A 53659-nucleotide genomic window follows, 5' to 3' on the forward strand; every position below is an offset into this window, starting at 1 on the left:
TCGTCCAGCGCGGGATCAATGACGATCAGGTGCTGCCGCTGGTGGAGCATTTCCGCGGCAGCGGGCACGTACTGCGGTTCATCGAATACATGGACGTTGGTACTTGCAATGGCTGGGACCGGACGCGGGTAGTACCTTCCGCCGAGTTGCACGGGCTGATCCATGCGCGCTGGCCGCTGCGGTCGCTGGATCCGCAGCACCGCGGGGAGGTGGCCGAACGCCATGCTTTCGAAGACGGCGCCGGCGAAGTCGGCTTTGTCAGCTCGGTGACCGCGCCGTTCTGCGCCGACTGCAACCGCGCGCGGGTTTCGGCCGATGGCCATCTGTACACCTGCCTGTTCGCGGCCGGTGGGGTGGACCTGAAGCCTGCCCTGGACGGCGGCGAACTGGCCATGGCCGAGCACGTGGCCGGCCTGTGGTCGCGCCGCGCCGACCGTTACAGTGAACAACGCGGCACCGCCAGCGGCTCCGGTCGCCGGGTGGAAATGTTCCTCATCGGCGGCTGATCCGGCGCAGGCGTTTGCCGGGGGCCGGTATCATCAGGGGCCGCATTGTTTCCGGATGGCCATGTCCAGTTCTTCCCCCCAGGGCAAACTCACCCATCTCGACGCTTCCGGCCGCCCGGCCATGGTGGATGTGTCGGGCAAGGCGGTGACCGCGCGCGAAGCGGTTGCCGAGTGTCTGGTGCAATTTCCCGATGCTGTCGCCGCCCAGCTGCGCGAAAGCGGGCTGCGCAGCGCCAAGGGCGGCATCGTCGATACCGCCATCGTCGCCGGCACCATGGCGGTCAAGCGCACCCACGAACTGATCCCGTTCTGCCATCCGCTGCCGATCGATGGAGTGAAACTGTCCATCGACTGGCATGGCCAGAGCGAGCTGCTGGTGGTGTGTTCGGTCAAGACGGTGCACCGCACCGGGGTGGAGATGGAGGCGCTGACCGGAGCCACCATCGCCGCCCTGACCATCTACGACATGTGCAAGGCGCTTTCGCACGACATCGTGCTGGGCCCGGCCAGCCTGGCCGGCAAGCGCGGCGGCAAACGTGATTTCGGCCGCTCCGGCGGGGATTCGGGAGCAGGCGCATGACCCGCGTGACCGTGCTGTATTTCGCCAGCCTGCGCGACGCCGCCGGCTGCGAGCGCGAAACCTTGCCGACCGCAGCAGCGGACCTGCGCGCCCTGTACCTGGAGCTGCAGCAGAAGCACGGCTTTGCGTTACCCGCCGATCGGCTGCGGGTCGCAGTGGACGGCGCCTTTGCGCGCTGGGAGGACGCACCCGCCGAAGGTGCGGAGATCGCATTCATTCCGCCGGTCAGCGGCGGCTGAGCAGACCGATATGAAACGCTTCCGTATTTCCGACACGCCTTTCGACGCATCCGCTTTGCACGCGCGGCTGCAGCACGACGCCGCCGGCGCCTGCAGCATCTTCGAAGGCTGGGTGCGCAATTACAACGAAGGCCGGCCGGTGCGCGGGCTGCGCTACGAGTCCTACCGCGAGCTGGCCGAGTCCGAGGGCGAAAAGATCCTGGAAGAAGCCTGCGAGCGCTTTTCACTGGCCCAGGCGGTCTGCGTGCACCGGGTGGGCGAGCTGGCCATCGGCGAGCTGGCCGTATGGGTGGGCGTGTCCGCCGGGCACCGCGACATGAGCTTCGAGGCCTGCCGCTGGGTCATCGACGAGGTCAAACACCGCGTGCCGATCTGGAAGCACGAGCATTACGTGGATGGCGATGCCGGCTGGCTGCATCCAGATGAGGGTGCGCCTGCCTGAAAAGGCGATGACCCCGCCAGTTGACCTCGGCACCCGCGTCGAACGATACCGTTGCTGCCTTCCGGCCCTGGCGGAGTTTTCGATCTAGCGTTGCGAGGGACCGACGGGGTCACCATAGATTGGCGGAGAGAGGGGGATTCGAACCCCCGAAGCGCGGTTTAGACGCTTACACACTTTCCAGGCGTGCTCCTTCAACCGCTCGGACACCTCTCCGCACTGGGTCCCGGCGCCGATGAACAGGTGCCGGGCCGGCAATTCTACGCTCCGGCACGATGCGGAACAAGGAACATGATGAACCGGCTGGAAGGGGCGGCCGGCATGGCAGAATGGGCGCATGTCCTATCTCGTCCTCGCCCGCAAGTGGCGCCCCCGCCGTTTCGATGAACTGGTTGGCCAGGAGCACGTGGTCCGGGCCCTCAGCAACGCGCTTGATACCGGCCGCGTGCACCACGCGTTCCTGTTTACCGGCACCCGGGGCGTGGGCAAGACCACCATCGCCCGCATCTTCGCCAAGAGCCTGAACTGCGAACAGGGCACCTCGGCCGAGCCCTGCGGCCAGTGCAATTCCTGCCGCGATATCGATGCCGGCCGCTTCATCGACCTGCTTGAAATCGACGCCGCCAGCAACACCGGCGTCGACGATGTGCGCGAGCTGATCGACAACGCCCAGTACATGCCGTCCCGCGGGCGGGTGAAGGTGTACCTCATCGACGAAGTGCACATGCTCTCCAAGTCCGCCTTCAACGCGCTGTTGAAGACGCTGGAAGAGCCGCCAGGACACGTGAAGTTCCTGCTGGCCACCACCGATCCGCAGCGCCTGCCGGTGACCGTGCTGTCGCGCTGCCTGCAGTTCAACCTGAAGCGGCTGGACCTGGACCAGATCGAAGGCCAGGTCGCGAAGATCCTGCAGGCCGAGGAGATTGAATCCGAGCCAGCGGCCATCCGCGAGCTGGCCAAGGCCGCCGATGGCAGCCTGCGCGACGCGCTGTCGCTGCTGGACCAGGCCATTGCCTACACCGGCGGCAAGCTGGACGATGCCGGCGTGGCCGCGATGCTCGGCACCGTGGACCGCACCCGGGTGGCAGCGCTGCTGGACGCGCTGTCGGCCGGTGACGGCCAGGCCCTGCTGGCCGAGGTGGAGACCCTGGCCGGGTTCTCGCCGGACTGGGGCAGCGTGCTCGACGCCATGGCCGAAGCGCTGCACCGGATCCAGGTGCGTCAGCTGGTGCCGGGCAGCGTGGTGGAGGCCGACGGCGTGGACCTGGACGCGCTGGCGTCCAGCCTCAGGCCCGAGGTGGTGCAGCTGTGGTACCAGATGGCCCTGACCGGGCGCCGCGACCTGCCGCTGGCGCCCAGCCCGCGCTCGGGTTTCGAGATGAACGTGCTGCGGATGCTGGCATTCCGCCCGCAGCAGGGCGAGAGCCCAGGATCCGCCGCGCAGCCATCCACCGCGTCGAGCGGTCGGGGCGCTGTCAGCGGGCATGCCGCTGCGGCGATGGCCCGGGCGGCGTTGGATGCTGCCCCCGCGGCGCAGGCCGCACGCGCCCCGGAGCGTCCCGCGCGGCCGTCGGCCAGCCAAGCTCCGCCGCCCGTTTCTCCGCCGCAGCCCCCGCCGCAGCCCACGCCGGAAGAGCAGCCGGCCAGTCGGCAGCAGGCGCCGCCGCCGGTCCGCCAGCCCGCGCCGGACGCAGCTCCGATCCGCGCCAGCATGGATCGTCCCCGTATGGATCATCCGTCGGCACCGCCGCACTCCGACCCCCCCCGCTCCGAGCCGCCCCGTTCCGAGGCGCCAGCCCGGGCGGCCACGCCGCCGGCCGCTCCTGCTCCTGTTAATGCTCCCGTTGCTGCCGCCGTTGATGCAGCCACGTGGCCAGACCTGATCACCCGCCTTGGGCTGCGTGGACCGGTTCGCGAGCTGGGTGCGCATACCGCGTTCGTGGGCTATGACAGCGGCGTGCTGCAGCTGTCGTTGCCGCCCTCGGACGACCATCTGAAAGCGCCCTTCCTGGTTGACCAGCTGGCCGCCGCGCTCGGCCCCCATTTCGGCGCCGCGCCGCAGATCCGTTTCTCCGCCGAGGCGCCGGCCCAGGGTGAAACCCTGCATGAGCGCCGCGTGCGCGAGCAGGATGCCCGTCAGCGTGAGGCCGAAGGCGCATTCATGGCCGACCCCGACGTGCAGCGCCTGATGGCCCAGCCGGGAGCCAAGCTCGTGCCGGATTCCATACGCCCCTTCGACGATAATTGACCGTCGCAACCCAGACCCTACGACCCGAGGTGAACCCGATGCGTGGAAACATCGCCCAGTTGATGCAGCAGGCGCAGAAGATGCAGGAAAACATGCAGCGCGCCCAGGAAGAGCTGGCCAATCTAGAAGTCACCGGCAGCGCCGGCGGCGGGATGGTGGAAGTGACCCTGACCGGCCGCATGGAATGCCGCAAGGTGAGGATTGATCCCGCCGCGCTGTCGGACCCGGAAATGGCCGAAGACCTGGTGGCCGCCGCGTTCAACGACGCTGTCAACAAGGTCAACGCCCAGTCCCAGGAGCGGATGGGTGCGGCTACCGCCGGCATGAACCTGCCGCCCGGCATGAAGATGCCGTTCTGACCACCTGCCTGCCCGGGAGAGGGTGATTGTCAGTCCTGCTTGAACAGCTGATCGACGCGCTGCGGGTGCTGCCCGGCGTCGGTCAGAAGAGCGCCCAGCGCATGGCCTATCACCTGCTCGAACGCGAGCGTGAGGGAGGCAGGCGGCTGTCTTCTGCGTTGGCCGAGGCGGTCGAACGCGTCGGCCATTGCGAGCGCTGCCGGGACTTCAGCGAGACAGCCGAGTGTGCTGTCTGTGCCAGTCCTTCGCGCGATGGGCACCAGCTGTGCGTGGTGGAAACCCCCGCGGACCGGCTGGCGATCGAACAGGCCACCGACTATCGCGGGCTGTATTTCGTGCTGCAGGGCCGGCTGAGTCCGCTCGACGGCATTGGCCCGCGTGAGCTCGGGCTGGACCGGCTGGCCGAACGCCTGGCCGGTGGTGAGGTGCAGGAACTGATCATTGCCACCAACCCTACGGTCGAGGGCGAAGCCACAGCCCACTACCTGGCACAGCTGGGCCGTCAGCACGGCGTGCGTCCCAGCCGTCCGGCGCACGGATTGCCGCTGGGCGGCGAGCTCGAGTACATCGACCGGGGCACGCTCTCGCACGCCTTCGGCAGTCGCAGCGAAGTCCCGTAGCCGCGCGGCGCGCGATCCTGCGGCCTCCTACAATGGAGGCCCCTTCCAGGAGCCGCACGATGAGCGAGGACACGATTTTCCACAAGATCATGCGGGGCGAGATCCCGGCCGATATCGTCCATGAGGACGAACACATGATCGCCTTCCACGATATCGCCCCGCAGGCGCCGGTGCATATCCTGTTCGTGCCGAAGAGGACCATCCGTTCCCTGGATGAAGCGGGCCCGGCGGATGCGGAGCTCGTGGGCCGGCTGGCGACTGCCGCGGCCGACTATGCGCGGCGGGAAGGTCTGGCCGAGCGCGGCTATCGGATCGTCATGAACTGCAACGATGAAGGCGGCCAGACCGTGTATCAGATGCACCTGCACCTGCTGGCAGGTGCGCCGCTGGGGCGCTTCGGCACCGCCGCGTAAACCGGCTCAGGTCGGGCGGCTCACCACCACCATCCGTACGGATGCCAGAAGTACGGGTGGGGGTGCGGGTGGTGGATGATGGTGCGAGTGTCGCTGCGTTCGGGCCACAGATAGACCACGTCGGCATCCATGCGCGGCAGGCGGTAGTCGTATTCGCCAATGCGGGTGTCCTCATAGCCGGCAATGCGCCCGGTAAAAGTCACCTCACGATCAGCGTTGAACACCGCCGGGTCGTAGAAACCACTGCGGCAGGCCATGAAACGCCCGTCGCCTCCATCCGGGTTCTGCGAGGGGCGGCCGTATGAGTCCAGTTGCGCCGACAGCATGGTGAAACAGGTGCGGTCCGCCTGCGGCTCCACCTCGATCACCCGCCCGCCCCAGCGCACAGGAGCGCCGGTGTGGTTACCGGCACTGGCTTGTTGCGGGGTCACCGGCAGGTACTCGCCTTGCAGCGGGACCGGCTGGGTCACGCAGCCGCTGAGCAGCACGCCGGCCAGGGCCAAGCCGGCAATCAGGGCACCCAGTTTGTTGCGGGGCCGCTTGGTAAGGGGTGTCATGTCGGATCCTCCAGTCTGGCGTTGCGCCGCGGCCGGTGCGCGAGCAGGTCGCGGACCAGGGCGCGGGCAGACGCCGGGTCAGCCTTGCGGTCAGCGTAGCGCCATTGGATGAAACGCGCGCTGAGCGGCTCCAGTGTGGTGGCGGCATCGGGCAGGGCAGCGGACACCCGACGGGTCCACGCAGCGGCGGGCTCGTGCGGATCAGGCGCCATCCCCAGCCGGGCGTAGCGCTCACCCATGCGGCGCCAGGCACGCAGCACCGGATCCCGCTCGCGCTCACCGCGCGCCACCAGCCACAGCATCCACGCCAGGGCCAAGCCCGCCAGTGCCGAAAACAGGATCACCAGCTGCGATACGCCAAGGTCCTGGATGCCGACGGGCGCCAGCAGGCGCCGCTGCCGGGAGGCGTCGAAGCCAAGGAAGGCGTTGTTCCAGCCGCGCCGCATCCAGTCGCCCAGTTCCGATGCCACGGCAATGTTGCCGAAGATGTCCAGCCCGACCTGCGGGCGGTCTTCCAGGGTGTCGAAGATACGCTCCGGCGCCACCGCGGCAGTCGGGTCCACCCGCACCCAGCCGCGTCCATCCAGCCACACCTCGGCCCAGGCGTGTGCGTCCATGCGCCGCACCACCCAGTAATCGCCGAAACGGTTGCGGTAACCGCCCGCGTAGCCGGTCACCACCCGCGCCGGGATGCCGGCCGCGCGCATCAGCACCACGAACGCCGAACTGAAGTGCTCGCAGAAGCCGGCCTGCTCATCGAACAGGAATTCATCCACAGAATGGCGGCCGGGCAGAGGCGTGGCCAGGGTGTAGGAAAACTCGTTGGTGACCCACTGCAGGGCGCGCTTGACGATCTGCAGGTCGTCCGTGGGTCCGGCCTCGGCGCGCCACTGCCGGGCAAGCGTGAGGGTGCGCGGGTTGAAGCCTTCGGGCAGGCGCAGTGCGGCCTGGCGCAGCATCGGGCGCAGTTCCGCTTCGAAATCCTCCGCCGGAGCGGAACGCATGCGCCAGCGTTGCACCTGCCCCAGCGGCCGGGGCGACACCATGCTGTAGTCGTGGGCCAGGTGCAGTCCATCCGGCGCGGACAGCGGCAGCTCCAGCGCCACCACGTGGCGACGGTCGGTCGGCTCGGCCTCGATGTCGTATTCCCAGACGGGTTCGCCGCGGACCACCCCGGCAGGCGGCAATCCGCGTGACCAGGCGGAACGCTCCCAGGTGCGGCCATCGAAGTCGATCAAAACCGGCCCGCGCCAGTACATCTGGTAGGCCTCCGGCACCGGACCGTGGAACTTTACCCGCAGCGCGGGCGAATCATCGCCCATGAAGTCGATCCATTCGCCGGGTGACATGGTGTCCGACAGGCCGGGCCGCGCGACTGCCCGGTCCGGCACACCCCACATCGGTGAGGCGATGCGGGGAAACAGCCAGAACGCCGCCAGGGCCAGCGGCAGGCCCACGACAACCAGGCGGCCGGTGGTGCGCAGCCTCCACCAGGCCCGGCGGGACCCTTGCGCCGCCCGCGGGCCATTGGCTGCCGGCCCGGCATCCCCCGACTCCAGCTCCGACAGGCGCAGCAGCGCCATCAAGGCCAGCACTGCGCCCATCAGGCCCAGCAGCAGGGACAAGGGGCCCTGATCAAGCAGGAAGGTGGCGAACGGGGCGAACAGGGCGAAGCCAAGCAGGCTGCGGGCATCGCGCAGGCTGCGCAGTTCCATCGGCTTGATCGCCAGCATGGCCGCCAGAAGGGCGCAGCCGGTATCGCGGCCCAGGTGGAAGTTGAAATTGACCAGCACCAGGCCGAACAGGGCCAGCGCCAGCAGCGGTCGCGGCCAGGCCGGGAGGTGTCTGCGCCAGGACAACAGCAGCGCCAGCAGGCCGAGCCCGGTGATGCCGCTGGCCACGTTGCCCGGCAGCTGCAGCAGCAGCGGCAGCAAGCAGGCGCCTGCGGCGGCCAATGACCAGCGCCGGCTGGACAGATCCAGGGGTGGGGAAGGGCGGCGACGGCGGGCCATCAGGCGGCCTCCTCGCCGGGCAGCAGTGCCAGCGCACGCAGACAGGCGTGGCGATGAGCAGGGCCGCTGGCCGGACCCATTGGCGGGTGTCCGGGCAGCAGCAGCCGGTAGCGACGCTGATCGCGTTCGGCCTCGTCGATCCAGCGTGCCAGCCGCCGGATCCGTGCTTCTGCCGCCAGCGCGTCGAGCGCACTCCAGTCCAGGACGATATCGGCGCCCTGGGGTTCCTCGTACTCGCGCACCAGCAGCACATCGCGCCGAGCAGAAGGCTTCCAGGCAATGGCCCGGCGGCTGTCACCGCTGCGCCAGGTGCGCAGGTGGTGCAGGTCGTCGCCGGCCGGGTGCATGCGTGCCTGGGCGTTGTCGCCGGCGCCCAGGGGAAGAGGCGGACCATCGGCCTCGGGTGAGGGATAGACCAGCAGCGGCTCCTGCGGCCAGACCCAGCTCCAGGCCCGTGCCAGCCCCAGCGGGCGGGTGGTGGAAATCCGCAGGCGGTCCAGGGGCAGCCATCCGCGGCGGACAGTGGGGATCTCCAACGCCGCTTCCCCACCGCCCCGGTCGAGCGATAGGCGCGTAGTGGCGGTTTCCGCTTGCACCAGCAGCCCGCGCCGTGGCCTGCGTGGATCGGCGCGCAAGTGCACGCGCAGCAGCAGGGGTTTGCCGGCTGCAACCGGCTCGGCACCCACCGCATGCACCACCAGGCCGCTCAGCTGCAGGTGAGCTGCGATCAGGCTGGCCAGGGCGGTGCCGGCCAGCATCAGGGCCAGCAGCAGGGCAGGGTTATTGTTGTAGTTGAGCGCGCCCACGCCCATGGTCACCAGCAGGATCAGGAAAAAAAGCCCGAACGCCGTAGGCAGCACATAGGTGCGACGGCGGTCGAACCGGACCGGCAGCGGTTCCGGGTGGCGTGGGCGGGCGAGCAGCTGCAGCCGGCGGACCGGTCCGCGCGCGCCCGGGTCAGTCCACCGGGACCGCATGCAGGATCGCCCGGGACAGGGCCACGCCGTCGGAGGCGTCGGTTTCGGGCACCAACCGGTGACCTGCCACCGCGGCAAACAGCGCCTGGACGTTATCGGGCAGCACATGGTGCTGACCGCGCATCAGCGCATGCGCCCGCGCCGCGCGCAACAGGGCGATCCCCGCCCGCGGCGACAGGCCCACGCGGACGCCGTCATGGTGGCGGCTGCGGTTGACCAGCGCCTGCACGTAGTCGACCAGGGCCTCGCTGGCATGCACTGCTGCGGCTGCTGCGCGCAGGCGGGTCAGGTCCTGCAGGTCGAGCACCGCAGTGGTGCTGGCGATCAGGTCGCGGCGATCGCGACCGGCCAGCAGCTCGCGCTCGGCAGCCTGGTCGGGATAGCCCAGGCTGATCCGCAGCAGGAACCGGTCGAGCTGCGAGTCGGGCAGCGGGTACGTGCCGGCCAGGTCCAGCGGATTCTGGGTGGCGATGACAAAGAAGGGGTCCGGCAACCGATGGGTGCGACCGTCCATGCTGACCTGGCGCTCGGCCATGGCTTCCAGCAGGGCGCTCTGGGTGCGGGGCGGCGCGCGGTTGATCTCATCGGCCAGCAGTACGTGGGTGAACACCGGGCCCTGGTGGAACTCGAACTTGCGCGTGCCGGTGTCATAGATCGACACGCCCACGATATCCGAGGGCAGCAGGTCGGAAGTGAACTGGGCCCGCTGGAAGCCGAGCCCCAGGGTGGCCGCCAGCGCATGGGCCAGGGTGGTCTTGCCCAGGCCGGGCAGGTCCTCGATCAGCACGTGGCCGTCTGAAAGCAGGGCGGTGAAGGCCAGCCCCACCGCTTCGTGTTTGCCCAGTACCAGGCTGTTGACCTGTCCCTGTGCCGCGTCGAGCGCGCTTAACAATCCGTCGGTTAGCATGTCCGCCGGCGCTGGGGATACTGACATCTGCCTCTCCGGTTCTCGGGGCGCAATTTCGCGCTGGCGCCAATCCAGTGTAACGGGTGGAATACGGATGCCGAACGCCAACGACATGCGTGATGATGGACTGCAGATCGCCGGGGCGAAACGCGCCTTCGTTGCGCTGTGGCTGGTCGTCCTGCTGCTCAAGCTTGGGGTTGCCACCCAGCTTCCGCTGTTCGTGGACGAGGCATTCTACTGGCAGGAAGGGCAGCATCCCGGCTGGGCCTATTCCGACCTGCCGGGACTGACCGCGTGGCTGATCAGGCTCGGGGTTGAAGTAGCGGGCAACAACCATTTCGGCGTGCGCCTGCCCTTCCTGCTGATGGGCGCGGCGCTGCCGTGGATGATGGTCGGGATGGTGCGCCGCGAGCTGGGCGAGGGCAGCGCGCCCTGGCTGGCCGGCAGTGCGACGGTGCTGCTGCCACTGGCCGGCACGCTGGGCATCATGGCGCTTCCCGATGTGCCCATGGCGCTGGCCACCATGCTGTGTCTTGACGCGGGCGCGCGCCTGCTGCGTCGCGTGGATAACGGCGCGGTGCTGCTGTTGGCGCTGGGGCTGGCGATCGGTGCGCTCAGCCACTATCGCTTCATTGCGGTGATCGGCGTGGGTGTGATCGCGCTGGCGCTGCTGCCGGGCGGACGGCGGGCATTGCGTGATCCGCGGGTGTGGATCGCGGTCGCATTCGGCGCAGCCGCCTGGGTGCCGCTGCTGGCCTGGAATATCGAGAACGCCGAGGCCGGGCTGCGTTTCCAGCTGGTCGAGCGTCATCCCTGGGCGCTGCATGCCAGCGGCTTCAGTTTCATTCCGCTGCAGGCCGCCTTCGTGACTCCGCTGCTGCTGGCCGGACTGCTGCTGGCGGGCTGGCGCGGCGCGTGGCGCGGCGAGCGCGAGGTGGTGCGGCTGTTCGGCCTGCTTGGCGGACTGGTGGTCCTGGGCTTTTTCGCCCTGGGCTTTTTTGCCGATACGGAGCGGGTCAGCTTTCACTGGCCGCTGCCGGGTTACCTGGCGTTGATCCCGCTGCTGCCGGCGCTGTTGGCAAGCTGGCCGCACTGGCTGCGGCGCGCCACCTGGGCGCTGGCCGCTGCCGGGCTGGTGGCGGTGTTCGCCTACTACGCGGCCGTGTCGATCCCCTCCGTGCGCGCCCAAAGTGCCGCCTGGAAGTGGTATCCCTCCAACTTCGCCGGCTGGAACGTGCTGGCTGACGCGGTGGAGGAAGAGCTGGCGCAGATGCCGGAGGGCACGCGACTGGTGGCCGACAACTTCAAGATCGGGGCCGAACTGGGCTTCCGCCTGGACAACCCCCGGATCAAGGTCCTGGATCATCCGCTCAACCGGTTCCATGGCCGCGCGCCGCAGCTGCAGCTGTGGGGGCTGGAGACAGCGGGCCGGTCGCAGTGGGGCGATGACCCGGTGCTGCTGGTGGTGGGCGCCAGCGATGTGCCCTACCGCAACCTCCTGCGCCGCTACCACGCGCTGTGCGAGCGCGTCGGGCCACTGCCCGCGCCGCGGCGGGTGCTCAACGTGGACCATGGCAGCCAGCGCTTCCTCCTCTTCGCTCTTGACCCTGATGCAGGAGACAGTGCCGGCTGCACCGCGCCGGCGATGGCCTGGATTGATACGCCTGTGAGCGGTGGCCGGACCGGCTGGCCAATGGAGGTCACCGGCTGGGCGTTCAAGGATGGCGTTGGTATTTCGCGGGTGGAGGTGCTGCTGGACGGGGCGACGGTAGCCGACGCCGAATACGGGCTGGATTCCCCGGGGGTGGCGAACTACTGGCAGATCTCCACCGATCCCCTGCATCCGCGCGTCGGATTCCAGGCGACGGTCGAGGGTCAGCCGCTGACGCGGTCCGGACGCTACTGGCTGGGTCTGCGCCTGCATGGGCGCGATGGCAGCGTTGAAGAGTGGAGCGAGCAGCCGGTCATCATCGAATGACCCGCCCTAGGGCAATGCAAACCCCGCAGCGCGCAGCAGGCGGCTGGTGGCAATCAGGGGAAGGCCAACCAGGGCCGTGGGGTCCGTGCTGCGGATTGATTCAAACAGGGTGATGCCCAAGGCTTCGGCCTTGAAGCTGCCCGCACAGTCGAACGGCTGCTCGGTATCCACGTAGCGTTCAATCTCCCCGGCGGACAGCGGCCGGAAGCTGACCGTCGTGGTGTCCAGCGCAGCGTGGACCGGCTCGCCATGCTGGGCCAGGGCCACCGCAGTGTGGAAGCGCACCTCACGCCCGGACATTGCGCCCAGCTGCGCAATGGCGGCCTGGCGATGGCCCGGCTTGCCAAGCGGGATGCCGTCCAGTTCCGCCACCTGGTCGGAACCGATCACCCAGGCCGTGGGTTCATCCGCGGCGACCACCTCCGCCTTCAGTTGCGCCAGTCGTCCCGCCAGCGCAGCAGGCGGCTCGGCGGGCAGCGGGGTTTCATCGGCCTGTGGCCGGATCGTGTCGAACGTCAGGCAAAGCCGCTGCAGCAGTTCGCGTCGATACGGTGAGGTTGAAGCCAGGATCAGTCGCATGGGCAATTCCCGGTGTCAGTGCTGGGGCGCCCGCGCGCGCTCGATCTGCAGCAGCTGCCCTTCGATGCGTTGGCGGGCGTGATCGATCGATTGGCGGACCGCGTCAAGCTGCTGCAGCGAGGCGCTGGCTCCGTGTTCCTGCAGCCACAGGCGCTGGCGCAGCATTTCCTGCAAGGCCTCCTGCACCGGGTTCTGGTGGTCACCGGCAACCGCCTGGATCTCGGCCCGGGCGGCGCGCAGTCGCGTTTCCAACGCATCGGCCGCATCAAGCACGCCGGACATGGCGCGGTTGCGACGCCCGACCGCGCGGCGCCTTGAAAAGGCCCAGGCACAGGCGAGAATGAGCGCTGCAGCGAGAAGTGCGGAGAGGAGTGGGGTCACGGCATGGGAGGCGGTGGGTCAGCGGCCAGTCTGCAGGCCACCGGCGGGACGGGCAAATTTCCCCGCCGCGCCCGGGCAATCGGAGCAGGGGTGGTTTGACACCGCGCCGCTGCAGCCCTACCATTTCGCCTCTTATGTCCGCGGAACTGTCCAGAAACGTCGATTGGCGGCGCGCAGTCGCTGCAGGTCGGGAACTGGAAGGACAGTTGCCGCTGGCCGGGATGGCGCGTCTTTGTGATTTGCTGTTCGATGCCGAAGGCCAGGTGCAATGGTCGGCCGGCTTCGGGCGCGATGAACTGGACGTGCCGTTCGTGGAAGTCCGTGTGGATGCGCGGCTGCCGCTGGAATGCCGGCGGACGCTGCAGCGGTTCGAGCATCCGGTGCAGATCGTGCAGCGCTACGGGATGATCCGTGACGAGGCCGATGAAGCCGCACTGCCGGAAGGCTATGAGGCGCTGCTGCCGGATGGGGACGGATACGTGGATCCGGTTGCGCTGGTGGAGGATGAACTGATCCTCGCCGTGCCACTGATCCCGGTCAGCCCCGGTTCGGAATCGGTGGAGCGGGACTGGCCCGTTCACGCGGACGAAGAAATGCGCGCCAACCCGTTTTCGGCGTTGGCGGAACTTAAAAAGAAACTTTAGAAACAACTGAACCTGTTGCTGGAGCAATTCCCATGGCTGTGCAGAAATCCCGTGTCTCCCCCTCCCGCCGTGGCCAGCGCCGCGCGCACGACAAGCTGACGGCCAAGCAGCTGTCCACCGATCCGACCACCGGCGAGATCCACATCCGCCACCACATCACCGCTGACGGTTACTACCGCGGCAAGCAGGTGATCGTGCCGCGCGCGGGCGTCGTCGAAGAAGACTGATCCCAAGCGCCGCCGTCGCAGGACGGCGGCCCTGCGGGCAACGCGTGCCGCTGCGCCCGTGTAGCATGCCCCGGAGAAGCCGGGCATCCGGCCGAGGACGGGTTGCAGATGAATCAAACGGGTACGCCCCAGCGCGTGTTTTCGCGCATTGCGGGCACTGGCAGCTATCTGCCGGAGAATGTGGTCACCAACGACGACCTGGCCAAGGTCGTGGACACCAGCGATGAATGGATCGCGGCCCGCACGGGCATCCGCCAGCGTCACGTGGCGGCCGAGGGTGAAACCACTTCGGACTTGGCTTACCACGCGTCGATGCGCGCGCTGGAAGCGGCCGGCGTCAAGCCGGAAGAGCTCGACCTGATCGTGCTCGGTACCACCACCCCTGATCTGATTTTTCCCTCCAGCGCCTGCCTTTTGCAGCACCGGCTGGGTGCCAACGGCTGTGGCGCGTTCGACGTCAACGCCGCCTGCTCCGGCTTCCTGTTTGCGCTGTCGGTCGCCGACAAGTTCATCCGTACCGGCGATGCGAAGACCGTACTGGTGGTGGGCGCGGAAACCCTGACCCGCATGGTCGATTGGGAAGACCGCACCACCTGCGTGCTGTTTGGTGACGGCGCCGGCGCGGTGGTGCTCAAGGCCGATACCGAAACCGGCATCCTCAGCACCCACCTGCACGCCGACGGCGGCAAGAAGGAGCTGCTGTGGAACCCGGTGGGCGTGTCGGTCGGCTTCAAGGAAAACGAGAAGAACGCCGGCGTGCGCATCAGCATGGCGGGCAGCGAAGTGTTCAAGCACGCGGTCCGCGCGCTGGATTCCGTAGTCGATGAGACGCTGACGGCCAACAACCTGGACAAGAGTGATCTTGACTGGCTGATCCCGCACCAGGCCAACCTGCGCATCATCGAAGCGACCGCCAAGCGGCTGGACATGTCGATGGACCGGGTGATCGTGACCGTGGATCGGCATGGCAATACGTCGTCGGGTTCGGTGCCGCTGGCATTGGACGAAGCGGTGCGCTCGGGCAAGGTCGAGCGGGGCCAGCTGGTGCTGCTGGAAGCTTTCGGCGGCGGTTTCACCTGGGGTTCGGCGCTGCTGCGCTACTGACCCCGGATGCCCGCAAGGCGGGCATCCCCCTGGCTGTCACCACGGGCCGCCCGCATGTTCGCGGGCGGTTTGCGTTTTGCGTGCGGTGCGTGAAAACGGCGCCAGTGCGCGGTCGTACGGCCAACAGGCCCCTGTTTCCGATAGTGCTACATACGCCGTCGTACAGACATCCTGACGGCCAGGCCGGTATCATTGGCGGTTGGCTTTCGACTGCGGGTGTGTGTGTTGACCGATTCCCGGCTTGCTTTCGTGTTTCCCGGCCAGGGTTCCCAGTCGCTGGGGATGCTGGCCGATCTGGCCGCCAGCCACGCGGAGATCACCACCGTGTTCGCCGAGGCCTCCGAAGGCGCCGGCGTGGACCTGTGGGCGCTGGCCCAGGGTGGCCCGGAAGAACAGCTGAACACCACCGAATTCACCCAGCCCGCACTGCTGGCCGCAGGTGTGGCGGTTTACCGCGTTTGGCAGGCACGGGGTGGGGCGCAGCCGGCGTTGATGGCCGGGCACAGCCTGGGTGAATACGCCGCGCTGGTCGCCGCCGGGGTGTTGCCGCTGGGCGACGCCGCCCGACTGGTACGCCTGCGCGGACAGCTGATGCAGGCTGCGGCGCCCGCCGGCACGGGTGCCATGGCGGCCGTGCTGGGTGCCGAGCACGAAGTAGTGGCCGAGGCCTGCGAGCAGGCTTCCGGCGATGGGGTGGTGGTGCCGGCAAACTTCAATTCCCCCGGACAGGTTGTGATCGGCGGACATGCGGCCGCGGTTGATCGTGCGCTGGCCCTGCTGGGCGAACGCGGCGTGCGCAAGGCGGTCAAGCTGGCGGTCAGCGTGCCCTCGCATACGCCGCTCATGCGCGAGGCCGCCAACCGGCTGGCCACCGCCATGGGCGAGCTGCAGTGGAATGATCCCGAAGTGCCGGTGGTGCAGAACGTTGACGCCGAGGTGCACGAGGGCGCGCATGCCATCCGCGATGCGCTGGTACGCCAGCTGTACCTGCCGGTGCAGTGGACCGGCTGCGTGCAGGCGCTGGCGTCACGCGGTGCCGGCGTGATCGCCGAGTGCGGCCCTGGCAAGGTCCTTTCCGGCCTGGTCCGGCGCATCGACCGTTCGCTCCAGGCGCTGCCGCTCGGCACGCCGGAAGACTTTGACGCCGCGCTGGCACAATGGAAAAGCTGACGCGGCACCATCGCACCTGCAAGGAACCCAACCCATGACCCAACCCCTGAAGGGCGAAATTGCCCTCGTCACCGGCGCCAGCCGCGGTATTGGCGCATCCATCGCAGACCTGCTGGCAGAGCAGGGCGCGACCGTGATCGGCACTGCCACCAGCCAGGCCGGCGCGGATGCGCTCGCCGCGCGCCTGGCCACGATCGGCACGGGCCACGGCCGGGTGCTGGACGTGGCCGACGGCGACGCCATCGACGCGCTCATCGCCGAGATCGGCAAGGAATTCGGAGCCATCTCCATCCTCGTCAACAATGCCGGCATCACCCGCGACAACCTGTTGATGCGGATGAAGGACGAGGATTGGCAGGCGATCCTGGATACCAACCTGACCAGTGTCTACCGCGCTTCCAAGGCGGTGATGCGCGGCATGATGAAGGCGCGCAAGGGCCGGATCATCAACATCGCCTCGGTGATCGGGGTGATGGGCAACGCCGGCCAGTCCAACTATGCCGCGGCCAAGGCCGGCGTGATCGCCTTCAGCAAGTCGCTGGCCCGGGAAATCGGCTCGCGCGGCGTGACCGTCAACGTGGTGGCCCCCGGCTTCATCGCCACCGACATGACCCGCGACCTGCCCGAAGACGCAAAGCAGGAAATGTCGAAGCAGATCGCGCTGGGCCGCCTCGGCGACCCGGCAGACGTGGCTGCGGCAGTGGCTTTCCTTGCCGGACCGTCGGCTGCCTACATCACCGGCGAGACCCTGCACGTCAATGGCGGCATGTACATGCCGTAACCCCCATTCCGGGGCGTAAGCCCCTGAACAGGAAAGGGCGGCGGCGGGCTTCGCCGAACGCCCGGCTTTCCCTTAAACTATCCGGCCGCAAGAATTTTCGGCCCCACGGAGCAAAGTACCCATGAGCAGCATCGAAGAACGCGTCAAGAAGATTGTGGTGGAGCAGCTGGGCGTGAAGGAAGACGAGGTCAGCGCAAGTGCTTCCTTTGTCGACGACCTTGGCGCCGACTCGCTGGACACCGTGGAACTGGTGATGGCCCTCGAGGAAGAGTTCGAGTGCGAGATCCCTGACGAAGAAGCCGAGAAGATCACCTCGGTGCAGCAGGCCATCGATTACGTCAAGACCAACGTCAAGGCGTAATCGCGAACGGTCGGGATGCGCAGGCCATCGGTCGCGCATCCAGGGCCGTGCACCGCCCCGGGCTGGTCCAGGGGCGGGGCACTGATGGACACGGGGCCGCATTTGCGGCCTCGTGCATTTCCGGGGCAGCGCGATCAGCGCGCCCGTCAGTTACCGGTATCTATCCAAGGAGCACTCCATGTCCAAACGACGCGTGGTCATCACCGGCCTGGGCATCCTGTCGCCGCTGGGCGCGGACCTGGCTTCCAGCTGGGATGGCATCGTGGCCGGGCGTTCGGGCATCGGGCCGATTACCCACTTCGACGCATCCGCGTTCCCCACCCGGATCGCCGGCGAAGTTCCGGACTTCGACGCCACGAAGTGGATCGCGCCCAAGGACGTGAAGAAGATGGACCCGTTCGTGCACTACGGCGTGGGCGCCTCGATGATGGCCATTGCCGACGCCGGGATGGAGATCGATGAATCCAACGCCGAGCGCATCGGTGTGGCCCTCGGCGCCGGGATCGGCGGGCTCAAGGGCATCGAGGAAACCACCATCAAGTACCACGAGGGTGGTCCGCGCAAGATCTCGCCGTTCTACGTGCCCAGCACCATCATCAACATGGTTGCCGGACAGGTGTCGATCATGACCGGCGCCAAGGGACCGAACATCGCCGCGGTGACCGCCTGCACCACGGCCACCCACAACATCGGCCTGGCAATGCGCATGATCCAGTACGGCGATGCCGACGTGATGATCGCCGGCGGCGCCGAGTACGCCACCACCCCGACTTCGCTGGGCGGCTTCTGCTCGATGCGTGCACTGTCGACCAACAATGAAAACCCGCAGCAGGCCTCCCGTCCGTGGGACAAGGGTCGCGACGGCTTTGTCATGGGCGACGGCGCCGGCGTGCTGATCCTGGAGGAGTACGAGCGGGCGAAGGCGCGTGGCGCGCGCATCTACGCCGAGCTGGCCGGCTTCGGCATGAGCGGCGACGCGTACCACATGACCGCGCCCAGTGAGAGCGGCGAGGGCGCGGCGCGCTGCATGGCACACGCCATTGCCGACGCGCGCCTGGATGTGGAGCGGATCGGTTACATCAACGCCCACGGGACTTCGACGCCGGCCGGCGACCTGGCGGAAACCATGGCGATCAAGGCTACCCTGGGCGCGCACGCCCGGAAGGTGGCGGTCAGCTCCACCAAGTCGATGACCGGGCACCTGCTCGGGGCCGCGGGCGGGGTGGAAGCGGTGTTCTCCGCCATGGCGATCCAGTCCGGCATCCTGCCGCCCACGATCAACCTGGACGATCCTTCCGAAGGCTGCGACCTGGACTACATACCGCACACCGCCCGCGAGGCAAAGGTGGACGTGGTGATGTCCAACTCGTTCGGATTTGGCGGCACCAACGGCACCCTGGTCTTTACCCGGGTCTGACCCACCGGGGCGCACCGCGCCCCCGCTGTCCAGGACCGGCTCCATGCTGATCTCCCGTCCGCTGCCGGCCGATCCTGGCCTGCTGGCGCTGCACCGTGCGGCGCCCGCGCGCTATCCGGTGCTGCTGCAGTCCGTTGCCCATGGCACGGCCCAGGGGCAGTGGGACATGTTGCTGGCGTCAACCGGCGCTTGCCTGACTCTCGATGCCGACGGCCTCACCCGTGATGGCGCGGGAACCCTGCTGGACACCCCCTTCCTGGAGGCGCTGGATGCACAGTGGCGCCAGCTGCGGACGCCACGGGTGGAGCCGCGGTGGCCCTTCCGCGGCGGCTGGGCACTGCTGCTGGGCTATGAGCTGGCTGCCCAGGTGGAACCGGTCCTGCGTCTGCCGCCGGCGCCCGGCAACCTGCCGGCAGCCGTTGCGCTTCGCTGCCCCGCAGCGGTGCTGCGTGATCGAGGCAGCGGTGAATGCGTGGCGGTGGCCGAGCGTGGACATGAAGACCTGCTTGATCGGATCGTGGCCGACGCCGCGGTGGTGGCAGCACAGCCTGCGCTGCCGCCGTGGGCGGCGCCGGTCGATCTGATGGAAGACGATCCCGAAGCCTTCACCGCAGGGGTGGAAAGGATCCTGGCGTACCTTGCCGCCGGCGATGTGTTCCAGGTCAATCTTTCCCGCGCCTGGCAGGCGCGCTTTGCCATGGCGCCGGAGCCAGCCGCCGTCTATGCGCGGCTGCGCGAAGCGAGCCCCGCGCCGTTTTCCGGCCTGTTTTGCGGTGGGGGCTGGGCGGTGGCCAGCGCGTCGCCCGAGCGCCTGGTCTCGGTGCGCGGGGACGTGGTCGAGACCCGGCCGATCGCCGGGACCCGGCCGCGCCTGCCAGGTGACGACGATGCCGTCCGGATCCAGGAGATGGTGGGCGACCCCAAGGAGCGCGCCGAGCACGTGATGCTGGTGGATCTTGAGCGCAACGATCTGGGCCGGGTGTGCGAGCCGGGTAGCGTGGAGGTCGACGAGCTGATGACAGTGGAGAGCTATGCCCAGGTCCACCACATTGTCAGCAACGTGCGCGGCCGCCTGCGCGCGGATACGACGCCCGGCGAGGTGATTGCGGCGGTGTTCCCCGGCGGCAGCATCACGGGCTGTCCGAAGGTGCGCTGCATGCAGATCATCGCTGAACTGGAAGGCGTCGGCCGCGGCGCATACACCGGAGCGATGGGCTGGTTGAACCGCGATGGCGACATGGACCTGAACATCCTGATCCGCAGTGCGGAGGTGGAGGGAACGACCCTGCGTTTTCGCACCGGCGCGGGCATCGTTGCCGATTCGGTGCCCGGGCGCGAGCTGGCCGAAACGCGCGCCAAGGCTCGCGGCATGCTGCTTGCACTGGGTGGATCGGCTGCTCCTCCCGCGTGAGCCATCAAGGTATCCTGAAGCCATGATTGGATCTCCAACTTTCCAGGGCGTCCGCCGGTGAGTGCAAAAGGCGGACGCAGGCGCGCAATCGGGCTGTTTTTCGTGGTCTCGGCGCTGCTCGCCGGGGTCTTCGCATACCTGGCTTACGCACGCTGGCAGAACTTCGTGGATGGCCCGCTCACGGGTATCGATGAAGGCCAGACGCTTGTAGTGGAGCGCGGCGACTCGTTCCTGCGGATGCTCGACAAGCTGCGCGAGGCCGGCATCAGCGACGGCCACCGAATCGAGTGGCAGCTGCTGGCCCGCCGGCTCGACGCCGGTGGCCGGCTGCACGTGGGTGAGTACCGGCTGGAGCCTGGCATGAGCGCGCGTACGCTGCTGCTCGCCATGCGCGAAGGCCGGGTGATCCGGCACCGCTTCACCCTCGTGGAGGGCTGGAACATCCGTGAGTTGCGCGCGGCCCTGGCCACCGCGACGCCGCTGGTGCACGAGACCCGGGACTTCGATGACGCCGGGCTGATGGCAGCGCTCGAGCGCCCGGGCGTACATCCGGAGGGCCGTTTCCTGCCGGAAACCTATCTCTATACCCGTGGCGACAGCGACCTGGACCTGCTGCGCCGCGCCGCCGCCGCCCTGGACCGCGAGCTGGAGCAGGCCTGGGAGCAGCGTGCCGATGGACTGCCGCTGCAAAGCGCCGAAGAGGCGTTGGTGCTGGCGTCCATCATCGAGAAGGAAACCGGCATTGCCGAAGAGCGCGGCACGATCGCCGGCGTGTTCACCCGCCGCCTGCAACGCGGCATGCGCCTGCAGACCGATCCGACCGTGATCTATGGAATGGGCAGCTCCTACGACGGAAACATCCGCCGTCGCGACCTGCAGACCGATACCCCTTACAACACCTACACCCGCGACGGCCTGCCGCCGACGCCGATCGCCATGGCCGGGGCCGACGCCATCCGCGCCGCCACCCGGCCCGAGGCAGGCGATGCGCTGTACTTCGTGGCCGTCGGCGATGACAGCGGCCGGCACGTGTTCTCCCGCACCTATGCGGAGCACCAGGTTGCTGTGCGCGAATACGTGCGCCGCTACCGGGAGCGTTTTGCCCCGGGGGCCCGGTCGCAATGAGCACCTTGCCGACTCATCCGCGCTTCGTCAGCCTGGAAGGCGGCGAGGGCGCCGGCAAGACCACGGTACTCGGCACCCTGCGCCGCGCCCTGGCGACCGGTGGCGACGAAGTGGTGCTGACCCGCGAGCCGGGCGGGACGCCGCTGGCCGAAACCATTCGCAGCCTGCTGCTGGATCCCGGACACGAACCCGCTGCGCCGGAGACCGAGCTGCTGCTGATGTTTGCCGCGCGTGCCCAGCACGTGCGTGAGGTGATCCGTCCCGCGCTGCAGCGCGGCGCCTGGGTGCTGTGTGACCGCTTCACCGATTCCAGCTATGCCTACCAGGGCGGCGGCCGGAGGCTGGATGCGGGCTTGATTGAAACCCTGGAGCACGCGGTGGTTGGCCTGCGTCCCGGGCTGACCCTGTTGCTGGATCTTGATGTGGTGACCGGGCGCGAGCGAACCCGCGGCCGCGACCTGGTGCCCGATCGCATCGAACGTGAGCGCGACGGCTTCTTCGAGCGCGTGCGCGCGGTGTTCCGCGACCGTGCCGCGGCCGAGCCATCGCGGTTCCGGGTGATCGATGCCGCGCAGCCAGTGGAAGCGGTGGCTGCGGCCGCGCTGGCCGCGCTGCAGGTGTGGCGGGAGGCGCAATGAGCAATACGCACGACCAGCCACTGACGCCCTGGCAGCAGCGCGTGTACGACCAGGCCGCGGCGTCGCTGGACGCTGGCCGCATGGGCCATGCGCTGTTGTTCAGCGGGCCGGCCATGCTGGGCAAGCGCCGGGTGGCCGAACGCCTCGCCGCGCGCCTGCTGTGCCAGGCGCCCGATCACGGCGCGCGTCCCTGCGGCGCCTGCCGCGGCTGCAGCCTGTTCCAGGCGCGCTCGCAGAAGGAGCCGCTGGAGCAGCGCCCTGACGGCTCCCTGTCCCATCCCCGGGGGCACCCGGCGCACCCCGATGCGATTTTCGTGGGCCATGCCTGGCGCATGACGCCGTCGCCGCCCAGGCAGATGACGGTCATCCCCGTGGACCAGGTGCGCGCTTTGTCCGAGCGCCTGGCTACCACGCCCCAGTACGGCGTGGTGAAGGTTGCCATCATTGATCCGGCCGAGGACATGAACACCAACGCCGCCAACGCCCTGCTCAAGACGCTCGAAGAGCCGGTTCCGGGGCGCTACCTGTGGCTGTTGAGTGCCAATCCGGCGGGGCTGCCCGCCACCATCCGCAGCCGCTGCCAGCGGCTGGAATTCCGCTTGCCTTCCATGGCCGAAGGTCTGTCCTGGCTGGAACAGCAGGGGCATGCCGCGACGGCTGCGGCCGAAGCCCTGGATGCCGCACGCGGCCATCCGGGCCTGGCGGACTCCTGGCTGCGCGACGGCGGCATCGAGCTGCGGCGTGAAGTGGCGGCGGACCTGGCGGGTCTGGCACGCGGTGAGCTGGCGCCTTCGGAGGTGGCCAAACGTTGGACCGATGGCGATGTCGCCGCCCTGCGCCTGCGCCATGCGGCCGACTTCGTCCTGGCCAGGGCGACGGACTTGACCGACCCCCGGTCTAGCCGCAGTCTTGCTGAATGGTTTGATGAAGCCAACCGCACCCGCGATCTGCTGCGTACCACCGTACGCGCGGACCTGGCGGTGGGCGCACTGCTGCTGCAATGGCATGACCTGACCGCGGCCCGCCGCGAGCCGGGTAGGAGGAGATAGACATGGGGGCAACCGTACCGGGCATGCGCCAGGGGATCCTGTCGCTGGTGCTCAAAGACAAGGCGGGGCTGTACAACGCCTACATGCCGTATCTCAAGCACGGCGGCATCTTCGTGCCGACGCCCAAGCGGTACTTCCTCGGTGATGAGGTCTTCCTGCTGCTGACCCTGCCCGAAACCCAGGACCGGGTGCCGGTGGCCGGCAAGGTGGTCTGGGTGACGCCCACCGGTGCCCAGGGCAACCGCACCGCCGGCGTTGGCGTGCAGTTCGCCGACAGCAACGAGGGTGAAGCGGCCAAGGGCCGCATCGAGACCCTGTTGGCCGGGACCCTGAATTCGGACAAGCCGACCCACACGATGTAGGCCGGCTGCTGCCGGTGATTACGCCACCGATGCTTCCCGCAGGGTCGGGTTGTCCCAGCCCGGGCGCGGGGCGAAGCGATCGCCGTACCGGCCCTGCAGCGCCTTCAGCCGCTCCAGCAGCTTGTCGGCGCCGATGGTGCGGATGTGCTGGATCGGCCCGCCGCGGAACGGCGCGAAGCCGGTGCCGAAGATCACCCCTGCATCGAGCAGGTCGGCGTCTTCCACCACGCCTTCGTGCAGCGCCGCCACGGCCTCGTTGAGCAGGGCCAGCACCAGCCGGTCCTCGAGGTCATCGGGCGCCTTGTAGTCCTTGGGCAGTTCGGGCTTCTTCGGCTTGCCGTTCTCCCATGCATACAGGCCCTGGCCGTCCTTCTTGCCGCGCTTGCCGGGCTCGGGCGGCGTCGCCAGTGCAGGCGGGATGTCCAGGCCGAGGAACGGGGCCAGTTCGCGGCCCACGCCCGAGGCGATATCCAGCCCCACGGTATCGATCAGCTCGATCGGGCCCATGGGCATGCCGAACTTCACCGCCGCCCGGTCGATCGCCGCGCCCGGGATGCCTTCCGAGTACGCGGTGGCCGCTTCCAGCATGTACGGAAACAGCAGGCGGTTGACCAGGAAGCCCGGCGTACCCGCCACCGGCACCGGCAGCTTGCCGATGGCGCGGCAGAACGCGGCCAGCCGTTGCGCGGTGGCCGGGTCCATCGCATCGTGGCGCACGATCTCCACCAGCGGCATCTTCGCCACCGGGTTGAAGTAGTGCAGGCCGGCGAACCGGGCCGGCTGCTGCAGGCCATTGACCAGCTCCGCCAGCGGGATGGAAGAAGTGTTGCTGGTCAGCAGCGCGCCCGGCGCGAGCTTTGGCTCCACCTGCGCGTACAGGCCGCGCTTGGCGTCCGCGTCCTCGATGATCGCCTCGATCACCAGGTCCGCTTCGGCCAGGCCAGCGCCTCCCAGGTCCGACTTCAGCCGCGCCGCCACTTCCGGCCGCTTGGCATCGTCCTTGACCCGCTTGGCGAACAGCTCCTGTGCGCGCTCCAGCGCCTTGTCGATGTATGGCTGCTCGCGGTCCTGCAGGGTCACCTGCATACCGCGATATGCCGACCAGGCGGCAATATCGCCGCCCATCACGCCGGCGCCGATCACGTGCAGACGCTGCACATTGTGTTCGCCGCGGCCCTGGGCCTTCAGCCGTTCCTGCAGGAAGTACACGCGGGTGAGGTTGCGCGCGGTCGAGGTGCCGGCGAGCTTGACCACAGACCTGCGCTCGGCATCCAGCAGGGCCCGGGTCCCGCCACCGCTGCGGCGCCAGGTTTCGATCAGCGAATACGGGGCGGGGTAGTGGTCCTTGCGTGCCTTGCGCGCCACCTGCTTGACCAGGACTGGCGCCAGCGCCTGGCGCACCGGCCACAGATTGGTGGCCCAGCCCATGAAGCGCTGCTTGAACGGGCGCGTGGTGCCCTTGAGCGCCAGGCCGGCAGCAACATCCACCAGCAGTGCCGGTTCGGCCACCTTGTCCACCAGGCCGATCGCGCGGGCTGCCTTGGCCGACAGGGCACGGCCGGTCAGCATCATGTCGAATGCGGGCGGCGCGCCCACCAGCCGCGGCAGACGCACGCTGCCACCCCAGCCGGGATAGATGCCCAGGTTGACTTCGGGCAGGCCGATGCGGGTCGAATCATCGCTGCTGGCCACCCGGTAATCGCACGCCAGCGCGATCTCGGTACCGCCGCCCATGCAGAAGCCGTGGATCGCGGCCACCGTGGGGCAGGGCAGCTCGGCCAGGCGCTGGAACACCTGCTGGCCGCGGCGGATGGAATCGCCGATCGTGCCTTTTTCATCGAACTGGCGGAATTCACGGATGTCTGCGCCGGCAATGAAGCCCTTGGCCTTGGCCGAGCGCAGCACCAGCGCCTTGGGAGGATCCAGGGCCAGGCGTTCCAGCAAGCTGTCCAGCTCGAGCAGCACGTCCTGGGAGAACGTGTTGACCGACTCGCCCTCGCGGTCGAGCGAAAGCACCAGCACGGCGTCTTCGCGCTGCTCGGCTTTCCAATGGCTGAAACGCAGTCCGTCGAGGCCTGCAATCATGCGACACCATCCGTTAGGGTATGGGAAACCTCCTATGATCCAGAGGTCGCTCACCCGGCGTCAAATCCTGCCATGCGGCGTTGGATCGCTCCTTCACATCTGCCGGGGGTTGCCTGATCGGCCTCACGCCCCCAGTTTGAACCATTCACGGTGGGCGCACGGACCAGTCCAGCCCGCTACCCAGGCCGCAGCGCCCGGCAGATTGCCGGGTCAAGAAAGGAGCCCGGCCCGATGGCCGATAACGACACCCAGCAGTTGGACCAGGAACTGGTCAAACGCGTGCAGAACGGCGACATGGCCGCCTTCGACCTGCTGGTGCGCAAATACCAGCATCGGATTGCTGGCCTGATCGGTCGTTACGTGTCGGACTGGAGTGAATGCCAGGACGTGGCCCAGGAAACGTTCATCCGCGCCTACCGGGCGATCGGCAGCTTCCGCGGCGACGCCCAGTTCTATACCTGGCTGCACCGCATTGCGGTCAATACCGCCAAGAACCATCTGGTCTCCCTTGGGCGCCGGCCGCCGGGCTCGGACATTGACGTTGCGGACGCCGAACAGTTCGATTCGGGCGTGCGATTGCGCGACACCGATACCCCGGAACGGGAAATGATGCGCCAGCAGATGGAACAAACGGTGCTGCGTGCTGTCGAACAACTGCCTGAAGAGCTTCGGGTTGCGATCACGCTGCGAGAGGTGGACGGCCTGAGCTACGAGGAGATCGCCCAGAGGATGGGCTGCCCGGTGGGGACGGTGCGTTCGCGCATCTTCCGCGCCCGGGAGGCAATCGACGAGGAGCTCAAACCATTGATGGACAGTGAAACCAGCTCGGAGCGTGCAACACGATGATGCAACACGAAGACAGCGACAGCATCCAGATCCTGCCGGATGCGGACAAACTCGATCGTTACCATCGCCAGCAGCTGTCGGCGATGCTTGATGGCGAGCTGTCACCGGACCAGGCGCGCTTCATGCTGCGCCGTCTGCAGCATGACGTGGAGCTGGCCGAGCGCTGGGAGCGCTGGCAGATATCCGGTGACGTGCTGCGCGGGCAGCGCAACGCGCTGTTGCCGACTGATTTCGCCAGCCGGGTCTCCATGGCCATCACCGAACAGGAATCCCAGCCTGTCCCGCAGCGGGCCCGCGGCGGTGGGCAGCGCGTGTTGCGCTGGGGCGGTGGGGCCGCGCTGGCGGCTTCGGTGGCCATGGCGGCGCTGCTGGTTGGCCGCCAGGGCGGGCCGATGACGGAACAGGCGCCCGTGCGGGCAGTGCCTGCGCTGGCCGCCACTGCAGGGGCTTCCCCCGGGCCGGCTGTTTCAGCTCCCTCGGAGTCTGAGATTCAGAGTGCGCCGGTCATCGACGGTGTGGCGTCGCCGACCGGCCCTGTCCTGGCCGAAGCACCGCACAGCAGCGCTGGGAGCCCCGACGCGCAGCGGCAGGTGCAACCGGCAGTGGCGTCGCGTTCGAGCGCTGGCACAGCCAGTGTGCGGTCCTCGCAGATGCTTGCCGCGGCCGACGCCGCTCCGGCTGCAGCTGCTGCATCGGTGGAAACGCCCACCTCGCGGGAGGCCGTCGTGGTGCCATTTCCAGCAACACAGGGCAGCGCTGTGGCCCTGCTGCCCAGCTCGTCTGAGGGAATTGACACAGATCCGTTCCATTCACTGCCGATGACCGTCGGCAGCCGGCCCTGGCCGCGCGCCGGAGTGTCCGGCGCCGGCAATGCCTATGCGGTCGGCCTGGGCCAGACAATGCAGCCGGCAGCGACTTGGCTGATGGCGGCCCCGCCGGAGCCGCAGGCCGCAGCAGAGCGGTTCGGACTTCCGCCCGAAGTGGCGGCACGCATGGTCGGCAGGCGCGTTGAGACGGCCATTGGTGCCGGCGCCGTTCGCGGTGCGCAGGCGCCGGCCGTGCCCGCGTCCGCGCAGCAGATCGATCCCGATATCGGCCCACGCTGAGCAGATTCCGGCTGCGCCTTTTGCGGCGCGCCGTTCCCTTCATTGATCATTTGAGGACGCTTCCAGAATGAAAGCCCGTATTCCTGTTTTGATATTGGTGTTGGCCACCGCGGCGACAACCGCTGCCGTGATCCTGCCTTCCGCCACTGCCGAACCCGCAGCCCAGGAGGCAACGAGTGCACGCGCCGCCCAGGCCGCAGCTCCCGAACTGGTGACCGGTCTGCCGGACTTCACCCGGCTGGTGGAGCAGGTGGGGCCCGGCGTGGTCAGCATCGAGGCCACCATCACCGGCCGTACCGCCCAGCGCAGGGCCCCTAGCCAGGACATGTTCCCGGAGATTTTCAGGCGCTTTTTCGGTCCGGGTTTTTCGATGCCGGACGCGCCGGGTGGTCCCCAGGCACCGGCGCCGCGGGGCCTGTCGATGGGCACCGGCTTCCTCATCAGCGAGGACGGCTACCTGCTGACCAATCACCACGTGGTCGCCAATGCCGACGAGGTGCGCGTGCGGCTGCACGATCAGCGCCAGTACGACGCGGAGGTCATCGGCAGCGACGAGCAGTCCGACGTGGCCGTGCTCAAGATCGAGGCTGATGACCTGACCGTGCTGCGCCCCGGCGATGCCGGCCGCGTGCGCGCCGGGCAGTGGGCGGTGGCGATCGGCTCACCGTTCGGGCTGGAACAGTCGGTCACCGCCGGCATCGTCAGTGCGGTCGGCCGCTCCAATCGCTATGCCAACCAGCAGTACGTGCCGTTCATCCAGACCGACGTGGCGATCAACCGCGGCAACTCCGGCGGCCCGCTGCTCAACACCCGCGGCGAGGTGATCGGGATCAACTCGCAGATCTTCAGCAACAGCGGCGGCTACCAGGGCGTCAGCTTCGCCATTCCGATCGATATCGCCATGAACGTGGCCGAGCAGATCAAGGACACCGGCAGCGTGCAGCGCGGCCTGGTTGGCGTGAACGTGGGGCCGGTGAGCCGGGACGCCATGGCCGGCTTCGACCTGCCCGATACCCGCGGTGCGCTGGTGATCGGCGTGCAGCCGGACAGCCCGGCCGAGGATGCCGGGATCGAGATCGGCGACGTGATCCGCGCCGTTGATGGTACGGCCGTTGTCCAGGCCAGCGATCTGCCGCCGATCGTGGGCAACATGGCCCCGGGTACCAAGGTGCGCCTGGAGGTGTTCCGCGAAGGCCGTACCCGCAATTTCGATGTCACCCTGGCTGCGCTGGACGATGCTGCCTTGGCTGGACCGGCCTCCGGCCCTGCCCGTGGGCAGGATGCACGTCCGGACGCCGCGGAATCGAGCAATCCGCTGGGGCTGGTGGCCACTGACCTCACCGACGCCCAGCGCCGCCAGGCCGGCCTGGCTGACGGTGAGGGCGTGCGCATCGTGCGGGTGGAAGGGCTGGCCGCGCGCAGCGCCGGCATCCAGCCGGGGGATGTGATCTCCCGGGTCGGGCGCACGGCGGTTGGCAGCGCACAGGAGCTGGATCGCCAGCTGCGTGACGTCAAGCCCGGGCAGACGGTCATGCTGCTGCGCCATCGCGGTGGCGGCGCGGAGTTCGTGGCGGTCACCCCGCGCGACTCCGACGACTGAACTCCGGCCTGGCGCCCCGGCGCCAAGGTCGATCCAGCGCCCGTTCCTGTTGCAGGGGCGGGCGCTTTGCTATGCGATAATGTCTCGTTTCCCCGCCACCTCGCGACAGTGATGCTTGCCCAATGAGTGATCCGATGCGGAATATCCGCAACTTTTCCATCATCGCCCACGTCGACCACGGCAAGTCGACCCTGGCCGACCGCATCATCCAGCTGTGTGGAGGATTGACTGCGCGCGAGATGGAACAGCAGGTCCTCGACAACAATCCGATCGAACGCGAGCGCGGCATTACCATCAAGGCCCAGTCCGTATCCGTGCCGTACACGGCCAGGGACGGGCAGACCTACCACCTGAACTTCATCGACACCCCCGGGCACGTGGACTTCAGCTACGAGGTCAGCCGCTCGCTGGCGGCCTGCGAAGGCGCGCTGCTGGTGGTCGATGCGGCCCAGGGCGTGGAAGCGCAGTCGGTGGCCAACTGCTACACGGCGGTAGAGCAGGGCCTGGAAGTGATTCCAGTGCTGAACAAGATCGACCTGCCCACGGCCGATCCGGAGCGGGCCAAGGAAGAGATTGAAGCGGTGATCGGCATCGACGCCTCCGACGCGATCGCGGTCAGTGCCAAGACCGGGCTGAACGTTGAAGACGTGCTGGAAGCCATCGTCACCCGCATCCCCGCGCCCCAGCGCGGCGACACCGACAAGCTGCAGGCGCTGATCATCGACTCCTGGTTCGACAACTACCTGGGCGTGGTCTCGCTGGTGCGGGTGATGCAGGGCGAGATCAAGAGCGGCGACAAGCTGCGGGTGATGTCCACCGGGCGTACCCACCAGGTGGACGGCGTGGGCGTGTTCACACCCAAGCGCACGCCCACCGGCAAGCTGTCGGCGGGCGAGGTGGGCTGGGTCACGGCCAGCATCAAGGATGTGCACGGCGCTCCCGTCGGCGACACCCTGACCCAGGCCGGTGATCCGGCCGAAAAGCCGCTGCCTGGTTTCCAGGAAATGCAGCCGCGGGTGTTCGCCGGACTGTTCCCGGTCGATGCCGATGACTATCCCGACCTGCGCGAGGCGCTGGACAAGCTGCGCCTGAACGACGCGGCCATGCGCTTTGAGCCGGAAAGCTCCGAAGCGATGGGCTTCGGGTTCCGCTGCGGCTTCCTCGGCATGCTCCATATGGAGATCGTGCAGGAGCGGCTGGAGCGCGAATACGATCTGGACCTGATCTCCACCGCGCCCACGGTGATCTACGAGGTGCTCAAGATCGACGGTGAAGTACTGCCGTTGGACAACCCGGCCGACCTGCCGCCGTCCAGCGAGGTGGAAGAGGTCCGCGAGCCGATCATCCGCGCCAACATCCTCACTCCGCCCGATTACGTTGGCTCGGTGATCACCCTGTGTGAAGAGAAGCGCGGCAGCCAGATCGGCATCCAGTACCTGGGCAGCCAGGTGCAGGTGAGCTATGAGCTGCCGATGGCCGAGGTGGTGCTGGATTTCTTCGACCGGCTCAAGTCGGTCAGCCGCGGCTATGCCTCGCTCGATTACCACTTCCTTCGTTTTGACCCGGGTCCGTTCGTGCGCGTGGACGTCCTGATCAACGGCGACAAGGTGGACGCGCTGTCGATCATCGTCCACCGCAGCCACGCTGACCGGCGCGGCCGCGACCTGGCCGAAAAAATGCGCGAGCTGATTCCGCGCCAGCAGTTTGACGTGGCGATCCAGGCCGCGATCGGCGCGCAGGTCATCGCCCGCACCACGGTCAAGGCGCTGCGCAAGAACGTGCTGGCCAAGTGCTATGGTGGCGATATTTCACGCAAGAAGAAGCTTCTGGAAAAGCAGAAGGCAGGCAAGAAACGGATGAAGCAGGTGGGCAGGGTGGAGATCCCGCAGGAGGCCTTCCTGGCCGTGCTCAACACCGGCCGCGATTCGTGATTGCTCCCAAGGAGCCCCAATGAAATGGTTTGAAATCGGCCTGGTTGTACTGACCTTCACAACCGGCATCATCTGGCTGCTCGACAAACTGGTGTTCGCCAAGCGGCGGGCGGCGAAGGCGGGGCTCCTGGAAGAAAGGGAGCCGATCGCGGTCGACTACTCCAAAGCGTTCTTCCCGGTGCTGATCGTGGTGTTGATCCTGCGCAGCTTCGTGGCCGAGCCGTTCCGCATTCCTTCCAGCTCGATGATGCCGACCCTGCTGATCGGCGACTTCATCCTGGTCAACAAGTTCTCTTACGGGCTGCGCCTGCCGATCAACAATAAAAAGGTGATCGCGATCGGCGAGCCCAAGCGCGGTGACGTGGTGGTGTTCCGCCCGCCCCACCAGCCCGAGCAGGACTGGATCAAGCGCGTGATCGGTATCCCGGGCGACACGATCGATTACGTGGACAACACCGTCTACGTCAACGGAACCGCCTTTGAATACGCTCCGATCGGTGACTACCAGGGGCGTGGGCGTGGACGCGATATGGACGGCGCCCAGCTGCTGGCGGAAACGGTGCCCGGCCGCGGGCGCAGCCACCAGGTGCTGGAAACCTACCTGCCGATCGCAGATCCGGCCGAGCGCGGCCCGTGGACGGTTCCCGAGGGTCACTATTTCGTGATGGGCGACAACCGGGACAGGAGCGATGACAGCCGCTTCTGGGGTACGCTTCCGGAAAGCCAGCTGCGTGGCAAGGCGTTCCTGATCTGGATGAACTGGGACGGCGATGCCGGGGGCATCGGCTTCGACCGGATCGGCAACCGGATTCCGTAACAGCGCATGGCAACAACGCGTTCCTGGGGAGAGGAAGAATGAAGCGCAAACAAGAGGGGATGACCCTGCTCGGGTTCGTGATCGTGTTGGCCGTGGTGGGCTTTTTCGCCTACGTGGCCATGCGTCTATTCCCGATGTATTCGGAGTATTACAGCGTGCGTTCGGCGATGAAGGGGCTGGCCAACGAGCCGGGCATCGCCACCCAGGATCCGGCAAGGATCCACGACCTGTTCTTCCGCCGGCTGTACATCAGCTATTCGGAAAACGTGAAAAAAGAGCACGTGAAACTGCGCCGGGTCGACAACGGCTGGGAAATGAACGTCGAGTACGAGGTGCGCCGTCCGCTGGTGGGCAACCTCGATGTGGTGGGCAAGTTCAATTCAGTCCAGATGCTTACGCGTGCCGGCAGCATCGACTGATTTCCCCGGTCACCGCTTCAATGACCAGGACCTGCTCAAGCAGGCCCTGACCCATCGCAGTGCCGGGGCGCCGCACAATGAGCGGCTGGAATTTCTCGGCGATGCGCTGCTTGGCCTGATCGCCGCCGAAGCGCTGTATCAGCGCTGGCCCCGGGCCGACGAGGGCGCCATGACCCGTGCCCGCGCCGAACTTGTGCGCGAATCCACCCTGGCCAGAATTGCCCGTGGGCTTGATCTGGGGCCGCGGCTGGTGCTGGGCCCGGGCGAGATGAAATCGGGCGGCCACCGCCGTGATTCGATCCTTTCCGACGCGCTTGAGGCGGTGATCGCGGCGATCTACCTTGACGCTGGAATGGACGCCTGCCGCGCCGTCGTGATGGGCTGGCTGGAGCCGGAGCTCGGGGCACTGGCGGTGGGCAAGGTGGAAAAGGACCCCAAGACCAGGCTGCAGGAGTGGCTGCAGGGACGGCAGCATCCGCTGCCCAGCTACGAGCTGCTCGGCGAAACGGGTTCCGACCATGACCGGATCTTCCTCGTGCGCTGCAGCACGTCGCAGCCGGCTGCCACTGCCGAGGGCGAGGGTGGCTCCCGTCGCGCTGCTGAACAGCAGGCCGCAGAAAATGTGCTCGCCCAGCTCGAGACCCGTCCTACAATGGGCGCATGACGAATTCAGCCCCCCACCGTGCCGGCCATGTGGCCGTGATCGGCCGCCCCAACGTCGGCAAATCCACCCTGGTCAACGCCCTGGTAGGGGCCAAGATCAGCATTGTCTCCAATCGCCCCCAGACCACCCGCCACCGGATGCTCGGCATTGCCACCTTCCCGGCCGGCCAGTTGGTGCTGGTGGACACGCCTGGGCTGCATCGTGACCACGGCAAGGCCACGGCCAGCGCCATGCACCGTTGGATGAACCGCTCCGCGCGCGGAGCGCTGGAAGGCGTGGACGCGGCCATGCTGGTGGTGCACGCAGGACGCTGGGAAGACGAGGACAGCGCGGCCTATGACACCCTGCGTCAGGCCGGCGTGCCGGTGATGCTGGTGGTGAACCAGGTCGACCGGATCCAGGACAAGGGCTCGCTGCTGCCGTATCTGGCAAAGATCAGCGAAGGGCGGGAGTTCTCCAGCGTGCATCCGGTCTCGGCGCTCAAGCGCAAGGGGCTGGACGGGCTGGTGGAGAGCGCCCTGGCGCTGCTGCCGGAGCAGCCGGCGCTGTACGGCGAAGATGAAATCACCGATCGCAGCCAGCGCTTCCTCGCGGCTGAACTGCTGCGCGAGCAGTTGATGCGCCAGCTCGGCGCTGAACTGCCGTATGCCACCACGGTGGAGCTTGAATCCTTCGTGGAGGAGCCTTCGCCCAGGGGCGGTGTGCTGTTGCGCATCGGTGCGGTGATCTGGGTAGAGCGTGAAGGCCAGAAGGCGATCGTGATCGGCAAGGGCGGCGAACGCCTGCGTGAGATCGGGACCCGGGCGCGCGAGCAGATGGAGCGCCTGTTCGGCTCCAGGGTGTTCCTCCAGACCTGGGTACGGGTACGCCAGGGCTGGTCCGACGACGAGGCGGCGCTGCGGGCGTTCGGCTACGAGGAACCGTAATTGCGCTACCTCGCCGAGCCGGCCTACGTGCTGCACGCGCGGCGTTGGCGGGAGACCAGCCTCATGGTCGAAGTGTTGAGCGCCAACCACGGCAGACTGGGGCTGGTGGCGCGGGGGGTGACCGGGCCGAAGCGCCAGTCCCTGCGCGCGGCGCTGCAGCCGCTGCAACACATCAGGGTGAATGCCACGCAGCGCGGCGAGCTGGCGTGGCTCAATTCCGCCGAACAGGTGGACAGCGCGCCGCTGCTGGTCGGCGAGGCCAGCATGGCGGGCTTCTATCTGGGTGAGCTGGTGCTGCGGCTGGTACCACGGCAGGACCCGCAGCTGCAGCTGTACTCGCTGTACGGGCTGGTGCGCGAGCGCCTGCGAAACCTTGAGCCACTGGCGTGGACGCTGCGCCGTTTCGAGCGGGACCTGCTCGAAGTGTTGGGGGTCGGGTTTGATTTCAGTGTGGATGCCGAGGGGGCTCCGCTGGATCCGGCGGGGCGCTACCGGGTCGAGCCCGAGCTCGGACTGTGGCGGGTACGCGATCAGCGCGCCGGTGAGCGCAGCGACGCATCCGGGCGCGGCCTGTTGGCGCTGGCGGCCGATACGCTGCCCGAGCGGGAAGACATGCCCGGCCTGCGTCGCGCACTGCGCGAGACGCTGACCCATCACCTCGGTGGACGCGGGCTGAAATCCTGGGAGCTGATGGGGGAGCTGGCGCGGATCAGCAAGCAGTGAGCCGGTCGTGTCCGGACGGCGCGACGCGGGTACGGACAGTCACGCGGCAGTGGCTTCCACCGCCTCCATGAAAGTCTGCAGGCGGACCGGACAGTGGGGAGCGTCGCGCAGGGCGTGCCCGGCAGCGTCCAGGCGTGCGGCGCCGACGAAACCGCAGCTGGCACGGAGCCTGTGCAGGGTGTCGTGCATGGCGGCATGGTTGCCGGCCTGCACCGCCGCCATGATCTCGTCGCGCGCGGCGGGCAGTTCGGCCAGGAACAGTCCGCGCAGGGCATCGACGTTGTCGCGGCTGCCGCCGAGCGCGGCGATCGCGGCCTCGTCGTCCCACACTGGCAGCTGCGTGGACGCATAGCCGGCTGGGCTTTCGCCGATGGGCAGCGGTGCGGAAGCCTGGGCCAGCGCGGTGCTGACGGCCTGGCGCCATGCTCCGGCACTCAGGGGTTTGACCACCACATTGGTAAAGCCCTGGGCCAGTAGGCGCTGGCGTTCCCCGGTCTCGACGGCCGCGGTATGGACCAGGGCCGGAGTGGACAGTCCGCGCCCGCGCAGTTCAGCCAGCAGCCCGCCGCCGGTGCCGTCAGGCAGGTTGGCGTCGAACAGCCACAGGGCGTGGGTGCCGCCCGCGGCGAGGTCCCGGCCCTGGGCCACGGTCTGTGCGGTGTCGATCTCCACGGGCAGTTCCGCCAGCGCGGTGACCAGGAACATCCGGCTCGTGGGCTCATCCTCAAGCAGCAGCAGTCTCGGCTTCATTGTCCGCTCCCGTTCCCTCGGTATGCTCGCGGCATGGTGCGTTGCATCCTACTACTGATGCTGGGAACGGTCCTGCTGGCCTGGGCGCCATCAGGACAGGCGCGCGTGCTGGAAGCCCGGATCGATCGCATCGACAGTCCGGTCGCGGTGCTCCACCAGGTGACGGCAAGGCTGGAGTGGCCGGAGCTGTCCGAAGAAGGCCGGCTGCGTCTGACCGTCGGCCGCGTGGCAGCAGCGGATCTGGGTTACGCATTCCAGGATCTCACCTGGGAGTGTCCGTTGGAGCGGGCACCCGATGTGCAGGGCGGATGGCTCTGCGAAGGGGTGCTGCGATCAGGACCAGGGCCGGGAATGCGCCTGGCGGTGGACCTGGGTGCTTCCGGGCTCCATGCCTCGCTGGCCGTTGGTGATTCGCGGATCACACTGGCCCGTGACGCGCGCACGCCCGACCTGACCCGGATCGAGCTGGTCCAGGTGCCGCTGGCCTGGGCCCAGGCGCTGGTGGCGCAGGCATGGCAGGCGGCGCAAATGGGCGTGGGCACCCTGGATGGAAGCGTGCGGATCAGCTCGCCGACTGGCGGGACGCTGGGGCTGGATGCGCAGCTGCGGCTGGCGCAAGCCGCGTTCGAAACGTCTGATGCCAGCGCAGCCGGCGAAGGGTTGGAGGCGCAGTTGCACGTGGGTTTCCGCAGCCCCGGTGGCCGCAACCTTGTAGCGGTCGATGGTGTGGTGGGCGGCGGCGCATTGCTGTTTGGCAACGCCTTCATCGACCTGCCGGAAACTCCGGTGCCGGTACGGGTGGCTGCGGTGCGCGAAGCGCCCTCGTCCGGCTGGCTGCTGGAGCGATTCAGCTGGCAGGACGGTTCGACGCTGGCAGCGCGTGGCGCTGCGGAGTTCGGGCCGGATGCCGCACTCAGGTCCCTGGACGTGGAGCTGGCCAGCGACGACGCCTCCCTGCTGCCGGCACGCTACCTGTCCGGCTGGCTTTCGCTGGTGGGCCTGGCCGAGCTGCAGATGCGCGGCGGCCTGGATGCGCGCATTGGCTTGGGTCCGGAGGGAGTCCGCCACGGGCGTCTGCGATTGGATGATCTGGATCTGCTGGGGCAGGGCGGCCGGTTCGCTTTCGAAGGCCTCGAAGGCGAAGTCGCACTTGCGTCCGGCACCGCTGCAGACAGCCTGCTGCAGTGGCGCACTGCCGCGGTGGGTGGGCTGCCCTTCGGTCCGGCGCAGCTGGCGCTGCAGGGACTTGATGGGGAACTGCGCCTGCGTGAGCCGGCCCAGGTCGAGCTGCTGGGCGGAAGGGTGGTATTGGATCCGCTGTCCGTGCGCCTGCCGGCGGCGGGTCACGGACTTCGGCTGGATTTCGGCCTGGCGGTGGAAGATGTGGAGGTTGAGCAGTTGGCGGCGGCTTTCGGCTGGCCGGCCTTTGGCGGCAAGCTGAGCGGGCGGATCCCGGCCGGGCGCTATGAGGATGAGCGGCTGGAGTTCGAAGGCGGGCTGTCGGTCGATGTGTTCGACGGCCGGATCGACGTGGGTTCGCTGTCCATGGACCGGCCTTTCGGCGTCGCGCCGACCCTGTCTGCGGACCTGCAATTGTACGAGCTGGACCTGTTTGCGATCACCGAGGTGTTCGACCTGGGCCACATCACCGGCCGGCTGTCGGGCCACGTGGACGGCCTGCGGCTGGTGGACTGGCAACTGTCCGCGTTTGATGCCGAGCTGGGCACGGTGCCACGCCGCGGCGTGCGCCAGCGGATCAGTCAGCGGGCGGTGCAGAACATTTCCAGCGTAGGCAATGGCTCGTTGATGGGCGGCTTGCAGGGCCAGCTGATCGGCTTCTTCGATGACTTCGGCTATTCGCGCATCGGCATCAGCTGTCGCCTGGAGAACGGGGTATGCCGCATGGGCGGCCTGCGTTCAGCCGGCAACACATTTACTATCGTGGAAGGCGCCGGCATTCCGCGGCTGCAGGTGGTCGGCCACAACCGCAACGTTGACTGGCAGACGCTGGTGGAGCGGATCGGCGCGGCGATCGGCGGTGATGTGTCACCGGTAGTGGATTGATGCGGGCATTGATGCCCACTCCCTGGAATCGAATGGAGATTGACGAATGAAACGCTGGCTGGGATCCGGTTTTGCCGCAGTGCTGTTGTTGACGGCCTGCGTGACGATCAATGTGCATTTCCCGGCGGTGGAGGCGCGCGAAGCGGCCCGCGAATTCGTCGATGACGTGATCGGGCGCCCGGCGGAAGTCCCGGCCGACGATGACCTGCTGTTCCCCGAAGAGCAGGGCGGCATGGCTTCGGCACCGGTCCGGTTCGACCCGCTGGTACTGCTTGGCATTGGCACTGCGCATGCCCAGAGCCCGGATATCACCGTCAGCACGCCGGCCATCGACGCCATTCGGGCGCGTATGCGCGACCGGTTCCGCAATACCCTGCGTCCGCATTTCGACAGCGGTGCGCTGGGCTTCGGCAGCGATGGTTCGGTCCAGGTGCGCGATGCGGGTGCGATCCCGCTGTCTGCGCGGGTGGCGGCAAACCAGGCGGTGGCAGAGCAGAACCGCGATGCGCGTGCGGTCTATCGGGAAATCGCGATAGCCAACGGCCGTCCGGAGTGGGAGGGGCAAATCCGCGGAGTGTTTGCGCGACAGTGGATCGAGCGGGCGCGGGCCGGCTGGTGGTACCAGGATGCAGGCGGAAGCTGGCGGCAGAAGTAACAGGCTGCACACACATCGGGCCGGACAGGGGCAGGGTCGTGGATGAGACAATAGCGACCCTTCCCTCATCCAAGTGACGCAGTGGCCCGAATAGACCAGACGCCGTTTGAAATCGAAATCATGGAGTTGGGCCACGACGGCCGTGGCGTAGGCCGTCGTGACAACGACAAGACCGTACTGGTGTCGGGCGCGCTGCCGGGCGAGCGGGTGCTGGCCAAGCAGACACGGCGCACGCGCGAGGCGGATCTGGCGGCCACCGTAGAGGTGCTGCACGCCTCGCCCCACCGGGTGGAGCCGCGATGCCCGCACTTCGGCGTATGCGGCGGCTGCGTGCTGCAGCATCTGGATGGAGCGCAGCAGATCCTGGCCAAACAGGCCCGGCTGCTGGAGAAGTTCCGCGAATCCGGGGTCACCCCGGAGACCGTGCTGGAGCCGCTGGTGGACGCTGCCTGGGGTTACCGGCGCAAGGGCCGGCTGTCGGTGCGCCGGGTGCAGAAGAAGGACAAGACGCTGGTCGGCTTCCGCGAGCTGGATCCGCGCTTCGTCGCCGACCTTGCCGAATGCCATACCGCCATCCCGCAGGTGGGCATGAAGATCGCCGCGCTGTCGACTCTGGTCGAGTCGATGCAGGCGCGGCAGGTGATCCCGCAGGTGGAGTTCATCGCCGGTGATGCGGCCGTCGCGCTGATATTCCGCCATATGGAGCCGCTGGTTGCGGACGATTTGAAGGCATTGGAAGCGTTTGGACGCGAGCACGATCTGGCGATCTTCCTGCAGCCGGGCGGCGTGGATTCGGTGCACCCACTGTGGCCGGCGGAGCCGCCGCCGCTGTCATTCCGGCTGGAGCCGTGGGATGTGGAGCTGTGCTTCCAGCCGTTGGATTTCATCCAGGTCAACGCCGGGCTCAATCAGAAAATGATCGCGTTGGCGCTCGAACTGCTGGAAGTGGGGCCGGGCCAGCGGGTGCTGGATCTGTTCTGCGGCCTGGGCAATTTCACCCTGCCGCTGGCACGCACCGCCGCCGAGGTGGTGGGCGTTGAGGGAGATCCCGGCCTGGTGGCGCGGGCGCGAGCAAATGCGCAGCGCAACGGGCTGGGGCACGTGCAATTCCACGCAGCGGACCTGACCCAGGACCAGAGCGGAACTGCGTGGATGGCGCAGGGATTTGACCGCCTGCTGCTGGATCCGCCGCGTTCGGGCGCGATCGACGTGCTGCACCAGCTGCCGCTGGAGCGCTTCGGCCGCATCGTGTACGTGAGCTGCCACCCGGATACGCTGGCCCGTGATGCCGCCTATCTGGTCAACGAGCGCGGCTGGAAGCTGCGCAAGGCCGGGGTGATGGACATGTTTCCGCACACGGCGCACGTGGAATCGATCGCAATGTTTGAGCGCGGCTGAGGAGTCCGGATGGCCATCGAGATTGAACGCAAATTCCTGGTACGTGGCGATGCCTGGCGCGAGGCCGCCGAGCGCTCCGAGGCCATGGCCCAGGGCTATCTGAATCAGGTCGACGGTCTGGCGGGCCGTGACCTGGCCAGCGTGCGTGTGCGCCTGGAAGGGCCGCGGGCGGCGCTCAACATCAAGTCCTGCGAAGGGGGGCGCAGCCGCCAGGAGTTCGAGTACCCGCTGCCGGTCGATGACGCCCGCGCGCTGCTAGCCCTGTGCACCGGCGGGCGGGTGGAGAAGCAGCGCCACTACGTCCGCCATGGGGCACACCTGTGGGAAGTGGACGAGTTCGAAGGCGAGAACGCCGGGCTGGTGGTGGCGGAAGTCGAGCTGGGCGGGGTGGACGAAGAGTTCCTGCGTCCCGACTGGCTGGGGCCCGAGGTCACCGATTTCCAGCGCTACTACAACATCGCCTTGTCCAGGCACCCGTTCGCGGCATGGAGCGAAGCGGAAAGACAGGGGCCGGAGGAGGCTGACGATGCGCGTTGATCTTTGGTCGGACCTGGTATGCCCGTTCTGCTGGATCGGCATCACCCACTTCCGTCGCGGCCTGAAACTGTTGGGCAGTGACGCGCCGCCGGTGGAGCTGCGCTGGCGGGCCTTCATGCTCGACCCGGACGCGGATGCGACCCCCGTTCCGTTGGCCCAGGCTTACGCCCAGAAGTTCGGTGGGGAAGAACAGGCCAGGGTCATGTTCGAGCGGGTACAGGGTGCCGGGCGCGAGGCCGGCCTGCCGATCGACCTCAGCCGCGGACAGGTACGGGTGACTACCCGCCATGCGCACCGGCTGATGTGGCTGGCGCGGCAGCAGGGGATGGATGTCGACGCCGTGGCCGACGCCCTGTTCCATGCCCACTTTGCCGAAGGCCACAGCCTTGCCGATCCGGCCACCCTGGTGCGGGCCGGGGCCGCAGGCGGTCTGGCGGAAGAAGCTGTTCAAGCCCTGCTGGCGGGAGAGGACGGCGAGCAGGACGTGCAAAGCGACATGGGCCAGGCCCGGCAGATCGGGATTTCAGCAGTTCCTTTCTTCGTGCTGGACGGCCGGCTGGCCGTGCGCGGCGCGCAGCCGCCAGAAGCGTTCGCCGACGCCATCCGCCAGGCGCTGGCGCTTCCGCCAGCATCGCATCTGCCACAATGACCACAGTGATGCCGCACCGGCATCAACGGAGGAAAACCGCATGCTCGTGATCGGCATTGCCGGCGCCGAATTGACCCCGGCCGAACGCGAGTGGTTGCAGCATGACGCCTGTGCCGGCGTGATCCTGTTCACCCGCAACTTCGCCTCACGCGCGCAGGTGGCTGACTTGGCCGCCGCAATCCGCGAGGCCGCGCCGCGCCCGCAACTGGTGTGCGTGGACCAGGAGGGCGGCCGGGTGCAGCGCTTCCGCGAGGGTTACAGCGCTTTGCCCCCGCTTGAGGTCTTCGGCAAGCAATACGCCACCGATCCGCAGGCGGCGCTGGCGGCAGCACGCGACCACGCGTGGCTGATGGCCAGCGAGATCCTGGCCACCGGTGTGGACCTGAGTTTCGCGCCGGTGGTTGATCTTGGTCGCGGCAACCTGGCCATCGGCGACCGCGCCTTCCACGAGCGACCAGAGGTGGTGGGCGAGTTCACCCGCGCCTATGTCGAAGGCATGCACGCCGCCGGCATGGCGGCCACGCTGAAGCATTTCCCCGGCCATGGCTCGGTGCGGGAAGACACCCACTTCGACCACGCCATCGACGATCGTCCGCTGGAAGTCATCCGTGCCGAAGACCTGGTTCCCTTCGCCGCCGGCATCCAGGCCGGTGCCGACGCGGTGATGCTGGCCCACGTGGTCTATCCGCAGGTGGCGCCGGAACCGGCGGGATACTCGAAACGCTGGATCAACGACATCCTGCGCGGGGAAGTGTCCGATGGAGGCCTGGGCTTTCGCGGCGTGGTGTTCTCCGATGACATCGGCATGGCCGCCGCCCACGGCGTGGGCGGGGTGAAGGCACGGGTGGATGCGCACCTGGACGCCGGCTGCGACGTGGTGCTGGTCTGCCACCCGGAGCTTGTGCCCGAATCATTGGCGGCGGTGGAAGGCCGCAGCCTCAACACCATGGCACTCGCGGGATTGATTGGCCGCGGCGCACTGGGCTGGGATGGATTGATCGCCGATGCGCGTTACACCGATGCGCAGGGCATGTTGGCAGCACACGGGAGAAGCGTGGCATGAGTAGTGGACAGTTGGCCGATGCGCTGCGCAATGCGGAGCTGCTTTTCGACCAGGAGGCGCTTGACGACGTCATCGGAGAAATGGCCGACGAAATCGTGGCCGATTACAGCGATGACGAGGTGGCGCCGCTGTTCATTACCGTGATGAAGGGTGGTCTGCACTTCGCCGCCGAGCTCTCGTTTGCCCTGGGCGAGCGGGGGCTGGATGTGGAGTTCGATTACCTGCATGCCACCCGCTATCGCGGCCGCACCTCCGGGTCCGGACTGGCCTGGCTGCACCGGCCAGATACGCCGCTGCGGGGCCGCCGGGTGCTGCTTGTCGATGACATCCTTGACGAAGGCCACACCCTGCAGGCCGTGCAGCGCTGGTGCGAAGACCAGAATGCCCAGGACGTTCGCATTGCCGTACTCACCGAGAAGGTGCACGACAGGCGGATCGAAGGCGTGGAAGCCGACTACTGCGGCGTGGAAGTTCCCGACCGCTACGTATTCGGCTACGGCATGGACTATCAGGAACAGGGACGCAACCTGCCCGCGATCTACGCGCTGGCGGAGTGAGCGGCATGGCGGAGAATGCGCCCGTGCTGGCGGTGATCGGCGGCACCGGCCTTTACCGGCTGAGCGGCCTGGAAGATGTGCGTACCGAACAGCCGGATACGCCTTATGGCGAGCCCTCCGGGCCGGTGCGCATCGGCCGCATCGCCGGGCAGCCGGTCGCCTTCCTTGCCCGGCACGGCGAAGAACATTCGGTGCCGCCACACCGGATCAACTACCGCGCCAACTTGGCGGCGCTGCACGCCCTGGGCGCCCGGAGCGTGCTTGCGCTCAATACCGTGGGCGGCATCGGCGACGCGTACGGTCCGCGGGTGCTCGCCTGTCCGGACCAGATCATCGATTACACCTGGGGCAGGATCTCGACCCTGTGCGAAGAACCGGGCACCGAGGTGCTGCACGTGGACTTCGGCGATCCATATACGCCTTCGCTGCGGCGACGGGTACTGCAGGCGGCGCATCAGGCCGGCGTGGAGATGGTGGATGGCGGCTGCTACGGCGCCACCCAGGGACCGCGGCTGGAAACGAAAGCCGAGATCGAACGCATGCGCCGGGATGGCTGCGACCTCGTGGGCATGACCGGTATGCCGGAGGCTGCCCTGGCACGCGAACTGGGGCTGGATTACGCCAGTATCGCTATCGTTGCCAACTGGGCCGCAGGCTGCGGAGGTTCCGTGGACGAGATCACGCTTCAGGAGGTACTGGATAACGTGGAAGCCGCTTCTTCCCGCCTCCCGGATGTGCTGCGCGAGCTGCTGAAGCAATAAAGGCGTTGATGTTGTCAACGTTGCTTTGCATACTCGGCTGGCGCGACAGCGGAAACGCGCGCGCATTCGTAATCCAGACGAGGTGGAAAGTTCATGCAATACGGCACAGTGAAGTGGTTCAACGACGCCAAGGGATTTGGCTTCATCGCACCGGAAGATGGAAGCTCGGACGTGTTTGTCCACTACAGCGCGATTTCCTCCGACGGTTTCCGCAGCCTGCAGGAAGGCCAGCGCGTCAGCTATGAAGTCACCCAGGGCCCGAAAGGCGCCCAGGCATCGGCGGTGACGCCGGTCGCTTGACCGGTCCGATTTCAGGTCACCTGGAACCCCGCATCCGTGCGGGGTTCTTTTTTCAGGGAGAGCCGGGCCCATGCACGCTTCGTCGCCTGATCACACCGCCGGCGCGCTCAACCAGCCGCCGGAGTTCGCGCCGCTGGACCTGTGGGAATCGGACGCCGTGCTTCGCGAGGCCGTTTCACGCGAGGGCGCCGGGGAGTTCACCGACCGCCTGGCCCGCTACGGGCGCCTGGCCGGAGACGAGCTGTACCGGCTGGGTTTTGATGCCAACCGCGACCGGCCGCGCCTGCGCACCCACGACCGCTTCGGCCAGCGCCTGGACAGGGTCGAGTTCCATCCCGATTACCACGCGCTGATGCGCCATGCCATCGAAAGCGGGGTGACATCGTTGTCGTGGACCGACCCGCGGCCCGGCGCGCATGTGGCGCGGGCGGCGCTGAGCTACCTGCACTACCAGGCGGATGCCGGCAGCAGCTGTCCGCTGACCATGACCCACGCAGCAGTGCCGGTGCTGAAGCGGCAACCGTCCCTGGCCGAATGGGCGGAAAAATCGATCGCCGCTGCGTATGACCCCGCGGACGTACCGATCAGCGGCAAGCGCGGCGTCACACTTGGCATGGGCATGACCGAGAAACAGGGCGGCAGCGATGTGCGCGCCAATCTCACCCGCGCCATTGCGCTGAGGGGCGAGGGCGAATACGCGCTGTCGGGGCACAAGTGGTTCTTCTCAGCGCCGATGTCGGATGGCTTCCTGGTGCTGGCCCAGGCACCGCAGGGGCTGAGCTGTTTCCTGCTGCCGCGCTGGCGGCCGGATGGCACCAGGAACACGCTGCGGCTGGTGCGCCTCAAAGACAAGCTGGGCGACTGGTCGAACGCGTCGGGCGAAGTCGAGTTCGACGATGCCTGGGCGGTTCGGGTTGGAGAAGAAGGGCGCGGGGTGCCGGTCATCATCGAGATGGTGATGTTCACCCGGCTCGACTGCATGCTCGGTTCATCCGCGCTGATGCGCATGGCATTGGCGCAGGCGGTTCATCACGCCCGCCACCGCGAGACCTTTGGTCGCAAGCTGGTGCAGCATCCGCTGATGCGCAACGTGCTGGCCGACCTGGCGCTGGAGGCGGAGGCGGCGCTGGCACTGTCGATGCGGGTGGCGCGCGCGGTGGGCGCGGCGCCGGGTGATGCGAGTGAAACGGCATTCGCGCGCATTGCCACCGCCATCGGCAAGTACTGGATCTGCCGGCGGACGCCGGCGTTCGTCAACGAGGCCCAGGAGTGCCTGGGCGGCAACGGCTACGTCGAGGAATCGATCCTGCCGCGCCTGTATCGGCAGGCGCCGTTGAACTCGATCTGGGAAGGCAGCGGCAACATCCAGTGCCTGGACGTGCTGCGCGCGCTGGCCCGCGAGCCGGCCAGCGGCGAGGCGGTGTTGGCCGAACTGGATGCGGCAGCCGGCATGGATGGATACCTGGACGCCGAATGCGGGAGGCTGCGCAAGCAGCTTGCCGATCCACAGGCGCTGCCCGAGGCCGGCGCGCGGCATTTCGTCGAGCGGCTTGCGCTGGCGCTGCAGGCATCGGTGCTGCTGCGCGCTGGCAGTCCCGCGGCGCCGGACTTCTGCCGCGGCCGGCTCGGTGACAGCCATGGCCTTGCCTTCGGCACCCTGGAGCCGGACGCGAGATTCGAGACCCTGATCGGTCGCGTGTTGTCCTAGAGCCAATCCTGCAGCGAGATCCCCAGGCCCACGTAGGTGGCCCGGTGGTTGTAGTCGATCATGCTTTCCCCGTAGCCGTTGAAGATCTGGACGTGACCTCGGAACGCACGGTGGATCGGGAAGCCCCAGTCGAACTGCAGCGCCCCGTGCGAGCGGTCGCCGCCGCGCAGCGAATGCCGCGCCATCAGGGTATAGCGATGGCCCCCTCGCACATGGGTCAGGGTGACATCGCCGCGGCCCATGTAATTCTCCATGTCGGGGTTGTCGTCGTCGCTGCCATCGGAGATGCGCACCCACGGCCGGACCATCAGAGCCCAGTCTTCACGGTCGAAGCCGAAGTTGAACATCACCCGGTTCCAGCTGCGGGACAGCGGATCACCGCGGCCATTGGACTGATGGTTGATGCCCACCGCAGCCATTCGCCCGCGCCAGCCGCCGGGCAGGCCGTAGCCGTTGCGGAACACCAGCAGCGCCTCGGGCTCGTAGTTGGTCTCGCGGAACGGGCGTGACAGGTCGTTGTTGTACACCTGCCAGCGCGAGCTCTGGGTGTAGCCCAGCCACAGATCGCCGTTGTTGCCGAAAATATTCTCCAGCGCCTTGGTCTTGAAGCTGATCTGGAATTTCGCTTCCAGGCTGTCCAGCTCCTGCGGGTCGGTGACCGTGTTTTCCGGATTGGCCGATTGCGGCGTCGGGTTGGTACTGCTGGTCCAGAACGCAGGCAGCAGGTACACGGGCTTGTAGGCACGGAAGTTGAACAGGCCCAGCTTGGAGCCGGCGGCCAGCTCCCAGCGGGTATCGAGCAGCGACCCCTGGCCCACGTTGGCGATCGCTTCGGCATGCGGATCGCTGCTGTCGTAGACGAACATGCTGTCGATGGCCTGGCGGGCGCGTTCGCGACGGGTCGCGTTGGATTCCTCCGCGCTGGTCTCGGATGCCTGCGCCAGCCGCGCTGCCTCTGCAGCTTCTGCCGCCGCTTGCGCCGCCGCGTCCGCTTCGGCCACGCTGGGCGTCTGCCTGTTGGCGAACTTGTCATAGCAGGCCAGGCGCAGGGCGTCAGCGCCGATCGCCGCGCAGGCCCCGAGGCTTGCGGGCGCTTCCTGTGCGTACGCACAGGCGCCCGCAAGTGAAAGGCTGATGGCGAGCGTGAGGCCGGAAGTAGTTTTCATCGGTATGGACCCTGAACCCTGAAAGGTGCGCTATGCCAACAGCCAGGCGAGCGCGAAGATGCCGATCATCGCAAAGGAAAGGGCCAGCTTCAGCCCCACCGCGATCACGATTCCCATCCAGGTGCCAATGCCGACCCGCGCTGCCTGCCCGATCCCGTGCCGGTCCACGCTGCGAAGGTGCGCCAGCTCGCCAATGACGGCCCCGGCGAAGGGGCCGATAAACACGCCGATCAGGCCAAAGAACAAGCCCACAATGGTGCCGATCACAGCCCCGGCGAGCGCCTTTCCACTCGCTCCCACCCTGCGCGCGCCCATGGCACTGGCCCACAGGTCCACTACCAGTGAGAGCAGGGTAAGAGCGCCCAGCACCCCAAGAGTGACGACGCCGACGTGGGTAAACCCTTCGGCCCAGGCAGCCAGCAGCATGCCCGCAAACACCAGCGGCACACCCGGCAGGGCAGGAAGTACGGCGCCGGCCAGTCCCGCCAGTACCAGGATCGCCGCGATCAGGTACCAGACGAGGGTCAGATCCATCGCGCCCGTTACTGCGCCCAGGCGCGACCGTTCTGGATGCGCACGTAGGATCCCTCGCGCAGACCATCCAGGTTGTCTTGGGTCACCACGGTGCTGCGACCGTTATCCATGCGCACGTGCACACGATAGACCGCGCCGCCTTCAACGCGATTCTGGATGGCGTTGCCGGCCACCGCGCCTGCTACCGCCCCGCCGGCGGTCGCCACGTTGCGCCGGCCGTCGCTGTCGGTATTGCGTCGCGCCAGTTCCTTGCCCGCCACCGCGCCAACTACGCCGCCGAGCACCGGGCCGATCACGTTCGGTGAGCTGGTGGTTCCGGCGCGCTCGATGCGGGTCACCGTGCCGCAGGAGTCACAGGCTCGGCTGCCGTAGCCCGGAGCATTGCCGTATCCCGACCCGTAGCTGCCGGCGGGCGTAGCGCACCCGGCCAGGGCAAGGGATGCGGCAACTGCGGCAGCGGCACTGATCTGGCGGAAATTCATGGCAGGGCTCCTCGTCATCAAGTCAGCTTTGACGATAGGAACCCGAGGATGAACGCGGCGCCAACCACGCCCGATCGCTGCGGTGCGTGCAGCGGGCATTCAGCCCGCGACGCTGGCCACATCTCAGCTGCGGAAATCCCGGTGACAGTCGCGACAGGAATCCTGCAGCTGCTTGTTGGTGGTCTGCACGCCAGCGCAGTTCAGCGGTGGCGACTGCAGCGCCGCATCCAGGGTTGCGCGCATGCGTGCGGCATGGCGGGCGAAGCGCTGGTCCTCGCCCAGGCGCGGGAAGGCCGGTTCCAGGTCTTCCGCCAATACGCGCAGTGCCCGCAGGTGCGGCAATACATCGGTGGGATTGCAGCGGTTCTCTTCTGCCCGCCGATGCAGCTGGGTCATGTGCCACTCCTGCACGTGCATCACGCTGGAAGCAAAGTGGTCGCTGCGCGCCTGTATCGCCCGGATCACCACCACGGCCGCAAAGATGCCCACCGCCATTCCGAGTACGAACACGATCAGATAACGCGCGGCGGCGGACGGCTTCCGGTCGCGAGAAGGCATGGGCAGGTTGGGCATTGATCGGTCCTGATGGTTGGCAGGGCGCCATAGTATGGCCAACCGATGCGACGGATCGCCCGGCATCACTCTAAAATGGGCGCATGGAACCTGATTGGATGGACCGCTTCGGCGGCATTGACCGCCTGTACGGCAGCGGCGCCGTTGCGCGCCTGTCGCGCATGCAGGTGGCGGTGGTGGGCCTGGGTGGCGTCGGCTCGTGGGTGGCCGAAGCGCTCGCCCGCAGCGGAGTCGGGCGCTTGGTGCTGATCGATGCGGATGACCTGTGCGTCTCCAATACCAACCGTCAGCTGCCGGCACTGCAGGGCCAGTACGGGCGCGGCAAGGCCGAGGCGATGGCGGAGCGCTGCCTGGCCATCAATCCGCTGGCCACGGTGGAACCCGTTGCCAGCTTCCTCACCCCCGGCAACCTGGACGAGCTGCTTGATTGCGGCCACGACCTGGTGCTGGACGCCTGCGACAGTCTGCGTACCAAGGTGGAGGCCATTGCCTGGTGCCGGCGGCGCAAGCTGCCGGTGATCACCGTCGGATCGGCCGGGGGGCGGATCGATCCGACCCTGGTGCGGATACGGGATCTGTCGCGCACCGAGCACGACGCCATGCTGGCCCTGGTGCGGAAAAAGTTGCGTGGGGATTTCAGCTTCCCGCGCGGCCCCAAGCGCTACTTCGGCGTCCCAGCGGTGTACTCGCTGGAGAACGTCCGCTACCAGCAGGGCGATGGCAGCGTGTGCGGCCTGCGCCCGCAGCTTGATCCGGATGCCGCCCTCAAGCTGGATTGCGGCACCGGGCTGGGTGCCGCCACCCATCTCACCGGCACGTTCGCCTTCGCGGCGGTGGGCAAGGCACTGGAGATCCTGCTCAGGCAGCCGCCGGCGGCAGCTTGAACAGACGTCGGGCGTTGGCGGTGGTGGCAGCGGCAATCTCTGCGCGGTCCTGGTCGCGCAGCCTGGCGATCACGTCCAGCACCCGCACCAGCAGGGCCGGTTCGTTGCGGCCGCCACGGTTGTCGGCATCGGGCTGGTCGGGCGCGTCGGTTTCCAACAACAGCTGATCCAGCGGCATGTCCGCCACCAGCCGCCGCAGCCGCTGTGCGCGTTCGTAGGTCACCGGGCCACCCAGGCCAATCATGAAGCCCAGGTCCCACAGCTGCCGCGCCTGCTCCGGGCTGCCTGAAAAGCTGTGCACCACCCCGCGCAGCTTTCCAACCCGTCGGATCGCGCTGATGGTCGCGTCCACCGCACGCCTGGCGTGCACGATCACCGGCAGGTCATGGTTACGCGCCAGTTCCAACTGGGCGTTGAAGTAGTACTGCTGGGCGTCGCGGTCCAGTTCCTCGATGAAGTAGTCCAACCCGCATTCACCCACTGCCACCGGCTGGTCGCGTTCGATCCAGGTGGCCAGTGCGTCGAGGTGCGCGATCTTGTGCTGCTCCAGGAACACGGGATGCAGGCCATAGGCCGGGTGCAGCCCCGGGGCGCTGGCGCAGACCTCGCGCAGCTTGGGCCAGGCATCGGCGTGGGTGGCGGGCACCACCTGTTCGCCGATCCCGGCCGCTTGCGCGCGCTGGATCACGGCATCGCGGTCGGGATCGAACGCGTCTGCGTCCAGATGGCAATGACTGTCGATGAGGAAGGTCATGCGCCTGCTCCTCAGCGTTCGCGCTTGGCCTGGCCGTCGATCGGCGGCCGCGCGCCGGTGGCGGGAGCAACCTTGCCGCGCCGCTTCCAGTTTGCCAACAGCAGCGTGCCCAGCCCCAGAAGGAGCTCGTCCACGAAAGGAATTGGATCCGGGATCACCAGGGTCAATGCAAACAACGTGGCAGTGACCATGAACAGCCGGGGAAAGCTGAGGCGGGTAAGCCAGCGCAGCAGCGGGGCCAGCAACAGGTGGCGCATGGCGTAGTTCTCCAATGCGATGGATGGCGGTCACGCTATCACGGTGTACTGGGGACGATATTCATGGCCCGGTCATTTTCAGCGCCCCCAGCCGTGTCCGGTTCAGCTTGGAAGTGGTCGAATCACTCTGCACGCAACGCAGGCGATGTGCCTGCAGGAATGACAAGGAGCGCGACATGAAAAACAACACCCTCGCAATCGCTTTGGCATCGCTGCTGGTTGGCGGCGTAGCCGTCGCCGCGTTCCAGAACAACACTCGCGATGACATTGCTCACGACGATGCAGCGACCTCTGCGGACGACATTGAAACGGGGGCTGGTATCGACTCGATTCCGGTATCCGGGCGTCTTGATTACGCCGACGTCCTGGACGTGCAGGCGGTGACCGAGCAGCAGGACTTCTACGCCCAGGTGCTGGGCGTTGAGCCGGTGAGCGAGACCACTACCTCCAGCACGCCGCGCCAGGTGTGCCAGGACGTGGTGGTGCAGTACGAGGCTCCGACCCGCGACCCCAACCGCGTTGCCGGCACCACGATCGGCGCGGTGGTGGGCGGCGCGCTGGGCAACCAGGTCGGTGGCGGTGACGGGCGCAAGCTGGCCACGGTGGGCGGCGCAGTGGGCGGTGCATTTGCGGGCCGCGCCATCCAGGGCCGCCAGCAGGCCAACAACGTACAGACCGTGACGGAGCAGGAATGCCGCACCGTCCAGGACACCTCGCAGTCGTCGCGGGTGGTGGCCTACAACGTGACCTATCGCAACCCCGATGGAAGCACTGGCACCATGCGCACCGGCAGTGAGCCCGGCGAGCGCATCAAGCTGGGTACGGAAGAGGTGCCGATCGCATGGGATGTCACCTATCAGTACGAAGGAGACGAGCGCACGGTGCGCATGCAGCAGCAGCCGGGTGACCGTCTGCCGGTTCTGGATGGGCAGGTAGTGCTGCAGACGGCCGCCGCCAGCCAGGAAGACGGCGCCACGCGTCAGTAATTCTGTCGTAGCCGGAAGTCAACGAGGGGTCGGAGCAATCCGGCCCCTTTTTCTTTCTTCTCCAATTGGAAAAGCGCAGCGCTGACACGACGCGGGGCCGCTTGGCGCTACCCACCAAAGGCCCAAGAGGGAGGCCGGATCGATACAATGGGGGTTTCCCGCCAACTTCCAGAGTGCCATGGCCCTGAATCCCCTTGATCTCTACGACGTCCGTTCCCTGCTCACCGATGAAGAGCGTGCGGTGCAGGACACCGTGGCGCGCTTCACCGACGAGAAGGTGCTGCCGATCATCGGCGAATGCTTCGATGAAGGCCGCTTCCCCACGGAGCTGATCCCCGAGATCGCGGGCCTGGGCCTGCTGGGTGCCACCCTGCCGGCCGAGTACGGAGGCTCGGAGCTGGGCGATGTCAGCTACGGCCTGATCTGCCAGGAGCTCGAGCGCGGCGATTCCGGCCTGCGCAGCTTCGCCAGCGTGCAGTCCTCGCTGTGCATGTACCCGATCTTTGCCTACGGCACCGAAGAGCAGAAGATGCGCTGGCTGCCGGACATGGCGGCAGGCAAGGTGATCGGCTGCTTCGGCCTGACCGAGGCCCACGGCGGCTCCGATCCGGCCAACATGAAGACCCACGCCCGGCGCGACGGTGACGACTGGATCCTCAACGGCTCCAAGATGTGGATTACCAACGGCAACCTGGCCGACATCGCCATCGTCTGGGCGCAGACCGACGACGGCATCCAGGGCTTTGTGGTGGAGAAGGACTTCGCCGGTTACAAGGCGCAGGAGGTCAAGCACAAGATGAGCCTGCGCGCATCGGTGACCAGCGCGCTGTTCTTTGACGAGGTGCGCGTGCCCGAGGCCAACCGGCTGCCGAACGTGAAGGGCCTGCGCGGGCCGCTGGGCTGCCTGACCCAGGCCCGCTACGGCATCACCTGGGGCCCGATCGGCGCGGCCGTCGCCTGCCTGGACGAGGCGCTGGGGTATTCAAAGGAGCGCATGCTGTTCGGGCGCCCGGTGGCGGCAACCCAGAGCGCGCAGATCAAGATGGCCGACTGGGCCCGCCGCATTACCAGCGCGCAGCTGCTGAGCCTGCAGCTGGGCCGGCTGAAGGAAGCCGGCAAGATGCAGCCGACCCAGGTGAGCGTGGCCAAGTGGAACAACTGCCGCATGGCGATCGACATCGCCCGCGAAGCCCGTGACCTGCTGGGCGGCGCCGGCATCACCACCGAGCACTCGCCGATCCGCCACGCGCTGAACCTGGAATCGGTGATCACCTACGAGGGCACCGAGACCGTGCACCAGCTGGTGGTGGGCCGCGAGCTGACCGGCATCAACGCGTTCTGATCCTGCCGTCGCCGTTGCCGGGCCGCGTGTCCCTTGGACCAGCGGCCCGGCAGGCGGCGATGCGCATAGCCCTGGGAGGGGCTTGGATGGCACTGGCCGAGCTTCGCATTGAAACCCCGCGCCTGATCCTGCGGGTTCCGCGGATCGAGGATTTCGACCGCTTTGCCGAGCTGCAGGGCGATGAAGCGGCTGCCCGCCATATCGGCGGTGCGGTCTCGCGCACGGAAGCCTGGCGCAGGTTTCTGTGGCAGCCGGGTGCCTGGCAGCTGCAAGGATTCGGCATGTTCGCGGTCATCGACCGGGACAGCGGCCGGTGGATGGGCCAGACCGGGCCATGGCGCCCGGAAGGCTGGCCCGGCAACGAGATCGGCTATGCCTTCCATCCCGATGCATGGGGCCGCGGCTTTGCGCTGGAAGCCACTTCGGCGGCCATCGACTGGGCGTTGGAGCACCTGGGGTGGGACGGCTTCATCCACTGCATCGCGCCTGAAAACACCGCTTCGCAAAAGCTGGCCGCACGGCTCGGATCCACCCTGCAGGGGCCGTCCATGCTGCCGCCGCCACACGCGCACATCGCCGTGGATGTGTGGGGCCAAACCGGTGCGCACTGGCGCCGGAATCACCCCCTTGGCGGGTCCGGCCCCGCCAACTGATATTCGCCCATGGCGGGCCTGCGCCCGCCCTACGAGAGAGCAACATGTTCGCAAAGGTTCCCGATCCCATTCCCGCCCGCATGAGGGGCCTCAACCGCGCCGAGATCTGCGACGTCAATTTCCAGGAGTTCGTCCGCGGCTGGGAAGGCAGCGCCGCGCGCGCGCCATCGCCGGGCGCGGCGGTGCTGGAGGGCAGTGCCCTGGACGCCCAGGGCTTTCGCGAACTGTTCGAGTCGCAGCTGATCAGCCGCCACCTGGACCTGATGGCCCGCGTGCTGCGGGTGCAGAACAAGGTTTTCTACACCATCGGTTCGTCGGGTCACGAGGGCAACGCGATGGTGGCCCGGCTGACCCGGCATACCGATCCGGCATTCCTGCACTACCGCTCCGGCGGCTTCATGGCCGAGCGTTTCCGCAAGCTGCCGGGGATGGACCCGGTGATGGATTCGGCGCTGTCGTTTGCCGCCTCGAAGGAAGACCCGGCTTCCGGCGGCCGCCACAAGGTGTGGGGCAGCAAGCCGTTGTGGGTACTTCCACAGACCTCGACCATCGCCTCGCACTTGCCCAAGGCAATGGGGACCGCCGTGGCGATCGAACAGGGCCGGGGCATCGGCCACCAGCTGCCGGTGCCCGATGACAGCATCGTGGTGTGTTCGTTCGGCGATGCTTCAAGCAACCATGCCACCGCCCAGACCACGTTCAACGCCGCCGCCTGGACGGCCTACCAGGGGTTGCCGGCTCCGGTCCTGTTTGTGTGCGAAGACAACGGCATCGGCATCTCGGTCAAAACTCCCGACGGCTGGATCGCGCGCAACTTCCGCGACCGCCCGGACCTGGATTACTTCCATGCCGACGGCCTCGATTTGGCGGGGGGCTATGGGCAGGTGCAGCAGGCGGTGGAGCACTGCCGCCGCACGCGCCGGCCGACCTTCCTGCACCTGCGCACCACGCGGATCATGGGCCACGCGGGCACGGATTTCGAAATCGAATGGCGCAGGCTCGAGGAGCTGTGCGCGGTGGAGGCGACCGATCCGCTGCTGCGCTCGGCCACCATTGCGCTTGAATCGGGCCTGATGTCCAAGGACGAGGTGCTCGAACTCTATGAAGCGACCCGGGTGAAGTGCTTTGCCGCCGCCGAGGATGCCGATCGGCGCCCGCGGCTGGAATCGCTGGAAGACGTGATCGCTCCGCTGGCGCCGTACACCCCGTCAGCGGTCCAGGCCGAGGCCAAGCGCGCCGACTATGACGAGCGCCGGCTGCAGGCGTTCGGCGGCGAAGCGAAACTGCCGGAAAATCTGCCCCCCAGGCACTTGGCCATCCAGATCAACCAGGCCCTGCACGACCTGTTCGCCAAGTACCCGGAAACCCTGCTGTTCGGCGAAGAC

59 protein-coding genes, 1 tRNA gene and 1 other RNA gene (2 of these 61 cut by a window edge) are annotated in these 53659 nt (G+C 67.6%); 45 read left to right on the forward strand and 16 right to left on the reverse strand.

What is annotated here, in order from left to right; genetic code table 11:
* From moaA to ACW7G2_RS08535, 4 genes are all read left to right on the forward strand, one after another.
* On the forward strand, window positions 1-506 hold the final stretch of the coding sequence (gene moaA / locus ACW7G2_RS08520; protein ID WP_456974715.1) for a GTP 3',8-cyclase MoaA. 523 nt of this gene lie to the left of the window's left edge; the window shows 506 of its 1029 coding nt (coding positions 524-1029); its start codon lies off the left edge, out of view; the stop codon is at window positions 504-506.
* A gap of 61 nt (window positions 507-567) precedes the next feature.
* Window positions 568-1086: a cyclic pyranopterin monophosphate synthase MoaC gene (gene moaC, locus ACW7G2_RS08525; RefSeq protein ID WP_456974717.1), complete on the forward strand. Its 519-nt coding sequence runs from the start codon at window positions 568-570 to the stop codon at window positions 1084-1086.
* Window positions 1083-1325 (forward strand): MoaD/ThiS family protein, encoded by a 243-nt coding sequence (locus tag ACW7G2_RS08530; RefSeq protein ID WP_456974719.1) that lies wholly within the window; start codon window positions 1083-1085, stop codon window positions 1323-1325. The genes moaC and ACW7G2_RS08530 overlap by 4 nt, the downstream gene beginning before the upstream one ends.
* Window positions 1326-1335: 10 nt before the next feature.
* Complete coding sequence (locus ACW7G2_RS08535) at window positions 1336-1767, forward strand: molybdenum cofactor biosynthesis protein MoaE (protein ID WP_456974721.1); 432 nt, start codon at window positions 1336-1338, stop codon at window positions 1765-1767.
* 10 nt (window positions 1768-1777) lie between these two features.
* Here ACW7G2_RS08535 and ffs read toward each other — a convergent pair.
* Window positions 1778-1874: signal recognition particle sRNA small type (gene ffs / locus ACW7G2_RS08540), an RNA gene on the reverse strand.
* A 13-nt stretch (window positions 1875-1887) separates the two neighbouring features.
* Window positions 1888-1980, reverse strand: a tRNA-Ser gene (locus ACW7G2_RS08545).
* Window positions 1981-2101: 121 nt separating this feature from the next.
* Between ACW7G2_RS08545 and dnaX the strand changes: the two genes are divergently transcribed.
* The 4 genes from dnaX to ACW7G2_RS08565 are packed head-to-tail and all read left to right on the forward strand — an operon-like array spanning window position 2102 to window position 5404.
* On the forward strand, window positions 2102-4012 hold the full coding sequence (dnaX, locus tag ACW7G2_RS08550) for a DNA polymerase III subunit gamma/tau (protein WP_456974723.1): 1911 nt from the start codon (window positions 2102-2104) through the stop codon (window positions 4010-4012).
* Between the two features lie 38 nt (window positions 4013-4050).
* On the forward strand, window positions 4051-4371 hold the full coding sequence (locus ACW7G2_RS08555; protein ID WP_456974725.1) for a YbaB/EbfC family nucleoid-associated protein: 321 nt from the start codon (window positions 4051-4053) through the stop codon (window positions 4369-4371).
* Between the two features lie 26 nt (window positions 4372-4397).
* Window positions 4398-4991 carry a recombination mediator RecR gene (gene recR, locus ACW7G2_RS08560; RefSeq protein WP_456974727.1) on the forward strand — a complete coding sequence of 198 codons (594 nt, stop codon included), beginning with the start codon at window positions 4398-4400 and terminating at the stop codon, window positions 4989-4991.
* A gap of 59 nt (window positions 4992-5050) precedes the next feature.
* On the forward strand, window positions 5051-5404 hold the full coding sequence (locus ACW7G2_RS08565) for a histidine triad nucleotide-binding protein (protein ID WP_456974729.1): 354 nt from the start codon (window positions 5051-5053) through the stop codon (window positions 5402-5404).
* Between the two features lie 20 nt (window positions 5405-5424).
* Here ACW7G2_RS08565 and ACW7G2_RS08570 read toward each other — a convergent pair whose 3' ends face one another.
* Genes ACW7G2_RS08570 through ACW7G2_RS08585 form a run of 4 tightly spaced genes read right to left on the reverse strand, consistent with a single transcriptional unit; the run spans window position 5425 to window position 9884 of the window.
* Window positions 5425-5961, reverse strand: coding sequence for a Slp family lipoprotein (locus ACW7G2_RS08570; RefSeq protein WP_456974731.1), 537 nt, complete (start codon window positions 5959-5961; stop codon window positions 5425-5427).
* Window positions 5958-7973, reverse strand: a complete 2016-nt coding sequence (locus tag ACW7G2_RS08575) for a transglutaminase TgpA family protein (RefSeq protein WP_456974733.1) — start codon at window positions 7971-7973, stop codon at window positions 5958-5960. The genes ACW7G2_RS08570 and ACW7G2_RS08575 overlap by 4 nt, the downstream gene beginning before the upstream one ends.
* Entirely contained in the window at window positions 7973-8950 is a 978-nt protein-coding gene (locus ACW7G2_RS08580; protein WP_456974735.1) for a DUF58 domain-containing protein, read from the reverse strand. The genes ACW7G2_RS08575 and ACW7G2_RS08580 overlap by 1 nt, the downstream gene beginning before the upstream one ends.
* Window positions 8931-9884 (reverse strand): AAA family ATPase, encoded by a 954-nt coding sequence (locus ACW7G2_RS08585; RefSeq protein WP_456974737.1) that lies wholly within the window; start codon window positions 9882-9884, stop codon window positions 8931-8933. Before ACW7G2_RS08585 ends, ACW7G2_RS08580 begins: the two co-directional genes overlap by 20 nt.
* Window positions 9885-9951: 67 nt before the next feature.
* On the opposite strand from ACW7G2_RS08585, the gene ACW7G2_RS08590 reads away from it, so the two are divergent.
* Window positions 9952-11835, forward strand: coding sequence for an ArnT family glycosyltransferase (locus tag ACW7G2_RS08590; RefSeq protein WP_456974738.1), 1884 nt, complete (start codon window positions 9952-9954; stop codon window positions 11833-11835).
* Between the two features lie 6 nt (window positions 11836-11841).
* Here the strand turns inward: ACW7G2_RS08590 and ACW7G2_RS08595 are convergent, their stop codons facing one another.
* The gene (locus tag ACW7G2_RS08595; protein ID WP_456974740.1) at window positions 11842-12414 is read right to left on the reverse strand and encodes a Maf family protein; all 573 of its coding nucleotides are present in this window, start codon (window positions 12412-12414) and stop codon (window positions 11842-11844) included.
* 15 nt (window positions 12415-12429) lie between these two features.
* A complete protein-coding gene (locus ACW7G2_RS08600) occupies window positions 12430-12696 on the reverse strand; it encodes a hypothetical protein (protein WP_456974742.1) in 267 nt (88 codons plus the stop codon).
* 233 nt (window positions 12697-12929) lie between these two features.
* Here ACW7G2_RS08600 and ACW7G2_RS08605 point away from each other — a divergent pair, with 233 nt between their 5' ends.
* From ACW7G2_RS08605 to ACW7G2_RS08660, 12 genes are all read left to right on the forward strand, one after another.
* Window positions 12930-13439, forward strand: a complete 510-nt coding sequence (locus ACW7G2_RS08605; protein ID WP_456974744.1) for a YceD family protein — start codon at window positions 12930-12932, stop codon at window positions 13437-13439.
* Window positions 13440-13471: 32 nt separating this feature from the next.
* Complete coding sequence (gene rpmF / locus ACW7G2_RS08610) at window positions 13472-13666, forward strand: 50S ribosomal protein L32 (protein WP_456974746.1); 195 nt, start codon at window positions 13472-13474, stop codon at window positions 13664-13666.
* Window positions 13667-13774: 108 nt separating this feature from the next.
* Window positions 13775-14770 (forward strand): beta-ketoacyl-ACP synthase III, encoded by a 996-nt coding sequence (locus tag ACW7G2_RS08615; protein ID WP_456974748.1) that lies wholly within the window; start codon window positions 13775-13777, stop codon window positions 14768-14770.
* A gap of 225 nt (window positions 14771-14995) precedes the next feature.
* Window positions 14996-15940, forward strand: coding sequence for an ACP S-malonyltransferase (gene fabD, locus ACW7G2_RS08620; RefSeq protein ID WP_456974750.1), 945 nt, complete (start codon window positions 14996-14998; stop codon window positions 15938-15940).
* A gap of 34 nt (window positions 15941-15974) precedes the next feature.
* On the forward strand, window positions 15975-16721 hold the full coding sequence (gene fabG, locus ACW7G2_RS08625; protein WP_456974752.1) for a 3-oxoacyl-ACP reductase FabG: 747 nt from the start codon (window positions 15975-15977) through the stop codon (window positions 16719-16721).
* 121 nt (window positions 16722-16842) lie between these two features.
* A complete protein-coding gene (gene acpP / locus ACW7G2_RS08630; RefSeq protein ID WP_456974754.1) occupies window positions 16843-17082 on the forward strand; it encodes an acyl carrier protein in 240 nt (79 codons plus the stop codon).
* A gap of 178 nt (window positions 17083-17260) precedes the next feature.
* The gene (fabF, locus tag ACW7G2_RS08635) at window positions 17261-18499 is read left to right on the forward strand and encodes a beta-ketoacyl-ACP synthase II (RefSeq protein ID WP_456974756.1); all 1239 of its coding nucleotides are present in this window, start codon (window positions 17261-17263) and stop codon (window positions 18497-18499) included.
* Window positions 18500-18542: 43 nt separating this feature from the next.
* Window positions 18543-19910, forward strand: a complete 1368-nt coding sequence (locus ACW7G2_RS08640; protein WP_456974758.1) for an aminodeoxychorismate synthase component I — start codon at window positions 18543-18545, stop codon at window positions 19908-19910.
* A 57-nt stretch (window positions 19911-19967) separates the two neighbouring features.
* A complete protein-coding gene (mltG, locus tag ACW7G2_RS08645) occupies window positions 19968-21035 on the forward strand; it encodes an endolytic transglycosylase MltG (RefSeq protein WP_456974760.1) in 1068 nt (355 codons plus the stop codon).
* On the forward strand, window positions 21032-21673 hold the full coding sequence (gene tmk / locus ACW7G2_RS08650; protein ID WP_456974762.1) for a dTMP kinase: 642 nt from the start codon (window positions 21032-21034) through the stop codon (window positions 21671-21673). The genes mltG and tmk overlap by 4 nt, the downstream gene beginning before the upstream one ends.
* Window positions 21670-22722, forward strand: coding sequence for a DNA polymerase III subunit delta' (locus ACW7G2_RS08655; protein WP_456974764.1), 1053 nt, complete (start codon window positions 21670-21672; stop codon window positions 22720-22722). Before tmk ends, ACW7G2_RS08655 begins: the two co-directional genes overlap by 4 nt.
* A gap of 2 nt (window positions 22723-22724) precedes the next feature.
* The gene (locus ACW7G2_RS08660; RefSeq protein ID WP_456974766.1) at window positions 22725-23084 is read left to right on the forward strand and encodes a PilZ domain-containing protein; all 360 of its coding nucleotides are present in this window, start codon (window positions 22725-22727) and stop codon (window positions 23082-23084) included.
* A gap of 18 nt (window positions 23085-23102) precedes the next feature.
* Here the strand turns inward: ACW7G2_RS08660 and ACW7G2_RS08665 are convergent, their stop codons facing one another.
* Entirely contained in the window at window positions 23103-25169 is a 2067-nt protein-coding gene (locus ACW7G2_RS08665; RefSeq protein ID WP_456974768.1) for a 3-hydroxyacyl-CoA dehydrogenase NAD-binding domain-containing protein, read from the reverse strand.
* A 231-nt stretch (window positions 25170-25400) separates the two neighbouring features.
* On the opposite strand from ACW7G2_RS08665, the gene rpoE reads away from it, so the two are divergent.
* The 9 genes from rpoE (at window position 25401) to recO (ending at window position 34201) form a co-directional block, all read left to right on the forward strand.
* Window positions 25401-26015, forward strand: coding sequence for an RNA polymerase sigma factor RpoE (gene rpoE / locus ACW7G2_RS08670; protein WP_456974770.1), 615 nt, complete (start codon window positions 25401-25403; stop codon window positions 26013-26015).
* Window positions 26012-27121 (forward strand): sigma-E factor negative regulatory protein, encoded by a 1110-nt coding sequence (locus ACW7G2_RS08675; protein ID WP_456974772.1) that lies wholly within the window; start codon window positions 26012-26014, stop codon window positions 27119-27121. Before rpoE ends, ACW7G2_RS08675 begins: the two co-directional genes overlap by 4 nt.
* A gap of 67 nt (window positions 27122-27188) precedes the next feature.
* A complete protein-coding gene (locus ACW7G2_RS08680) occupies window positions 27189-28721 on the forward strand; it encodes a Do family serine endopeptidase (RefSeq protein ID WP_456974774.1) in 1533 nt (510 codons plus the stop codon).
* Window positions 28722-28855: 134 nt separating this feature from the next.
* Window positions 28856-30652: a translation elongation factor 4 gene (lepA, locus tag ACW7G2_RS08685; RefSeq protein ID WP_456974776.1), complete on the forward strand. Its 1797-nt coding sequence runs from the start codon at window positions 28856-28858 to the stop codon at window positions 30650-30652.
* Between the two features lie 19 nt (window positions 30653-30671).
* Entirely contained in the window at window positions 30672-31469 is a 798-nt protein-coding gene (gene lepB / locus ACW7G2_RS08690) for a signal peptidase I (protein ID WP_456974778.1), read from the forward strand.
* A 38-nt stretch (window positions 31470-31507) separates the two neighbouring features.
* Complete coding sequence (locus ACW7G2_RS08695; protein ID WP_456974780.1) at window positions 31508-31888, forward strand: DUF4845 domain-containing protein; 381 nt, start codon at window positions 31508-31510, stop codon at window positions 31886-31888.
* Window positions 31869-32552, forward strand: a complete 684-nt coding sequence (gene rnc / locus ACW7G2_RS08700) for a ribonuclease III (protein WP_456974782.1) — start codon at window positions 31869-31871, stop codon at window positions 32550-32552. Before ACW7G2_RS08695 ends, rnc begins: the two co-directional genes overlap by 20 nt.
* On the forward strand, window positions 32549-33478 hold the full coding sequence (gene era, locus ACW7G2_RS08705; RefSeq protein WP_456974784.1) for a GTPase Era: 930 nt from the start codon (window positions 32549-32551) through the stop codon (window positions 33476-33478). The genes rnc and era overlap by 4 nt, the downstream gene beginning before the upstream one ends.
* A gap of 63 nt (window positions 33479-33541) precedes the next feature.
* Window positions 33542-34201 carry a DNA repair protein RecO gene (gene recO / locus ACW7G2_RS08710; protein WP_456974895.1) on the forward strand — a complete coding sequence of 220 codons (660 nt, stop codon included), beginning with the start codon at window positions 33542-33544 and terminating at the stop codon, window positions 34199-34201.
* Between the two features lie 39 nt (window positions 34202-34240).
* Here recO and ACW7G2_RS08715 read toward each other — a convergent pair whose 3' ends face one another.
* A complete protein-coding gene (locus ACW7G2_RS08715) occupies window positions 34241-34951 on the reverse strand; it encodes a response regulator (RefSeq protein WP_456974786.1) in 711 nt (236 codons plus the stop codon).
* Window positions 34952-35008: 57 nt separating this feature from the next.
* Between ACW7G2_RS08715 and ACW7G2_RS08720 the strand changes: the two genes are divergently transcribed.
* From ACW7G2_RS08720 to ACW7G2_RS08765, 10 genes are all read left to right on the forward strand, one after another.
* Window positions 35009-37015: a hypothetical protein gene (locus ACW7G2_RS08720; RefSeq protein WP_456974788.1), complete on the forward strand. Its 2007-nt coding sequence runs from the start codon at window positions 35009-35011 to the stop codon at window positions 37013-37015.
* 46 nt (window positions 37016-37061) lie between these two features.
* On the forward strand, window positions 37062-37670 hold the full coding sequence (locus ACW7G2_RS08725; RefSeq protein ID WP_456974790.1) for a YdbL family protein: 609 nt from the start codon (window positions 37062-37064) through the stop codon (window positions 37668-37670).
* 81 nt (window positions 37671-37751) lie between these two features.
* The gene (gene rlmD / locus ACW7G2_RS08730; protein ID WP_456974792.1) at window positions 37752-39068 is read left to right on the forward strand and encodes a 23S rRNA (uracil(1939)-C(5))-methyltransferase RlmD; all 1317 of its coding nucleotides are present in this window, start codon (window positions 37752-37754) and stop codon (window positions 39066-39068) included.
* Window positions 39069-39077: 9 nt separating this feature from the next.
* A complete protein-coding gene (locus tag ACW7G2_RS08735; RefSeq protein WP_456974794.1) occupies window positions 39078-39605 on the forward strand; it encodes a CYTH domain-containing protein in 528 nt (175 codons plus the stop codon).
* A complete protein-coding gene (locus ACW7G2_RS08740) occupies window positions 39595-40254 on the forward strand; it encodes a DsbA family oxidoreductase (protein ID WP_456974796.1) in 660 nt (219 codons plus the stop codon). The genes ACW7G2_RS08735 and ACW7G2_RS08740 overlap by 11 nt, the downstream gene beginning before the upstream one ends.
* 40 nt (window positions 40255-40294) lie before the next feature.
* Window positions 40295-41317 (forward strand): beta-N-acetylhexosaminidase, encoded by a 1023-nt coding sequence (gene nagZ, locus ACW7G2_RS08745; protein ID WP_456974797.1) that lies wholly within the window; start codon window positions 40295-40297, stop codon window positions 41315-41317.
* On the forward strand, window positions 41314-41874 hold the full coding sequence (locus tag ACW7G2_RS08750; RefSeq protein ID WP_456974799.1) for a hypoxanthine-guanine phosphoribosyltransferase: 561 nt from the start codon (window positions 41314-41316) through the stop codon (window positions 41872-41874). Before nagZ ends, ACW7G2_RS08750 begins: the two co-directional genes overlap by 4 nt.
* A gap of 5 nt (window positions 41875-41879) precedes the next feature.
* Entirely contained in the window at window positions 41880-42635 is a 756-nt protein-coding gene (locus tag ACW7G2_RS08755; RefSeq protein WP_456974801.1) for an S-methyl-5'-thioinosine phosphorylase, read from the forward strand.
* Between the two features lie 93 nt (window positions 42636-42728).
* Window positions 42729-42935 (forward strand): cold-shock protein, encoded by a 207-nt coding sequence (locus ACW7G2_RS08760; RefSeq protein ID WP_343258950.1) that lies wholly within the window; start codon window positions 42729-42731, stop codon window positions 42933-42935.
* Between the two features lie 70 nt (window positions 42936-43005).
* Window positions 43006-44643 (forward strand): acyl-CoA dehydrogenase family protein, encoded by a 1638-nt coding sequence (locus ACW7G2_RS08765; RefSeq protein ID WP_456974803.1) that lies wholly within the window; start codon window positions 43006-43008, stop codon window positions 44641-44643.
* On the opposite strand, the gene ACW7G2_RS08770 is transcribed toward ACW7G2_RS08765, so the two are convergent.
* The 4 genes from ACW7G2_RS08770 to ACW7G2_RS08785 form a co-directional block, all read right to left on the reverse strand.
* Window positions 44640-45809 carry a phospholipase A gene (locus tag ACW7G2_RS08770; RefSeq protein WP_456974805.1) on the reverse strand — a complete coding sequence of 390 codons (1170 nt, stop codon included), beginning with the start codon at window positions 45807-45809 and terminating at the stop codon, window positions 44640-44642. The genes ACW7G2_RS08765 and ACW7G2_RS08770 overlap by 4 nt on opposite strands.
* A 30-nt stretch (window positions 45810-45839) precedes the next feature.
* Window positions 45840-46343: a DUF456 domain-containing protein gene (locus ACW7G2_RS08775; RefSeq protein ID WP_456974807.1), complete on the reverse strand. Its 504-nt coding sequence runs from the start codon at window positions 46341-46343 to the stop codon at window positions 45840-45842.
* Window positions 46344-46351: 8 nt separating this feature from the next.
* The gene (locus ACW7G2_RS08780; RefSeq protein WP_456974809.1) at window positions 46352-46825 is read right to left on the reverse strand and encodes a glycine zipper 2TM domain-containing protein; all 474 of its coding nucleotides are present in this window, start codon (window positions 46823-46825) and stop codon (window positions 46352-46354) included.
* A gap of 123 nt (window positions 46826-46948) precedes the next feature.
* Window positions 46949-47398 (reverse strand): hypothetical protein, encoded by a 450-nt coding sequence (locus ACW7G2_RS08785; protein ID WP_456974811.1) that lies wholly within the window; start codon window positions 47396-47398, stop codon window positions 46949-46951.
* Window positions 47399-47481: 83 nt separating this feature from the next.
* Here ACW7G2_RS08785 and ACW7G2_RS08790 point away from each other — a divergent pair, with 83 nt between their 5' ends.
* Entirely contained in the window at window positions 47482-48282 is an 801-nt protein-coding gene (locus ACW7G2_RS08790; RefSeq protein ID WP_456974813.1) for a tRNA threonylcarbamoyladenosine dehydratase, read from the forward strand.
* Here ACW7G2_RS08790 and ACW7G2_RS08795 read toward each other — a convergent pair.
* Window positions 48257-49036 (reverse strand): TatD family hydrolase, encoded by a 780-nt coding sequence (locus tag ACW7G2_RS08795; protein ID WP_456974815.1) that lies wholly within the window; start codon window positions 49034-49036, stop codon window positions 48257-48259. The two genes, ACW7G2_RS08790 and ACW7G2_RS08795, sit on opposite strands and share 26 nt — an antisense overlap.
* A gap of 11 nt (window positions 49037-49047) precedes the next feature.
* On the reverse strand, window positions 49048-49293 hold the full coding sequence (locus tag ACW7G2_RS08800; protein WP_456974817.1) for a DUF6116 family protein: 246 nt from the start codon (window positions 49291-49293) through the stop codon (window positions 49048-49050).
* Window positions 49294-49469: 176 nt separating this feature from the next.
* Between ACW7G2_RS08800 and ACW7G2_RS08805 the strand changes: the two genes are divergently transcribed.
* The 4 genes from ACW7G2_RS08805 to ACW7G2_RS08820 all read left to right on the forward strand — a co-directional run.
* Window positions 49470-50279, forward strand: coding sequence for a glycine zipper 2TM domain-containing protein (locus ACW7G2_RS08805; RefSeq protein ID WP_456974818.1), 810 nt, complete (start codon window positions 49470-49472; stop codon window positions 50277-50279).
* 178 nt (window positions 50280-50457) lie between these two features.
* On the forward strand, window positions 50458-51621 hold the full coding sequence (locus tag ACW7G2_RS08810; protein WP_456974820.1) for an acyl-CoA dehydrogenase family protein: 1164 nt from the start codon (window positions 50458-50460) through the stop codon (window positions 51619-51621).
* Between the two features lie 86 nt (window positions 51622-51707).
* Window positions 51708-52274 carry a GNAT family N-acetyltransferase gene (locus ACW7G2_RS08815; protein ID WP_456974822.1) on the forward strand — a complete coding sequence of 189 codons (567 nt, stop codon included), beginning with the start codon at window positions 51708-51710 and terminating at the stop codon, window positions 52272-52274.
* A 44-nt stretch (window positions 52275-52318) separates the two neighbouring features.
* Window positions 52319-53659, forward strand: partial view of a thiamine pyrophosphate-dependent enzyme gene (locus tag ACW7G2_RS08820; RefSeq protein ID WP_456974824.1) — the 5' portion only. Its footprint extends 930 nt past the window's final position; the window shows 1341 of its 2271 coding nt (coding positions 1-1341); its start codon is at window positions 52319-52321; the stop codon falls past the right edge of the window.

It is taken from the genome of Luteimonas sp. A277 (assembly GCF_054052045.1).

Excerpts from the sequence above, each read along its gene's own strand:
- ACW7G2_RS08695 (WP_456974780.1), top strand. The coding sequence starts at position 31,508 with ATGAAGCGCAAACAAGAGGGGATGACCCTGCTCGGGTTCGTGATCGTG.
- ACW7G2_RS08535 (WP_456974721.1), top strand. The coding sequence starts at position 1,336 with ATGAAACGCTTCCGTATTTCCGACACGCCTTTCGACGCATCCGCTTTG.
- ACW7G2_RS08725 (WP_456974790.1), top strand. The coding sequence starts at position 37,062 with ATGAAACGCTGGCTGGGATCCGGTTTTGCCGCAGTGCTGTTGTTGACG.
- ACW7G2_RS08640 (WP_456974758.1), top strand. The coding sequence starts at position 18,543 with ATGCTGATCTCCCGTCCGCTGCCGGCCGATCCTGGCCTGCTGGCGCTG.
- tmk (WP_456974762.1), top strand. The coding sequence starts at position 21,032 with ATGAGCACCTTGCCGACTCATCCGCGCTTCGTCAGCCTGGAAGGCGGC.
- ACW7G2_RS08740 (WP_456974796.1), top strand. The coding sequence starts at position 39,595 with ATGCGCGTTGATCTTTGGTCGGACCTGGTATGCCCGTTCTGCTGGATC.
- ACW7G2_RS08760 (WP_343258950.1), top strand. The coding sequence starts at position 42,729 with ATGCAATACGGCACAGTGAAGTGGTTCAACGACGCCAAGGGATTTGGC.
- ACW7G2_RS08785 (WP_456974811.1), bottom strand. The coding sequence starts at position 47,398 with ATGCCCAACCTGCCCATGCCTTCTCGCGACCGGAAGCCGTCCGCCGCC.
- ACW7G2_RS08715 (WP_456974786.1), bottom strand. The coding sequence starts at position 34,951 with ATGAAGCCGAGACTGCTGCTGCTTGAGGATGAGCCCACGAGCCGGATG.
- lepB (WP_456974778.1), top strand. The coding sequence starts at position 30,672 with ATGAAATGGTTTGAAATCGGCCTGGTTGTACTGACCTTCACAACCGGC.
- ACW7G2_RS08595 (WP_456974740.1), bottom strand. The coding sequence starts at position 12,414 with ATGCGACTGATCCTGGCTTCAACCTCACCGTATCGACGCGAACTGCTG.
- ACW7G2_RS08720 (WP_456974788.1), top strand. The coding sequence starts at position 35,009 with ATGCTGGGAACGGTCCTGCTGGCCTGGGCGCCATCAGGACAGGCGCGC.
- ACW7G2_RS08530 (WP_456974719.1), top strand. The coding sequence starts at position 1,083 with ATGACCCGCGTGACCGTGCTGTATTTCGCCAGCCTGCGCGACGCCGCC.
- ACW7G2_RS08735 (WP_456974794.1), top strand. The coding sequence starts at position 39,078 with ATGGCCATCGAGATTGAACGCAAATTCCTGGTACGTGGCGATGCCTGG.
- ACW7G2_RS08555 (WP_456974725.1), top strand. The coding sequence starts at position 4,051 with ATGCGTGGAAACATCGCCCAGTTGATGCAGCAGGCGCAGAAGATGCAG.
- ACW7G2_RS08775 (WP_456974807.1), bottom strand. The coding sequence starts at position 46,343 with ATGGATCTGACCCTCGTCTGGTACCTGATCGCGGCGATCCTGGTACTG.
- ACW7G2_RS08655 (WP_456974764.1), top strand. The coding sequence starts at position 21,670 with ATGAGCAATACGCACGACCAGCCACTGACGCCCTGGCAGCAGCGCGTG.
- ACW7G2_RS08565 (WP_456974729.1), top strand. The coding sequence starts at position 5,051 with ATGAGCGAGGACACGATTTTCCACAAGATCATGCGGGGCGAGATCCCG.
- ACW7G2_RS08805 (WP_456974818.1), top strand. The coding sequence starts at position 49,470 with ATGAAAAACAACACCCTCGCAATCGCTTTGGCATCGCTGCTGGTTGGC.
- ACW7G2_RS08585 (WP_456974737.1), bottom strand. The coding sequence starts at position 9,884 with ATGTCAGTATCCCCAGCGCCGGCGGACATGCTAACCGACGGATTGTTA.
- recO (WP_456974895.1), top strand. The coding sequence starts at position 33,542 with ATGGTCGAAGTGTTGAGCGCCAACCACGGCAGACTGGGGCTGGTGGCG.
- ACW7G2_RS08675 (WP_456974772.1), top strand. The coding sequence starts at position 26,012 with ATGATGCAACACGAAGACAGCGACAGCATCCAGATCCTGCCGGATGCG.
- ACW7G2_RS08600 (WP_456974742.1), bottom strand. The coding sequence starts at position 12,696 with ATGTCCGGCGTGCTTGATGCGGCCGATGCGTTGGAAACGCGACTGCGC.
- rpmF (WP_456974746.1), top strand. The coding sequence starts at position 13,472 with ATGGCTGTGCAGAAATCCCGTGTCTCCCCCTCCCGCCGTGGCCAGCGC.
- rpoE (WP_456974770.1), top strand. The coding sequence starts at position 25,401 with ATGGCCGATAACGACACCCAGCAGTTGGACCAGGAACTGGTCAAACGC.
- ACW7G2_RS08680 (WP_456974774.1), top strand. The coding sequence starts at position 27,189 with ATGAAAGCCCGTATTCCTGTTTTGATATTGGTGTTGGCCACCGCGGCG.
- era (WP_456974784.1), top strand. The coding sequence starts at position 32,549 with ATGACGAATTCAGCCCCCCACCGTGCCGGCCATGTGGCCGTGATCGGC.
- ACW7G2_RS08810 (WP_456974820.1), top strand. The coding sequence starts at position 50,458 with ATGGCCCTGAATCCCCTTGATCTCTACGACGTCCGTTCCCTGCTCACC.
- ACW7G2_RS08580 (WP_456974735.1), bottom strand. The coding sequence starts at position 8,950 with ATGCGGTCCCGGTGGACTGACCCGGGCGCGCGCGGACCGGTCCGCCGG.
- fabF (WP_456974756.1), top strand. The coding sequence starts at position 17,261 with ATGTCCAAACGACGCGTGGTCATCACCGGCCTGGGCATCCTGTCGCCG.
- ACW7G2_RS08815 (WP_456974822.1), top strand. The coding sequence starts at position 51,708 with ATGGCACTGGCCGAGCTTCGCATTGAAACCCCGCGCCTGATCCTGCGG.
- ACW7G2_RS08590 (WP_456974738.1), top strand. The coding sequence starts at position 9,952 with ATGCCGAACGCCAACGACATGCGTGATGATGGACTGCAGATCGCCGGG.
- ACW7G2_RS08570 (WP_456974731.1), bottom strand. The coding sequence starts at position 5,961 with ATGACACCCCTTACCAAGCGGCCCCGCAACAAACTGGGTGCCCTGATT.
- ACW7G2_RS08750 (WP_456974799.1), top strand. The coding sequence starts at position 41,314 with ATGAGTAGTGGACAGTTGGCCGATGCGCTGCGCAATGCGGAGCTGCTT.
- acpP (WP_456974754.1), top strand. The coding sequence starts at position 16,843 with ATGAGCAGCATCGAAGAACGCGTCAAGAAGATTGTGGTGGAGCAGCTG.
- ACW7G2_RS08770 (WP_456974805.1), bottom strand. The coding sequence starts at position 45,809 with ATGAAAACTACTTCCGGCCTCACGCTCGCCATCAGCCTTTCACTTGCG.
- ACW7G2_RS08765 (WP_456974803.1), top strand. The coding sequence starts at position 43,006 with ATGCACGCTTCGTCGCCTGATCACACCGCCGGCGCGCTCAACCAGCCG.
- lepA (WP_456974776.1), top strand. The coding sequence starts at position 28,856 with ATGCGGAATATCCGCAACTTTTCCATCATCGCCCACGTCGACCACGGC.
- ACW7G2_RS08575 (WP_456974733.1), bottom strand. The coding sequence starts at position 7,973 with ATGGCCCGCCGTCGCCGCCCTTCCCCACCCCTGGATCTGTCCAGCCGG.
- ACW7G2_RS08780 (WP_456974809.1), bottom strand. The coding sequence starts at position 46,825 with ATGAATTTCCGCCAGATCAGTGCCGCTGCCGCAGTTGCCGCATCCCTT.
- moaC (WP_456974717.1), top strand. The coding sequence starts at position 568 with ATGTCCAGTTCTTCCCCCCAGGGCAAACTCACCCATCTCGACGCTTCC.
- ACW7G2_RS08790 (WP_456974813.1), top strand. The coding sequence starts at position 47,482 with ATGGAACCTGATTGGATGGACCGCTTCGGCGGCATTGACCGCCTGTAC.
- ACW7G2_RS08755 (WP_456974801.1), top strand. The coding sequence starts at position 41,880 with ATGGCGGAGAATGCGCCCGTGCTGGCGGTGATCGGCGGCACCGGCCTT.
- fabG (WP_456974752.1), top strand. The coding sequence starts at position 15,975 with ATGACCCAACCCCTGAAGGGCGAAATTGCCCTCGTCACCGGCGCCAGC.
- dnaX (WP_456974723.1), top strand. The coding sequence starts at position 2,102 with ATGTCCTATCTCGTCCTCGCCCGCAAGTGGCGCCCCCGCCGTTTCGAT.
- nagZ (WP_456974797.1), top strand. The coding sequence starts at position 40,295 with ATGCTCGTGATCGGCATTGCCGGCGCCGAATTGACCCCGGCCGAACGC.
- ACW7G2_RS08665 (WP_456974768.1), bottom strand. The coding sequence starts at position 25,169 with ATGATTGCAGGCCTCGACGGACTGCGTTTCAGCCATTGGAAAGCCGAG.
- ACW7G2_RS08660 (WP_456974766.1), top strand. The coding sequence starts at position 22,725 with ATGGGGGCAACCGTACCGGGCATGCGCCAGGGGATCCTGTCGCTGGTG.
- ACW7G2_RS08795 (WP_456974815.1), bottom strand. The coding sequence starts at position 49,036 with ATGACCTTCCTCATCGACAGTCATTGCCATCTGGACGCAGACGCGTTC.
- ACW7G2_RS08800 (WP_456974817.1), bottom strand. The coding sequence starts at position 49,293 with ATGCGCCACCTGTTGCTGGCCCCGCTGCTGCGCTGGCTTACCCGCCTC.
- ACW7G2_RS08615 (WP_456974748.1), top strand. The coding sequence starts at position 13,775 with ATGAATCAAACGGGTACGCCCCAGCGCGTGTTTTCGCGCATTGCGGGC.
- ACW7G2_RS08605 (WP_456974744.1), top strand. The coding sequence starts at position 12,930 with ATGTCCGCGGAACTGTCCAGAAACGTCGATTGGCGGCGCGCAGTCGCT.